At 70.8% G+C, this 56,687-nt stretch carries 52 protein-coding genes (2 of these 52 cut by a window edge); 27 read left to right on the forward strand and 25 right to left on the reverse strand.

The window, feature by feature from the left end:
* A protein-coding gene (locus tag ACFKCF_RS03560; protein ID WP_394490523.1) for a M6 family metalloprotease domain-containing protein crosses the window boundary here: on the reverse strand, positions 1-2,040 show its 5' portion. It extends 63 nt beyond the left edge of the window; the window shows 2,040 of its 2,103 coding nt (coding positions 1-2,040); its start codon is at positions 2,038-2,040; its stop codon lies beyond the left edge, outside the window.
* Between the two features lie 106 nt (positions 2,041-2,146).
* Here ACFKCF_RS03560 and ACFKCF_RS03565 point away from each other — a divergent pair, with 106 nt between their 5' ends.
* Together ACFKCF_RS03565 and ACFKCF_RS03570 are read left to right on the forward strand one after the other, a co-directional pair.
* Positions 2,147-3,304: a PucR family transcriptional regulator gene (locus ACFKCF_RS03565; RefSeq protein WP_394490525.1), complete on the forward strand. Its 1,158-nt coding sequence runs from the start codon at positions 2,147-2,149 to the stop codon at positions 3,302-3,304.
* Positions 3,305-3,412: 108 nt separating this feature from the next.
* On the forward strand, positions 3,413-4,429 hold the full coding sequence (locus tag ACFKCF_RS03570) for an amidohydrolase family protein (protein ID WP_394490527.1): 1,017 nt from the start codon (positions 3,413-3,415) through the stop codon (positions 4,427-4,429).
* Between the two features lie 116 nt (positions 4,430-4,545).
* On the opposite strand, the gene ACFKCF_RS03575 is transcribed toward ACFKCF_RS03570, so the two are convergent.
* Positions 4,546-4,965: a MarR family winged helix-turn-helix transcriptional regulator gene (locus tag ACFKCF_RS03575; protein ID WP_394490529.1), complete on the reverse strand. Its 420-nt coding sequence runs from the start codon at positions 4,963-4,965 to the stop codon at positions 4,546-4,548.
* A gap of 70 nt (positions 4,966-5,035) precedes the next feature.
* Here ACFKCF_RS03575 and ACFKCF_RS03580 point away from each other — a divergent pair, with 70 nt between their 5' ends.
* The 4 genes from ACFKCF_RS03580 (at position 5,036) to ACFKCF_RS03595 (ending at position 9,088) form a co-directional block, all read left to right on the forward strand.
* Positions 5,036-6,769 carry an ABC transporter ATP-binding protein gene (locus tag ACFKCF_RS03580; protein WP_394490531.1) on the forward strand — a complete coding sequence of 578 codons (1,734 nt, stop codon included), beginning with the start codon at positions 5,036-5,038 and terminating at the stop codon, positions 6,767-6,769.
* A gap of 105 nt (positions 6,770-6,874) precedes the next feature.
* On the forward strand, positions 6,875-8,128 hold the full coding sequence (locus ACFKCF_RS03585) for an MFS transporter (RefSeq protein WP_394490533.1): 1,254 nt from the start codon (positions 6,875-6,877) through the stop codon (positions 8,126-8,128).
* Between the two features lie 36 nt (positions 8,129-8,164).
* Complete coding sequence (locus tag ACFKCF_RS03590; protein WP_394490535.1) at positions 8,165-8,728, forward strand: hemerythrin domain-containing protein; 564 nt, start codon at positions 8,165-8,167, stop codon at positions 8,726-8,728.
* Between the two features lie 33 nt (positions 8,729-8,761).
* Positions 8,762-9,088: a DUF5709 domain-containing protein gene (locus tag ACFKCF_RS03595; RefSeq protein WP_394490537.1), complete on the forward strand. Its 327-nt coding sequence runs from the start codon at positions 8,762-8,764 to the stop codon at positions 9,086-9,088.
* Between the two features lie 52 nt (positions 9,089-9,140).
* Here the strand turns inward: ACFKCF_RS03595 and ACFKCF_RS03600 are convergent, their stop codons facing one another.
* The gene (locus tag ACFKCF_RS03600; protein WP_394490539.1) at positions 9,141-9,794 is read right to left on the reverse strand and encodes an HAD family hydrolase; all 654 of its coding nucleotides are present in this window, start codon (positions 9,792-9,794) and stop codon (positions 9,141-9,143) included.
* Between the two features lie 340 nt (positions 9,795-10,134).
* On the opposite strand from ACFKCF_RS03600, the gene ACFKCF_RS03605 reads away from it, so the two are divergent.
* Positions 10,135-10,260 carry a hypothetical protein gene (locus ACFKCF_RS03605; protein ID WP_394490541.1) on the forward strand — a complete coding sequence of 42 codons (126 nt, stop codon included), beginning with the start codon at positions 10,135-10,137 and terminating at the stop codon, positions 10,258-10,260.
* On the opposite strand, the gene hrpA is transcribed toward ACFKCF_RS03605, so the two are convergent.
* Positions 10,250-14,122 carry an ATP-dependent RNA helicase HrpA gene (gene hrpA, locus ACFKCF_RS03610; protein ID WP_394490543.1) on the reverse strand — a complete coding sequence of 1,291 codons (3,873 nt, stop codon included), beginning with the start codon at positions 14,120-14,122 and terminating at the stop codon, positions 10,250-10,252. The genes ACFKCF_RS03605 and hrpA overlap by 11 nt on opposite strands.
* A gap of 110 nt (positions 14,123-14,232) precedes the next feature.
* A complete protein-coding gene (locus ACFKCF_RS03615) occupies positions 14,233-15,309 on the reverse strand; it encodes an ADP-ribosylglycohydrolase family protein (RefSeq protein WP_394490545.1) in 1,077 nt (358 codons plus the stop codon).
* Positions 15,310-15,381: 72 nt separating this feature from the next.
* Between ACFKCF_RS03615 and ACFKCF_RS03620 the strand changes: the two genes are divergently transcribed.
* Positions 15,382-17,304: a Xaa-Pro dipeptidyl-peptidase gene (locus ACFKCF_RS03620; RefSeq protein WP_394490546.1), complete on the forward strand. Its 1,923-nt coding sequence runs from the start codon at positions 15,382-15,384 to the stop codon at positions 17,302-17,304.
* A gap of 37 nt (positions 17,305-17,341) precedes the next feature.
* Here the strand turns inward: ACFKCF_RS03620 and ACFKCF_RS03625 are convergent, their stop codons facing one another.
* The 6 genes from ACFKCF_RS03625 to ACFKCF_RS03650 all read right to left on the reverse strand — a co-directional run bounded on the left by ACFKCF_RS03625 (position 17,342) and on the right by ACFKCF_RS03650 (position 23,276).
* Complete coding sequence (locus ACFKCF_RS03625) at positions 17,342-19,069, reverse strand: hypothetical protein (protein WP_394490548.1); 1,728 nt, start codon at positions 19,067-19,069, stop codon at positions 17,342-17,344.
* Between the two features lie 44 nt (positions 19,070-19,113).
* Entirely contained in the window at positions 19,114-20,280 is a 1,167-nt protein-coding gene (locus ACFKCF_RS03630) for an FAD-dependent oxidoreductase (protein ID WP_394490550.1), read from the reverse strand.
* The gene (locus tag ACFKCF_RS03635) at positions 20,277-21,002 is read right to left on the reverse strand and encodes a hypothetical protein (RefSeq protein ID WP_394490551.1); all 726 of its coding nucleotides are present in this window, start codon (positions 21,000-21,002) and stop codon (positions 20,277-20,279) included. Before ACFKCF_RS03635 ends, ACFKCF_RS03630 begins: the two co-directional genes overlap by 4 nt.
* Positions 21,003-21,066: 64 nt before the next feature.
* Positions 21,067-21,273 (reverse strand): hypothetical protein, encoded by a 207-nt coding sequence (locus ACFKCF_RS03640; RefSeq protein WP_394490553.1) that lies wholly within the window; start codon positions 21,271-21,273, stop codon positions 21,067-21,069.
* 12 nt (positions 21,274-21,285) lie between these two features.
* Complete coding sequence (locus tag ACFKCF_RS03645; RefSeq protein ID WP_394490555.1) at positions 21,286-22,425, reverse strand: hypothetical protein; 1,140 nt, start codon at positions 22,423-22,425, stop codon at positions 21,286-21,288.
* Between the two features lie 104 nt (positions 22,426-22,529).
* The gene (locus ACFKCF_RS03650) at positions 22,530-23,276 is read right to left on the reverse strand and encodes a hypothetical protein (RefSeq protein WP_394490557.1); all 747 of its coding nucleotides are present in this window, start codon (positions 23,274-23,276) and stop codon (positions 22,530-22,532) included.
* Between the two features lie 202 nt (positions 23,277-23,478).
* Here ACFKCF_RS03650 and ACFKCF_RS03655 point away from each other — a divergent pair, with 202 nt between their 5' ends.
* Entirely contained in the window at positions 23,479-24,741 is a 1,263-nt protein-coding gene (locus tag ACFKCF_RS03655; RefSeq protein ID WP_394490559.1) for a Scr1 family TA system antitoxin-like transcriptional regulator, read from the forward strand.
* Between the two features lie 184 nt (positions 24,742-24,925).
* The gene (locus tag ACFKCF_RS03660; protein ID WP_394490561.1) at positions 24,926-25,759 is read left to right on the forward strand and encodes an SAM-dependent methyltransferase; all 834 of its coding nucleotides are present in this window, start codon (positions 24,926-24,928) and stop codon (positions 25,757-25,759) included.
* 46 nt (positions 25,760-25,805) lie between these two features.
* Here the strand turns inward: ACFKCF_RS03660 and ACFKCF_RS03665 are convergent, their stop codons facing one another.
* The gene (locus tag ACFKCF_RS03665; protein WP_394490563.1) at positions 25,806-26,612 is read right to left on the reverse strand and encodes a DUF4253 domain-containing protein; all 807 of its coding nucleotides are present in this window, start codon (positions 26,610-26,612) and stop codon (positions 25,806-25,808) included.
* Positions 26,613-26,720: 108 nt separating this feature from the next.
* Between ACFKCF_RS03665 and ACFKCF_RS03670 the strand changes: the two genes are divergently transcribed.
* Positions 26,721-27,299 carry an HAD family hydrolase gene (locus ACFKCF_RS03670; RefSeq protein WP_394490565.1) on the forward strand — a complete coding sequence of 193 codons (579 nt, stop codon included), beginning with the start codon at positions 26,721-26,723 and terminating at the stop codon, positions 27,297-27,299.
* Here ACFKCF_RS03670 and ACFKCF_RS03675 read toward each other — a convergent pair.
* Positions 27,260-27,943, reverse strand: a complete 684-nt coding sequence (locus tag ACFKCF_RS03675; RefSeq protein WP_394490567.1) for a TenA family protein — start codon at positions 27,941-27,943, stop codon at positions 27,260-27,262. The genes ACFKCF_RS03670 and ACFKCF_RS03675 overlap by 40 nt on opposite strands.
* A 339-nt stretch (positions 27,944-28,282) precedes the next feature.
* The gene (locus ACFKCF_RS03680; protein WP_394490569.1) at positions 28,283-29,338 is read right to left on the reverse strand and encodes a TIGR03118 family protein; all 1,056 of its coding nucleotides are present in this window, start codon (positions 29,336-29,338) and stop codon (positions 28,283-28,285) included.
* A 220-nt stretch (positions 29,339-29,558) separates the two neighbouring features.
* Here ACFKCF_RS03680 and ppgK point away from each other — a divergent pair, with 220 nt between their 5' ends.
* Positions 29,559-30,281 carry a polyphosphate--glucose phosphotransferase gene (gene ppgK / locus ACFKCF_RS03685; RefSeq protein ID WP_394490571.1) on the forward strand — a complete coding sequence of 241 codons (723 nt, stop codon included), beginning with the start codon at positions 29,559-29,561 and terminating at the stop codon, positions 30,279-30,281.
* 301 nt (positions 30,282-30,582) lie between these two features.
* On the forward strand, positions 30,583-31,242 hold the full coding sequence (locus ACFKCF_RS03690; RefSeq protein ID WP_394490573.1) for a FadR/GntR family transcriptional regulator: 660 nt from the start codon (positions 30,583-30,585) through the stop codon (positions 31,240-31,242).
* Between the two features lie 153 nt (positions 31,243-31,395).
* On the opposite strand, the gene ACFKCF_RS03695 is transcribed toward ACFKCF_RS03690, so the two are convergent.
* Positions 31,396-32,244, reverse strand: coding sequence for a hypothetical protein (locus tag ACFKCF_RS03695; RefSeq protein ID WP_394490575.1), 849 nt, complete (start codon positions 32,242-32,244; stop codon positions 31,396-31,398).
* A gap of 128 nt (positions 32,245-32,372) precedes the next feature.
* Between ACFKCF_RS03695 and ACFKCF_RS03700 the strand changes: the two genes are divergently transcribed.
* Positions 32,373-32,621 (forward strand): hypothetical protein, encoded by a 249-nt coding sequence (locus ACFKCF_RS03700; RefSeq protein WP_394490577.1) that lies wholly within the window; start codon positions 32,373-32,375, stop codon positions 32,619-32,621.
* Between the two features lie 109 nt (positions 32,622-32,730).
* Here ACFKCF_RS03700 and ACFKCF_RS03705 read toward each other — a convergent pair whose 3' ends face one another.
* Positions 32,731-33,123, reverse strand: a complete 393-nt coding sequence (locus ACFKCF_RS03705; protein WP_394490578.1) for a YybH family protein — start codon at positions 33,121-33,123, stop codon at positions 32,731-32,733.
* A gap of 591 nt (positions 33,124-33,714) precedes the next feature.
* On the opposite strand from ACFKCF_RS03705, the gene ACFKCF_RS03710 reads away from it, so the two are divergent.
* Complete coding sequence (locus ACFKCF_RS03710; RefSeq protein ID WP_394490580.1) at positions 33,715-33,939, forward strand: hypothetical protein; 225 nt, start codon at positions 33,715-33,717, stop codon at positions 33,937-33,939.
* Here ACFKCF_RS03710 and nirD read toward each other — a convergent pair.
* From nirD to ACFKCF_RS03740, 6 genes are all read right to left on the reverse strand, one after another.
* Positions 33,936-34,256: a nitrite reductase small subunit NirD gene (gene nirD, locus ACFKCF_RS03715; protein ID WP_394490582.1), complete on the reverse strand. Its 321-nt coding sequence runs from the start codon at positions 34,254-34,256 to the stop codon at positions 33,936-33,938. The two genes, ACFKCF_RS03710 and nirD, sit on opposite strands and share 4 nt — an antisense overlap.
* A complete protein-coding gene (nirB, locus tag ACFKCF_RS03720; RefSeq protein ID WP_394490584.1) occupies positions 34,253-36,682 on the reverse strand; it encodes a nitrite reductase large subunit NirB in 2,430 nt (809 codons plus the stop codon). Before nirB ends, nirD begins: the two co-directional genes overlap by 4 nt.
* Positions 36,679-38,073, reverse strand: coding sequence for an FAD-dependent oxidoreductase (locus tag ACFKCF_RS03725; protein ID WP_394490585.1), 1,395 nt, complete (start codon positions 38,071-38,073; stop codon positions 36,679-36,681). The genes nirB and ACFKCF_RS03725 overlap by 4 nt, the downstream gene beginning before the upstream one ends.
* Positions 38,070-40,091, reverse strand: a complete 2,022-nt coding sequence (locus ACFKCF_RS03730) for a molybdopterin oxidoreductase family protein (RefSeq protein WP_394490587.1) — start codon at positions 40,089-40,091, stop codon at positions 38,070-38,072. Before ACFKCF_RS03730 ends, ACFKCF_RS03725 begins: the two co-directional genes overlap by 4 nt.
* Before the next feature lie 4 nt (positions 40,092-40,095).
* Positions 40,096-41,406 carry an MFS transporter gene (locus ACFKCF_RS03735; protein ID WP_394490589.1) on the reverse strand — a complete coding sequence of 437 codons (1,311 nt, stop codon included), beginning with the start codon at positions 41,404-41,406 and terminating at the stop codon, positions 40,096-40,098.
* 206 nt (positions 41,407-41,612) lie between these two features.
* On the reverse strand, positions 41,613-42,116 hold the full coding sequence (locus ACFKCF_RS03740) for a GNAT family N-acetyltransferase (RefSeq protein WP_394490757.1): 504 nt from the start codon (positions 42,114-42,116) through the stop codon (positions 41,613-41,615).
* A 97-nt stretch (positions 42,117-42,213) separates the two neighbouring features.
* Between ACFKCF_RS03740 and ACFKCF_RS03745 the strand changes: the two genes are divergently transcribed.
* The 6 genes from ACFKCF_RS03745 (at position 42,214) to ACFKCF_RS03770 (ending at position 47,371) form a co-directional block, all read left to right on the forward strand.
* Complete coding sequence (locus ACFKCF_RS03745; RefSeq protein WP_394490591.1) at positions 42,214-44,127, forward strand: hypothetical protein; 1,914 nt, start codon at positions 42,214-42,216, stop codon at positions 44,125-44,127.
* Positions 44,128-44,243: 116 nt separating this feature from the next.
* Complete coding sequence (locus tag ACFKCF_RS03750) at positions 44,244-45,221, forward strand: aldo/keto reductase (protein ID WP_394490593.1); 978 nt, start codon at positions 44,244-44,246, stop codon at positions 45,219-45,221.
* 83 nt (positions 45,222-45,304) lie between these two features.
* Complete coding sequence (locus ACFKCF_RS03755; RefSeq protein ID WP_394490595.1) at positions 45,305-45,610, forward strand: hypothetical protein; 306 nt, start codon at positions 45,305-45,307, stop codon at positions 45,608-45,610.
* A gap of 140 nt (positions 45,611-45,750) precedes the next feature.
* Positions 45,751-46,107 (forward strand): hypothetical protein, encoded by a 357-nt coding sequence (locus tag ACFKCF_RS03760; RefSeq protein ID WP_394490597.1) that lies wholly within the window; start codon positions 45,751-45,753, stop codon positions 46,105-46,107.
* Positions 46,108-46,196: 89 nt separating this feature from the next.
* Positions 46,197-46,928: a helix-turn-helix transcriptional regulator gene (locus ACFKCF_RS03765; RefSeq protein ID WP_394490599.1), complete on the forward strand. Its 732-nt coding sequence runs from the start codon at positions 46,197-46,199 to the stop codon at positions 46,926-46,928.
* 86 nt (positions 46,929-47,014) lie between these two features.
* The gene (locus ACFKCF_RS03770) at positions 47,015-47,371 is read left to right on the forward strand and encodes a VOC family protein (protein ID WP_394490601.1); all 357 of its coding nucleotides are present in this window, start codon (positions 47,015-47,017) and stop codon (positions 47,369-47,371) included.
* Positions 47,372-47,542: 171 nt separating this feature from the next.
* On the opposite strand, the gene ACFKCF_RS03775 is transcribed toward ACFKCF_RS03770, so the two are convergent.
* From ACFKCF_RS03775 to aceE, 3 genes are all read right to left on the reverse strand, one after another.
* Entirely contained in the window at positions 47,543-48,277 is a 735-nt protein-coding gene (locus tag ACFKCF_RS03775) for a maleylpyruvate isomerase family mycothiol-dependent enzyme (RefSeq protein WP_394490603.1), read from the reverse strand.
* A 10-nt stretch (positions 48,278-48,287) separates the two neighbouring features.
* Positions 48,288-49,781 (reverse strand): alpha/beta hydrolase, encoded by a 1,494-nt coding sequence (locus ACFKCF_RS03780; protein WP_394490605.1) that lies wholly within the window; start codon positions 49,779-49,781, stop codon positions 48,288-48,290.
* Positions 49,782-49,966: 185 nt separating this feature from the next.
* Positions 49,967-52,714 (reverse strand): pyruvate dehydrogenase (acetyl-transferring), homodimeric type, encoded by a 2,748-nt coding sequence (gene aceE / locus ACFKCF_RS03785; RefSeq protein ID WP_394490607.1) that lies wholly within the window; start codon positions 52,712-52,714, stop codon positions 49,967-49,969.
* Between the two features lie 832 nt (positions 52,715-53,546).
* Here aceE and ACFKCF_RS03790 point away from each other — a divergent pair.
* The 6 genes from ACFKCF_RS03790 to ACFKCF_RS03815 form a co-directional block, all read left to right on the forward strand.
* Positions 53,547-53,729 (forward strand): DUF1918 domain-containing protein, encoded by a 183-nt coding sequence (locus ACFKCF_RS03790; RefSeq protein ID WP_192786669.1) that lies wholly within the window; start codon positions 53,547-53,549, stop codon positions 53,727-53,729.
* Between the two features lie 9 nt (positions 53,730-53,738).
* Positions 53,739-54,146, forward strand: a complete 408-nt coding sequence (locus ACFKCF_RS03795) for a secondary thiamine-phosphate synthase enzyme YjbQ (protein WP_394490609.1) — start codon at positions 53,739-53,741, stop codon at positions 54,144-54,146.
* A 117-nt stretch (positions 54,147-54,263) separates the two neighbouring features.
* The gene (locus tag ACFKCF_RS03800) at positions 54,264-54,692 is read left to right on the forward strand and encodes a DUF3052 domain-containing protein (protein ID WP_366317796.1); all 429 of its coding nucleotides are present in this window, start codon (positions 54,264-54,266) and stop codon (positions 54,690-54,692) included.
* A 31-nt stretch (positions 54,693-54,723) separates the two neighbouring features.
* Positions 54,724-55,185: a peroxiredoxin gene (locus ACFKCF_RS03805; RefSeq protein ID WP_394490759.1), complete on the forward strand. Its 462-nt coding sequence runs from the start codon at positions 54,724-54,726 to the stop codon at positions 55,183-55,185.
* A gap of 14 nt (positions 55,186-55,199) precedes the next feature.
* Positions 55,200-55,523: a hypothetical protein gene (locus ACFKCF_RS03810; protein ID WP_394490611.1), complete on the forward strand. Its 324-nt coding sequence runs from the start codon at positions 55,200-55,202 to the stop codon at positions 55,521-55,523.
* Between the two features lie 455 nt (positions 55,524-55,978).
* Positions 55,979-56,687: the 5' portion of an ROK family protein gene (locus ACFKCF_RS03815; RefSeq protein ID WP_394490612.1), read on the forward strand. It continues 302 nt past the right edge of the window; the window shows 709 of its 1,011 coding nt (coding positions 1-709); the start codon lies at positions 55,979-55,981; its stop codon lies off the right edge, out of view.

Genomic DNA, 56,687 nt, shown 5'->3' on the forward strand with positions numbered 1-56,687 from the left:
GAGCTTGACCCTGGCCAGGCGGTCGCCCCCGGACTCGCGCACGGCGTTCACGGTGACGAGGTCCTGCTTGCCGAACGCGACGGAGTCCAGCGCGTTCGGGAGCTGGGCGGTCCAGCCCTTGCCCTGGATCTCGGCCTTGAGCCGGTAGACGTCGGAGTTCAGGTAGGCGCTGACGTCCTCCGGGTGCTGCCCCTGCGCCGGGGCCGCCTTGCCGGTGTTGAACAGCGGGAACTTGCAGGTGGAGATGTTCTTGCCGGTGGGCAGGCCGGCCGAGGGGAGCAGCTTGACGCCGCGCTTCTGCGGGCCCGCGCCGTCGAGCGAGCGGATGGCGACCGTGTAGGACAGCTCGCCGGCGCGGTCGCGCTTGACGTCGGTGACGTAGAAGTGCAGGCGGTTGGCCTCGTCGACGTACTCGTACTCGCTGCCGGAGTCCGTGCCCGCGTGGAAGAGGGCGTCGGAGAGCTGGCGGTAGTCGCCGACCGTGATCGGCACCTTCGTCCCGTCGGGCAGCACGTAGTCGGTCATGCCGATGTCCTGCGGGTTCGCGTCGATCACCCACTCGAACGGGGACCGGTCCTGGTTCTTGGTCTTGGCCAGCAGGACGCCGGAGTCGGGCGTGAAGGAGTCGGTGCCCACGCGGTCCACGACCTCGACCGTGTAGTTCTCGTAGCCGCCCCCGTCACACAGCGGGTTCGTCGTGACGTCGCAGGCGGGGCTCTTGTCGCCGGTGTCGAAGGAGATGTTGACGCCGGACAGCTCGTTCTTGCCCGGCTGGATCGCGCGGGCCACGACCCTGGCGGTGACCAGGCCCGACTCGTCGAGCGCCTCGCGCGAGAGCCGTAAGACGTTCTGCTCGTCCACCATCTCCAGCTTGATCTTGTTGCGCAGCATGTGCTGGGCGCCCATGGACGCGCCGGCGGTCGGCGGGATCAGCCAGCGGGAGTGCGGGCCGCCGGGGCCGTTGAAGCTGCCGCGGCTGAGCATCTCCCAGACGCCCGTGTACGCCCTGCGCGGCGGCACGCCGTACGGGTTGTTGTAGTTGTCGGCGATGCCCATGATGTGGCTCAGCTCGTGGGCGTAGACGGCCATGCCCGAGCTCTCGGCCTGCACCGAGTCGATGCCGAAGCGGGCGTTCGGCCAGAAGTTGGAGCCGGCCTGCCACGAGGTCCAGTCGACGTAGCGGGTGTCCACCCAGTTGGGCAGCGCGGGGTCCGGCGGGCCCCACTCGTCCGGCACGTCCTCCTTGGTCGGGAACTTCATCATCCCGAACTCCTGCCAGGTGGACGACTCGTCCTGGCCGGCGCTCAGGTAGAAGACGAAGTCGAACTGCTTGGCCACCTCCTCGCCGACGGCGCCGATCCAGGCGGCGTTGCCCTCGGTACGCAGGTTCTTGGTGCAGTTGTCGCCCGCCGGGCAGCCGGTGCCGCCCTGGAACTCCATCGCGTACTCGTGGTCCTTGCCCGACAGCGTGTAGGGCCCGAACCCGGTCAGCTCCACCCCGTACCTGCCGCCGGAGTCCTCCATCCAGTACTCGTGGATGGTGTGCCCCTTGTTGAGGTCGTTCGGGGTGTTGAGGAAGTCCTGGTAGAACTTGGCCACCTGGTCACGCGGGACGTCGTGGGCCTCGGCGCTCGGGTTCGCGTAGATCGTCGAGCCCTTGGGCTGCGTCACCACGAACGGCTGGTTCGGGTAGTCGAGCAGCACGAGCGCGCCCTTGAACGTGCGCTTCGACCCCTTGACGGCGGGGTCGTTCCACTTGGTGCCAGGCGGCCGTTTGTAGTCCGCCCACGTCATGTTGTCGGGATTCTCCCAGTTCTGCGGATCAATCGGCTTGATGCCGCCGGCTGGGCGGGAGCGCAGGGCCTGGGCGTCGGCGGATTCGTCGCGCTGCCAGGGCTGCGTCTGCGGCCAGTGGTTCTGCCGCCACGCGTACTCGGGATCGGTGGGGGGTGCTGCGGAAGCAGGGGTCGCCATGAGGCTCACCGGGATCAGCACGATGGCCGCCAGCAAACCCTTCAGCAGCTTCTTCGGGGCAATCACGGATTGACGGTATAGACGATATTGACGGAGATCACCGATCAGTTGTAGGGAAGAACCGTAGTCGGCTTTCCGACAATTGTTGAAATATCCACGTAAGGGTGTTGTTGTGGCGGATCTCCAGCGGACCGTGGACGAGCTCGCCGCCCGTCTCGGCCGTCCCCTGCTGCTCGAGGACCGCGTGCAACGCGTCGTCGCCTACAGCGAGCAGAACGGCGCCATGGACGACATCCGCCGCGACTCGATCCTGCGCCGCAGCACCACGCCCGAGGTGCGGCAGTGGTTCCGGGCCGCCGGCGTGCACGAGGCGACCGGCCCCGTGCGCACCCCGGGCGCGCCGCACTTCGGCCTGCTGCCTCGGGTGTGCGTCCCGGTACGGCACGCGGACGCGCTGCTCGGCTTCCTGTGGTTCGTCGACGCGGAGCCGGCCATGTCCGACGCCGAGATCGCCGAGGCCATGACCGCCGCCCCGGCGCTCGCGCTGGCCCTGTTCCACGAGAGCCTGGCCAGCGGGCTGGCCTCGCACCGGGAGCTGGAGGCGGTCACCGGGCTGCTGGCGGGCGAGCGGGACGCGGCCAGGCAGCTCATCGAAGCGGGCGCGTTCCCGCAGGCGCAGCCGGTGACCGTGCTGGTGGCCAGGCCGCGCGGGGCCGAGCCGGACGAGGCGCTCAGGCTGGGGCTGGAGCAGGGGCTGCTGGCACTGCGGCGGCGGCTGAGCGGTCACCATCCGCTGCACCTGGTCCGCTACGACCACGCCGTGCTGCTGACCGCCGGGCCGCCGGTCTCCCCCGACGAGCTGCACGCCGCCATGCCGGTGCCGGTGGTGGTCGGGGTGGGACGGACCAGGCCGGCGCTGGCGGAGGCGGCGCAGTCGTACCGGGAGGCCAGGCACGCGGCCGAGGTGACCTCAAGGGTGCCCGGGCTCGGGCGCACGGCCGAGTGGGCGCGGCTCGGCGTCTACCGGATGCTCACCCAGCTGCCCGACCAGGAGCTGCACCCGGGGCTGGAAGGACTGCTGGCGGACGCCCAGTACCTGCCGCTGCTGGAAACGCTGGAGACCTACCTGGACCTGGCCGGGAGCGCGGTGGCCACCTCGCGGGCGCTGCGGCTGCACCGGACGTCCCTGTACTACCGGCTGCAGCGGGTGGAGGAGCTGGCCCGTACCGACCTGAAGGACGGGGGCGAGCGGCTCGCCCTGCACCTGAGCCTGAAACTCGCCCGGCTCTCCGGTCGATACCTACCGAGAGAATCGCATAATTTGTCTTAATTGCGAACCTGACAGGGCTCACGTTTAATGCCCTGAAGGGATGATCCGACGGGAGTGCCGATGCCGTCTGCGAAGCGTGCCGGTCCGGTCCTGAACAGGCGTGCGCCCATGCCCGTCGTGGTCCATTCCGCCCCGCTCGTGCTGCCCGTCTGCGCCGATCCCATCCGCGACGGGGCCGTGGCGCTCAAGGGCGACCGGGTCGTCGAGGTGGGCACGCGAGCCTCGGTGACCACGTCCTTTCCCGCCGCCGAGGAGTCGCGGTGGACCGGGATGATCGTGGCCGGGCTGGTCGACGCCCGCTCCGCCGCGTCCACCCTTGGGTCCGCCCCTGGGTCCGCTCCCGAGTCCGCCCCTGGGTTCGCCGCCGGACCCGGGGTGACCGCGCGGGCCTGCGTGGTGTCCGACCTGGCCGAGCACTCCGGGTTGCCCGGCATCTCGTACGTCGAGGTGACCAGCGCGAGCGAGGAGGAGTGGGAGACCCGCGGGCGGAACGCGGTGATCACGGCGATCCGCGAGGTCGACCGGCCCTGCGCGGTGGGGATCGCGGCGCACACGCCGGACCCGCAGGTGCTGGAGGACGTGGCGGTGCTGGCCAGGACGTTCGGGCTACGGCTGCTGGTCGACCTGGACCGGCACTCCCCCTCGGCGCTGGACGAGGCGGGGGTGCTGGGCCCGCTGTGCCACGTGGTGGTCTCCCGGCCCCTGGATCCCGGGGAGCGCAAGCTGCTGCGGCTGCGCAAGACCGTGGTGGCCGTCTGCGCGTCGCCCGCCCCCGACATGCTGGCCCTGTTCGACGAGGGCAACATCGTCGCGCTCGGCACGGGGGCCGGCGGCGGCCGGACCGGCGGGGTGCTCGGGGTGGCGCGGGGCATCCGGCAGCACGCCCGCGAGCTCGGGCTGCGGACCCGGGGGCTGGACGGCAGGCTGGTGGCGGCCGCGACCATGGGCGGGGCCCGGGCGCTGGGGATGCACCGGGGCAAGGGGCGCATCGGGTCGCTGGCCCCGGGGACCCGCGCCGACTTCGCCGTCTTCGACGCCCGCGGGCGCTACCCGTACGCCGCGCTCCTGGCCCAGCCGCCCTGCCTCGCCACCGTCATCGGCGGCACCGTGCTCCCCGCGACCTGAAGCCGACACCGTGCTCCCCGCGACCTGAAGCCGACACCGTGCTCCCCGCGACCTGAAGCCGACACCGTGCTCCCCGCGACCTGAACCGCGGGCCCCTGCTCCACGCGGCCTGAACGCTAGCGGAACTGGGACTCCACCAGGGCCAGCAGGTCGCGGAGCTGGTCGCGCTCCTCCTGCGTCAGGGCCGCGAACAGCACCTGGCCCGCGTCACGGCGCGCCTCGCGGGCGCGCTCGGCCATCCGGCGCCCCTCAGGAGTGATCACCACCAACGTGGAGCGGCGATTGGCGGGATCCACCTCGCGGCGCGCCAGCCCGGCCTCCTCCAGCGCGTCCACCACCGGCGTGAGCGAGCGCGGCACGATCCGCAGCTCGTCGGCCAGCCGCACCATCCGCAGCGGCTCCGGGGCCTCCGCGAGCGCCCGGAGGGCCCGCGCCTGCCCCGGGTTGAGCCCCAGCGGCACCAGCCGATCCACGTACCCGCGCCGCAACCGCCGGCTGACGAGGTGCAAGAGCTCGGCGAGCTCCTTTTCTCCCATGTCGATAAGTTTAGCCGGAACAAATATGAGTTAACCTCTGTTTGAGTGGACATCTGAAAGGAGGCGCCACTTGGCGGAGGAACCACGCGCGCCCCTCGGGCGCATCATCAAGCTGTTCCGTCCCTACCGCGGCCGCCTGGCCCTGGTGGGCTCCCTCATCCTGTTGTCGTCGCTGGTGTCGCTGGCCTCGCCCTTCCTGCTGCGCGAGGTGCTGGACGTGGCCATCCCGGCCAGGGACGCCGGCCTGCTCGCGCTGCTGGCCCTGGGCATGATCGCGGTGGCGGTCACCACCAGCGTGTTCGACGTGGTGCAGACGCTGATATCCACCACAGTGGGCCAGCGGGTGATGCACGACCTGCGCATCGCCGTCTACGGCCACCTGCAGCGCATGTCGCTGGCGTTCTTCACCCGCACGCGGACCGGCGAGGTCCAGTCGCGCATCGCCAACGACATCGGCGGCATGCAGTCGGTCGTCACCTCGACCGCCTCCTCCCTCGTCTCCAACCTCACCACCGTGATCGCCACCATCGTGGCCATGATCGCGCTCGACTGGCGGCTGACGGTCGTCTCGCTCCTGCTCATGCCGGTGTTCGTGTGGATCAGCCGCAGGGTCGGCACCGAGCGCAAGCGCATCACCAACGAGCGGCAGCGCAAGCTGGCGAGCATCGCCTCCATGGTCCAGGAGTCGCTGTCGATCAGCGGCATCCTGCTCGGCCGCACCATGGGCCGCTCCGACGGGCTGACCGAGCGCTTCGGCCGGGCCTCCGACGAGCTGGCCGACCTCGGCGTGCGCACGAGCATGGCGGGACGCTGGCGGCAGTCGTCCATCCAGATCGTCATGGCGGCCATGCCCGCGCTGATCTACTGGGCCGTCGGCCACACGGGCGCGATCTCGGTCGGCACGCTCGTGGCCTTCACGACCCTGCAGACCAGCCTGTTCAGGCCGATGGTCTCGCTGCTGCGGCTGGGCGTCGAGGTGCAGACCTCGCTGGCGCTGTTCGGGCGGATCTTCGAGTATCTGGACCTGCCGGTGGACATCCGTCCCGGCCCGCGGGAGCTGAAGGACGTGCGCGGCGAGGTCCGCTTCGAGGACGTCGACTTCTCGTACGGCGAGACCCCCACCCTCACCGGCGTGGACCTCACGGTCCCGGCGGGCACCAGCCTGGCCATCGTGGGCGAGACCGGCTCGGGCAAGACCACGCTCAGCTACCTGCTGCCCAGGCTCTACGACGTCACGGGCGGGCGGGTCACGATCGACGGGGTGGACGTGCGGGAGCTGACGTTCGAGACGCTGAGCGAGGCGGTCGGCGTGGTCTCGCAGGAGACCTACCTCTTCCACGCCTCGATCGCCGACAACCTGCGCTTCGCCAGGCCGTCGGCCACCGACGAGGAGCTGGAGGAGGCCGCGCGGGCCGCGCGCATCCACGACCACATCGCCTCGCTGCCCGACGGCTACGAGACTCTGGTGGGCGAGCGCGGCTACCGGTTCTCCGGTGGCGAGAAGCAGCGCCTGGCCATCGCGCGCACGCTGCTGCGCAACCCGCCGGTGCTGGTCCTCGACGAGGCCACCAGCGCGCTGGACACGCAGACCGAGCGGGCCGTGCAGGAGGCGCTCGACGCGCTGGCGCGGGGCCGTACGACCATCACGATCGCGCACCGCCTGTCCACGGTCCGCGACGCGGACCAGATCGTCGCGCTGGACGGCGGGAAGATCGTCGAGCGCGGCACCCACGACGAGCTGATGGCCCGCGCCGGCCTCTACGCGGCGCTGGTGAGCAGGGATCATCCGCTCGAGCTCGTTTAAACCTGCAACGGACGTGTCCTGCCTCACATTTTGGTCGAACCGGAATCTCCCCCTGCGAGTACCGCGTTTCACCCCCGGTGAATCTCGAAGGCTAGGACCCCCGTTTTGTCTCCCTCTTCCTCCACGTTCAGAGCGCTGCGGCACCACAACTACCGGCTCTGGGCGGGAGCGGACCTCATCTCCGTGACCGGCACCTGGATGCAGGTGCTGGGTGTCAACTGGCTCATCCTGACGCTGACCGGCTCGGCGACCAGCGTCGGGCTGAGCCTCGTCATGCAGGCGCTGCCGACGCTGCTGCTGGGCATGTGGGGCGGCGCGCTGGCCGACCGGCTGCCGAGCCGCCCGGTCGTGATCGCCGCACAGTTCGCGCAGGCCGCGCTCGCGGCCGTGCTGGCGATGATCGCGGTCACCGGGGCCCAGTCCGTCCTGCCGATCTACGGGGTGGCGCTGGCCGGCGGCGTGGTCAACGCGCTGGGCGGGCCCGCGCTCGGGCGCTTCGGCGCCGAGGTGGTGCCGCCCGCCGACCTGCCGAACGCGATGGCGCTCGGCTCGGTCCTCAACTCCGCGGGACGCATCCTGGGCATGAGCCTGGCGGGCGTGCTGCTGCCGTTCACGGGGAACGAGGGGCTGTTCCTGATCAACGCCGTCAGCTTCTTCGTGGTGGTCGCGGCCGTGCTGGCCATGCGCCGGGAGGAGTTCCACGTCCTCACGCCCTCCGAGCGGCGGGGAGGTTCGGTGCGCGAGGGCCTGCGGTACGTGCTGCGCACCCCGTGGCTGCTCGTCGTGCTGGCCCTGTGGTTCGTGCTGGGCAGCGTGGGGCGCAACTACCAGGTCACCATGGCCGCCATGAGCGCCGGCCCCCTGGACGCGGGCGCCCCCGGGTACGGCCTGCTGTCCACGGTCTTCGCCGTCGGCACCGTGGTCGGCGGCTTCCTGGCGGCCGCCCGGCCCCAGCTCACCCTCCGGCTGCTGCTGATCACGGCGTTCGTGACCGGCGTGGCGCAGGCGCTGAGCGGGCTGATGCCGCAGCTGTGGACGTTCGCGGCCGTGCTGCTGCCGATCGCGGCCGGCGCGGTGACGCTCGACACCACCGTCTCGGCCCGCGCGCAGCTCGACACCCCCGAGCCGATGCGCGGCCGGGTCCTCGCGGCGCTGTCCATCGTGAGCGCGGGGGCGGGCGCGCTCGGCGGGCCGCTGCTCGGCTGGCTCAGCGACACGCTCGGGCCGCGCGCCGCGCTGGAGATCGGCGGGGTGTCGTGCGTGGCGGCCGCGCTGCTCGCGGCCGTCGGGCTGGCCCGGCTGTCCGGCCGGACGCTCAGGCAGGCGGTACGGATGCGCCCCGGCCTGGAGAACGCCTGAGACTGAATCCCAGTCCCATGGGTAGCGGTGGCCCCCATGGCAACCGACGTCATCACCTTGATCACCAAAGACCATCGGACCGTGGAATCCCTCTTCGAACGGCTCAGGACGGGCCAGGGCAACCAGAAGGCCACCGTGACCGAGCTGCACGCCCTCCTGATCGCGCACGCCCGGGCCGAGGAGGACCGGGTCTATCCGGGCATCGACGCCCACCACAGCGTCGAGGAGCACAAAGAGGCCGAGATCCTGCTCGACGCGCTCGTACGGGCCGAGCCCGGCACCCCCGAGTTCCGCATGACGCTGGACAAGCTGATCGAGTCCGTCAATCACCACGTCGAGGAAGAAGAGAGCAAAATCCTCCCCGCGCTGGCGAAGTCGGTCGGCGAGAAGGGGCTGCGGGACCTCGGCAAGGCGTTCAAGGAGCGCAGGGCGGAGGAGCTGAAGGCGCTCGGCGTCCCCAAGCAGGCCGCCCCCGTCGGCTCCCGGGAAGGCGCCACCAAGGCCGAGCTGTACGAAAAGGCCAAGAAGGCCGACATTCCCGGACGGTCGCAGATGGGCAAGGAAGAGTTGGCCAAAGCTCTGAGCAAGGCCAAGTCATAGGATTTCGGGCCGCGTCCTGGGTAGGGGCCCCTTATGACCGAAAAACCTCCTGACCGGTTCGGCTTCAGTGACGAACAGGCGATCGAGTTCGAGGAGTGGACCGAGGATCTCGGTTTTTACCACGAGGTCAAGGAAGACGACCCCCAGCGCCGGGACACCCTCGATGAACGCCTTCGCCGCGAGGCCAGGGACCGGCTCCACGAGCCCCGCCCCAAGCACCGGCTGACCCAGCCGGACGAAGGGCTGGCGCCCGACACGGAAGGCGAGGAGATCGCCGTTGAGTGGAGCGACGACGACGGGAACGACCTGTCGGCGGAGGAGCGTGCCATCCGCATCGACTCCGACGAGAACCTCGCGTGAGATCCGTCACCGCGCCGGAGCCGCCGCCCGCGCGGTGCCCCGGCGCGGGCGCTCAGCCTAGGCGTCGCAGCACGGGCAGCACGGCGTGCAGGTCGTCGACGATCGCGTCGGCGGTCGCCGCCTGCGGGCGCTCGGCGTGCAGGTATCCCCACGGACCGCGGCGCAGCAGCGCCGTGCGCATGCCCGCCGCGGCGGCCGGCAGCACGTCGTTGTCGAGCCGGTCGCCGACGTAGAGGATCTCGCCGGGCTCCCGCCCCGCGACCGCCGCGACCTTGGCGAAGAACCCGGCCTCCGGCTTGGACACGCCCCATCCCTCGGAAGTGTGCACGGAGTCGGCGGGCAGGTCCATGGCGACCAGCGCCCCGTAGGCCCGCGCCGGCTGGTTGCCGGCGATGATCACCTGGTATCCGGCCGCCCCGATGGCCGCCAGTGCCTCGCGCACATCGGGGTAGAGGTCGTCGGCGTCGAAGTGGTTGCGCAGGCTGTCGGGGTCGTCGCGCTCCCAGGCGGCCTCCTCCGCGTCCGCGTCGAAGCCGGGGCGGATGAGCTCGAAGGCGTCGGTGTGGGGGCGGTCCAGCGCCGCCATCCCGCCGAGCGCGCCCATCAGCAGGAAATGGCTCACGCCCAGCCGCTCGGCCCAGCGCGCCCAGATGCGCGCCTCGCTGATCAGCGTCTCTCCGACGTCGAACACCACGGCCTTGATCATCAATCCCCCCGGTTTCACCCCGCGCACCTACACAAAACGCCTGCCAAATCCTATAAGGGGGATTTCTTCCTGCGGCCAGAGCCCGACGCGAAGCACCGCCGACTCGCCGCCGCTCGCGTCCCGGCCAATCACACGGACGACTCGCTGAGGGCGGACGCCACACCGCCGACGTCGTGCCGGCATCGACTTCTCCTACCTCGATACCCACCTCCGGCCGTCGGGGCCGTGGGATCGGGACGGGAGCTCACGCAGGGCGCGCGGTCGCCCGACGGCGTGAGGGCGGTGCTACGGCGGTGGCCGGTTACCGCTTCTACGAACGCGACGTGAACGCCGTCTCGGCGTGAGAGGCACATGCGATATCAAGAATGGCGCCTATCAGGCGATGACCAGAGTGATCATCGGCACCCCGATCGCACTGCCCTCCCCCGTCGACTTCAAGCTGGACACCTCGATCTTCATGGCGTGAGCTTCTCCATCGCCTTGGTGATGCGCTTCTCCGAGACCGGCGTGGGCGTGCCCAAGGTCTGGGCGAAGAAGCTCACCCTCAGTTCCTCGATCATCCACCGGATCTCCACCACGTCCGGATCCCCTCTCCGCGCTCGAGGGAGCTTCTCCAGCACGTCGTGGTAGTCGTCCTCGATCTTGTGGACCTTGTCCATCCACTCCTGGTCCCGCCAGGGCTCCTCGGGGAGCTTGGTGAGGCGGCGGTCGATCGCCCGGATATATCGCAGAATGTCGGGCAAACGCCGGTAACCGGTGGCCGTGACGAATCCCCGGTAGACGAGCTTGCCGAGCTGGTCGCGGATGTCGTCCGTCGACGCGCTCGCCCGCAGGGCATCCAGCCGGCCGCCCGCCGCGTGCCACACGCTCAGGATCTGCTCCACCTTCGACAGCACGTCGGCCGCCGTGTCGTGGAGGTGAGCCCGTACGTGCTGGTAGAGGCGGTCGAAGGCCACCGGGTCCCACGCCGCGCCCCCCGCGTCGAGCATCAGCTTGTCGACCGCCGCGTTGACCACGTCCTCGAACAGCGCCACCGCCCCGCCGTGCGGGCTGCGTGACAGCGCCAGCTTGGCCTGGTTGGACAGGCCGCCCAGCAGGGATTTTGCCGGGTTGTTGACGTTGAGGAGGAGCAGGCGGCGCACGCCGGGCCAGTGGGAGCGGCGCTGCTCGGCCGCCGTGTCGAAGATCTTGATCGAGACGGAGTCGCCCGCGTCCACCAGGGCCGGATAGCCCTTCATCCGGCCCTGCTCGAACACCTTGGGCAGCGTCCCGAAGCTCCACGTGTGCAGGCCGGTCTGCTCCAGGTCGTCGCCAGCCTGCGAGAGCGTCTCCCGCAGGCGCGGGGCCAGGCGGCGCTTCAGCGCGTCGAGGTCCTTGTCCTCGGCCACCGTGCGCCTGCGCTCGTCGATCACCCGGTACGTGATGCGCAGATGGTCGGGCACCTGGTCGAGCTGCCAGGCCTCGCGTGGCACGCGTACGCCGGTGAGGCGCAGCAGCTCGCGCTCCACGGCCGCCAGCAGCGGCTCGCCGCCCTGCTTGACCCCCTCCAGCACCTGCTTGGCGTAGTTGGGGGCGGGCACGAAGTTGCGGCGCAGGGCCTTCGGCAGGGAGCGGATCAGCGCGGTGATCAGCTCTTCGCGCAGGCCGGGGATCTGCCAGTCGAAGCCGTCGGAGCTGACCTGGTTGAGCACCTGGAGCGGCACGTGGACGGTCACGCCGTCGGCGTCCGCGCCCGGCTCGAACTGGTAGGTCAGCTTCATCCGCTGGCCGAGCTGTTTCCAGGTGTCGGGGTAGTCGCGGGCGCTGACGTCGGCGCCCTCGTTGACCAGCATGTCCGGCGAGAACGTGAGCAGGTCGGGCGTCTGCTGCCGGGCCTGCTTCCACCAGGAGTCGAAGTGGCGGGCCGAGACCACGTCGGCCGGCACCCGCTGGTCGTAGAAGTCGAACAGCGCCTCGTCGTCGACCATGATGTCGCGGCGGCGCGCCCGGTTCTCCAGCTCCTCGACCTCGCCGAGCAGCCTGCGGTTGTCCTTGAGGAAGCGGTGGTGGGTGTCCCAGTCGCCCTCGACCAGGGCGTGCCTGATGAACAGCTCCCGCGACAGGTCGGGGTCGATGCGGCCGTAGTTGACCTTGCGGCCCACCACGAGCGGCACCCCGTAGAGGGTGACCTTCTCCAGGGCGATCACCGCGCCCTGGTTCTTCTCCCAGTGCGGCTCGGAGTAGGTGCGTTTGACCAGGTGCTGGGCGAGCGGCTCGACCCAGTCGGGCTCGATCTTGGCGTTGACGCGGGCCCAGAGCCGGGAGGTCTCGACCAGCTCGGCCGACATGACCCACTGCGGCTGCTTCTTGGCCAGCGCCGAGCCGGGGAAGATCGCGAAGCGGGCGTTGCGGGCGCCGAGGTATTCCTGGATCGGCCGGCGGCCGTCCTGCCCCCGCTGCTTGTCCATGACGTCCTTGACGCCGATGTGCGACAGCAGCCCGACCAGCAGCGACGCGTGCACGTGGTACGGCTGCGCGGGCTGGCTGCTGGGCTGGGCGCCGAGCGACTGGCGCAGCTGGCTGTAGATGTCCTGCCACTCGCGTACGCGCAGGTAGTTGAGGAACTCGGCCTTGCACAGCCGCCGGAAGGCGCTGGAGGACAGCTCCTTCTGCTTGTCGCGCAGGTAGTTCCACAGGTTGAGGTAGGCCAGGAAGTCGGACTCGGGGTCGGCGAAGCGCCGGTGCTTCTCGTCGGCCTGCTGCTGCTTGTCGGACGGGCGCTCGCGCGGATCCTGGATGGACAGCGCCGCGGCGATCACCATGACCTCGCGCAGGCAGCCGTTCTTCTCGGCCTCCAGCACCATGCGGCCCAGGCGCGGGTCGACGGGGAGGCCGGCCAGCTTGCGGCCGACGCCGGTGAGCTTGCCGTGGGCGTCGAACGCGCCCAGCTCGTGCAGCAGGTTGACGCCGTCCTTGACCTGGCGGCGGTCCGGCGGCTCCACGAACGGGAACGCCTCGATGTCGCCCAGCCCGATCGAGGTCATCTGGAGGATGACGGAGGCCAGGTTGGTACGCAGGATCTCGGGGTCGGTGAACTCGGGCCGGCTGAGGAAGTCCTCCTCCTCGTACAGCCGGATGCAGATGCCGTCGGAGGTGCGGCCCGAGCGGCCCTTGCGCTGGTTGGCGCTGGCCTGCGAGACGGCCTCGATCGGCAGCCGCTGCACCTTGGTGCGGTGGCTGTAGCGGGAGATGCGGGCGAACCCCGGGTCGACCACGTATTTGATGCCGGGGACCGTGAGCGACGTCTCCGCGACGTTGGTGGCCAGCACGACGCGCCGGCCGGTGTGGCGCTGGAAGACGCGGTGCTGCTCGGCGGCGCTCAGGCGGGCGTAGAGCGGGAGGATCTCGGTGTTGCGGAACTCGGCCTTGGCCAGGGCGTCGGCGGCGTCGCGGATCTCCCGCTCGCCCGACAGGAACACCAGGACGTCGCCGGGCCCCTCCGAGATCAGCTCCCGGCAGGCGTCCACGATGCCCTGGGTCTGGTCGTCGTCCTCGCTGAGCGGCCGGTAACGCACCTCCACCGGGTAGGTGCGCCCGGAGACCTCGATGATCGGCGCGTCGTCGAAGTGGCGGGAGAACCGCTCGGGGTCGATCGTGGCGCTGGTGATGACGACCTTGAGGTCGGGGCGCTTGGGCAGGAGCTGCTTGAGGTAGCCGAGGATGAAGTCGATGTTGAGGCTGCGTTCGTGGGCCTCGTCGATGATCAGCGTGTCGTACTGGTCGAGCATGCGGTCGTTCTGCAGCTCGGCCAGCAGGATGCCGTCGGTCATCAACTTGACGAGCGTGCGGTCGCTCGCCTGGTCGGTGAAGCGGACCTTGTAGCCGACGACCTCGCCCAGGGCGGTGTCGAGCTCCTCGGCGATGCGCTCGGCGACCGTGCGGGCGGCGATGCGGCGGGGCTGGGTGTGGCCGATCAGCCCGCGTACGCCGCGGCCCAGCTCCAGGCAGATCTTGGGGATCTGGGTCGTCTTGCCGGAGCCCGTCTCGCCCGCGATGATCACCACCTGGTGGTCGCGGATGGCCTCCAGGATGTCGTCTTTCCGCTGGGAGACCGGCAGGTTTTCCGGATATTTCACCACCGGTACGGCTTCGCGACGCCGGACCAGCCGCTGCTCGGCGCGCTCGACGTCGGCGAGGATCTCCGCGACGATCTTGTCCCGGGCGTCCCGCGACCGCACCCGGCGCATGCCGTCGAGCCTGCGCCGCAATCGCCGCTGGTCGCGCGGCATGAGCTCGGGCAGGCGGGAGTGGAGCTCGGCGAGTGGAGAGGACAAGGAAGACGTTCCCATACTGCTTTCAGGATATTTGAGCCCCGCGTCCCCGGAGCCAACCGACCATGCTGCCCGACCCCGGCGGGGCGCGCATCCCAATATCCCGCGTGGCGCGGGGTACCGGTCGGTCAGGCCAGTTCGGCGGCGAGGCGTTCAATCGTGTCACGGCCCTCCAGGGGCCGCAGCCAGGCGGCGGGCAGGACGCCGGTGCCGTGGAGGGCGCCGAGCAGGTTGCCGCAGACCGAACCGGTGGAGTCGCTGTCCCCCGAGTGGTTGACCGACAGCAGCAGGGCCTGCTCCACGGAGGGCTCGGCCAGGGCGCAGTACACGCCGATGGCCAGCGCCTCCTCGGCCACCCACGCGCCGCCCAGCGACTCGACCCGCTCCGGCGAGGATCCGCCGGCGGCGGCGAGCGCCACGGCGGCGCGCAGGGCCGCGCTGGTCTCGTCGTGCGCCGGATAGGCCGCCAGCAGGTCCAGGGCACGTTGGACGGCGGGCTCCAGCGTCTCGCCCGCCACGAGGTACGCGGTGATCGCGGCGAACGCGCCCGCGGCCAGGTAGCCGGTCCGGTGCCCGTGGGTGATCTGCGCGCACGCCGCCGCCACCTCGAACGCCTCCCGCGGGTCGGGCCGCGCCCCCACGGCGCCGGAGAGCGGGACCAGGCCGAAGGGGGCCGAGCGCATCACGGTGCCGCAGCCCTTGGAGTTCGGATTCACCGGACCCGGCTCCCCCAGCGGGGACGGCCCGGGGAAGCGCTGGTGGAGCCCGGACAGGCAGGCGTTGCCCGGCGCCCTGCGCGAGTACAGCCAGCTCTCCTCGCGCAGCCGGCCCGTGCGGTGCGGGCGGTCCGCGGGCGGCGGGGCGTGGTGGTCCTGGGTGTCGAGCCAGCGCAGGTACGCCTGCCGCACCGGCTCCACCACCGCGGGGTACGGGTACCCCGGCGCGCCGTCGTTCCCCGCGGCCGGTGGCCCGCCGGCGTGGGCGGCGCGGGCCTGGAGCAGCCCTTCCACCGTGAAGAGCGTCATCTGGGTGTCGTCGGTGATCAGGCCGGATTTGCCACGCCACGTCGCGACATATCCGGTAATGCCCTCCGCCCCGTGCTCCCTGCGGATCTCCCGCAACGACTGGAACTCGATCGGCGCCCCGAGCGCGTCGCCGATCGCGCCGCCGAGGAGGCAGCCTCGTACTCGATCCCGTACGTCCATGAGGAAATCTTGTCAGGCTCCAGGCGGTCTGAGAGATTGCGGGTTATTCGAGCCACGTCCCGGAGGTCACGCGTGCCACAATTACGCCCGGCCCTCTTCGCCGTCACCCTCACCCTCGCGATCGCGACTCCCGCCCAGGCGGCGGCAGCACCCGCCATCACCGTCCAGAACGGCCGTACGCAGCCGGTCTTCTCCTACGCGGACGCCGTCCGCGAGCACGTGTACGTCGAGTCGACCGTCGACAGCGACCTCGACGGCAAACTCGACAAGGTACGCGTGGACATCATCAGGCCCAAGGAGTCCGGCCCCGGGCTCAAGGTGCCGGTGATCATCGATGAGAGCCCGTATTACGACAACTCCGGCCGTGGAAACGAGGCAGAGCGCAAGATTTACGACGCCGCCGGAAGTATCACCAAATTTCCGCTTTTCTACGACAACTACTTCGTCCCCCGCGGCTACGCCGTCCTGAACGTCGACATGCTCGGCACCACCCGATCGGACGGCTGCCCGGACATCGGCGGCAAGGCCGACGTCCTGGGCGGCAAGGCCGTCATCGACTGGCTGAACGGCCGCGCCAAGGCGTTCAGGGCGGACGGCACCCCGGCCGTGGCCGACTGGACGACGGGCAAGGCCGCCATGATCGGCAAGTCGTACGACGGCACCCTGGCCAACGCCGTCGCCGCCACCGGCGTCGAGGGCCTGAAGACCATCGTGCCGATCTCGGCCATCAGCTCCTGGTACAAGTACCAGCGCTCCAACGGCGTCATCTACAACCACGACTACGCCTCCTGGCTGGCCAACTACGTCGACACCGACCCCGAGGCCAAGTGCCAGGCCGTGCGCGACAGGATGGACGCCGAGGACGGCGACGACACGGGCGATTACAACCCGTTCTGGGCCGAGCGCGACTACATCAAGGGCCTGCTCGCCGACGCCTCCAAGGTCAGGGCCAGCGTGTTCGTCGTCCACACGGTCAACGACCTCAACGTCAAGCCCGACAACTTCTCGACCTGGTGGAAGGCCCTGGCCGACCGCAACGTGCCGCGCAAGATCTGGGTCGGCCAGACCCAGCACGTGGACCCGTTCGACTTCGAGGGCCGGCGCGCGCTCTGGGTGGACACCCTGCACCGGTGGTTCGACCACTGGCTGCACGGCGTGCGCAACGGGATCACGAACGAGCCCCGCGCCGACGTCGAGATCGGCCCGGCCCGCTGGACCACCCAGCACGACTGGCCGGCGCCGTTCGCGCTCAAGGCGTCCCTGCGCCCCGCGCCCGACGGCTCGCTCGGCCTGAAGCCCGCCGCCAGGAACAGCACGGCCTCCTTCACCGACGTCGCCATGACCGAGAGCGACATGGTGGCCGACGTCGGGACGGCGAACCCGGGACGGGTCGCGTTCACCACGGGCGCGCTCCCGCTCGACCTGCGCCTGTCCGGCACGCCCACCGCGGACCTGCGGGTCAAGCTGGACAAGCCCACCTCCAACCTGACCGCCCTGCTCGTCGACTTCGGCGACGGCACCCGGGTCGACTGGCGTCGCGGCCAGGGCATCACCACGCTCACCGAGGAGGACTGCTACGGCGAGAGCACCGCGGCCGACGACGCCTGCTACAGGAAGGTCGTCACGAACACGGCCACCCGCCCGCTCGAGATCGTCGCCCGCGGCTGGATCGACGTCCAGAACCGCGACTCGCTCAGCCAGGCCGCGCCGCTGCCGCCCGGCACGTACGGGACGGTCAAGTGGCTGACGCTGCCGCAGGACTACACCTTCAGGAAGGGCCACCGGCTCGGCCTCGTGGTGGCCGGCACCGACGCGACCTACAGCGACGAGAGCGCCACCGGCGCGACCGTGACCCTCGACCTGGCCAGGTCGAGTGTCGTCGTCCCGTTCGTCCTGGGCACGCCGCTGGCGGACGTGCCGAGGGACACGAACACGTTCCGCGGTCCCGACCGGGTCGAGCTGCCCGAGCCCGAGCCCGGGTTCTCGTTCTTCTAGCGGCATGAGAGGGCCTCGGGCGCGCTGCCCGGGGCCCTCACCTGCAGGAGAGGACGCCGCGCCGGGCGTCGAGCATCCGCGTGCCCCGGTGCTTGACCGTCCAGGCGACGCTCAGGGTCAGGGTGCCGCGCCCGGCGGTGGTGCCGCCGGTGGTCCTGCCGTCACCCGTTGCCTTGCCCGTCCACCGGACGGTGATCTTCCCCCGTTCCACGCTCGACCGCCCGGAGCAGTCGAGCCGCGAGAGCGGCGCGGTCACCTTGAAGGTGTTCCCGGACACGGTGATGCCGTCGCTGCCCTTGGCTGAGACGATCTCGCAACGACCGTCGCACGACAGCGCGAACGTTCCGGTACGCCCCGAGCCCAGCCACGCCGTCGCCGGCGACAGCCTGGCCACCGGGGGCGCGGGCTTGGGCAGCTCGGCCTCTCTGGACATGCTCGTCAGGCCGGATCCGGCGGCCATCGGGGCCACCCCGGCCACCCAGCGCGACGGCTCGTCCAGCAGGCCGCCCGTCTGCGCCGAGGCCTTGGTGAGCGTCGGTGGGTGCTGGCGGGCGTTCACGACGGCCCAGACCAGCCCCGCCACCAGCAGGCCCACGCCCACGATCAGCCCGAGCCTGGCCACGGCCCTGATCGGCGGCCCCGCCTCGGGGTCGTCGTCGTCCAGCCGGTCCCGCCAGAACTCCTGGACCTGCCCGTCCCGCAGCTCGACCAGCTCGCCGCCCAGGTTGATCCCGCCGTACCGGATGATGGCGCCCTCGCTGTGGGAGCCGTTGCCCGAGCCCTTGATGGCGGCGCTGTAGACGAGTTTGTCGCCGTAGGCGCCGCCGCGGAAGGCCCGCGTACGGCTCGGCGGCGTGAACGGGTGCCGCCCGCGCACGGCGGGTGCCGCCGGGGGCTCCTGGTCGGCGGCAGCCGCGCCCGCCGCCGACCAGGGCTTTCCCGAGGTCGCCGTCGTGGGGTCGGCGACCGGGACCTGCGGCGTGGCGTCGGCGACCGGAGGAGCCGGGGAAGGACCGGTCTCCACCAGTGTGCGTGCCTGCACGGGAAAGCCGTCCGCCCGCCAGAGAGGCCCCTCGCCGGGCAGCGGCTGCGCCAACGCCAGCCGGTTGGGAAGTGTGCCGGGCAGTGTGGTGATCGGCAGGCGGCGCAGCAGCGCCGCCGCCGACATGGTCCTGGGCGCGGCCCGGCAGGTCGCGCAGGACTGGATGTGACGGCCGATCCTGGCCCTGGCCCGCCGGCCGGGCGCCGCGACCCATGCCGACACGCGTGTCGTCAGCTCCGGGCATCCGTCGCGCCCCCGCGCGGCGATGATCGCGGCGAACCACTCCTCCAGGGACTCGGCCGCCCGGGTGACGATGGTCCGCACCTCGTCCTGGCGCAGCTCGAAGATCACGGCGATCTCCGTGTCGGCCAGGCCGTGGCGCATGGACAGGTCGAGCAGTTCCCGCTGCGGGCGCTCCAGGGAGAGCAGCGCCTCGGGCAGCAGCTCCGACATCCGGCCGGGCCGCGACCACGAGCCGATGCTCGCGGGCTTGGCGACGACCGCCCGGTGCGCGCGGGCCACCGCGTACAACCAGGGCCGCCGCAGGGCCGGATCGACCACGCGATCCGCGTACAGGTGCGCCGTCAGCGCCGCGCCGGCCACCGCCTGCTCGGCGTCGCCCGCGGCGAGCTCCGTGCGGCAGTAGTCGTAGAGGCGGGCTCCGTGCTTGTCGCACAGGTCGCGAATGGCCTGGCGAGCGTCGTCAGACAGGGTTCGCCACATCGGGCGTCACACCTCCTCCAGTCAGTACGCGGAACGGGGGGTCGTCACCTCTTCCCTGGCACGGTGTCCAGTAATGAGGCCTGTGCCAGGTAGGCACGTGTCGCGTCCGGGTCCCCGGCGATGGCGCGCAGCCCGGCCATGGCGGCCGCCAGCCTGGCGCTGTCGCGTTCCCGCACGCCCGCGAGCCGGGTCTCGCGAGGGGGGATCACCCGCTGCAGCAGCACCGAGCGCCGCCGCCAGGCCCACGCCTCCAGCGCCGCCGGCGGGGCGAAGCCGCCGACCACGGCCGCGATCACCTGGCCCACCTCCGCCGCGTCGTGGATGCCGGCGTTCATGTTGAGCCCGCCGACCGTGGAGGTCAGGTGCGCGGCGTCGCCCACGAACAGCACCCGGCCGCACCGGTACGACGTCAGCACGCCCCTGGACAGCCCGAACCGGTCGGCGCCCGTCACGTGGATCGGCCCGCTCGCGCCCGGCAGGGCCCGGCGGACCAGCAGGGACAGGTTCGGCGGCGACAGCGGCTCGTGGGTGTCGCAGGGGATCTTGAAGATGATCCGCCAGTGGTCCGGCAGCCCGAGCAGCGTGCACGACTGCTGCACGTCCCGCACGTACGTCAGCGGCGCCAGGCTCGGCAGCAGCCGGTCCAGCGGCGAGTCGGTGAACACCCGCAGCGCCTGCGTCGGATAGGCGGACCTGGGGAACGGCAGGCCCAGGGAGCCTCGGACCGTGCTGTGCGCGCCGTCGGCGGCGATCATGTACCGGGCCCGCGTCCAGGTGTGGCCGACGCGGACCCGGATGCCTGTGCCGCCTTCGGCCACGCCGTCCACGTGAGTGCCGAACCGCACGTCCACGTCCGGGTAGGCGCTGAGGGCGGTGAGCAGCAGCGGGGTGAGCGCGGCCTGGTCGGCGTGGATCCTGAACGGATGCCTGGTCAGGCCGTTGAGCCGGTTCATGCCCATCTCGGCCAGCACGATGCCGGACCGGTCGCGCCACTGCACCCGGTCGACGACGCGGCCCTTGGCGACGAGCTGGGAGGCGACGCCCAGGTCGTCGAGGAGGTCGAGCGTGGCCGGGTGGAACGTGCAGGCCCTGGTCTGCTTGCTGAGCTCGCTCTCGCGCTCCAGCACGGTGACCGGGATCCCGGCTCTGGCCAGCGAGAGCGCCGCGGTCAGCCCGGCGGGTCCCGCTCCCACCACGATGACGCCGTTCATGCCGCGCCTCCCATGTACCGCCGGTACGGCACGCGGCCGAGCGTCACCTGCTGCCCGATGGTCCTGGACAGCGCCCACCAGGCCGTGCAGAGGTTGGAGGTCAGCAGGATCCGGTCGTTGCCGGCGCTGAGGGGGCCGAGCACGGGCAGCGTGGCCATGCCGGTGCCGGTGAACAGCAGCGCCGCGTCCGCCGGCAGCTCGGCCAGTTCGACCTGGCTGATCAGCTCGGCGGGGGTGACCGCGTACGAGGAGTAGCCGTTCTTCGCGCGTACCTGGATGACCTGGGTGACGTTCAGGCCGGCCGTCTTCCAGAACCGCTCGGCCAGCTCGGTCAGCCACGGCTGGTACGGGGAGACCAGCACGATGTCGCTCACCTCGGCGTGCTCCATCGCCTCGCGGGTGGCCTGCGTGGCCGAGGCGAAGGGCACCCCGGTCGCGGCCGTCAGCTCGGCGCACTGGTCGCGGTCCTCATCGGGGCCGAGGAGGTAGCGGGGCTCGCTGCAGGCCATGACCATCGCGCTCAGCGGCAGGGCGTCGAACGCGTAGACCATGGAGGGCAGGGCCTCGTTGTAGCTTTCCAGCCGTTCTGCCAGGGACTGCCCGGGCCGTACCGGGAGGCGCGTGACGTGCATGTCGGCGCGCGACCCGAGCAGGCGGGTGAGCTCGGGCTCCGCCGAGGGGTTGGCGGGCGCCACGATCACTCCCACCCTGCCGCGGCTCACTGAATGCTCCGGGCGAGGACGGTGCGCATATGGGTTCTCCTCCTGTGCGGGAAGGGTGTGGGTGTCAGGAAGCCGGGTGGCGTAACGCGTGGCCGATCGGGGTGATCGCCCGCACGGACACCTGCCGGATGCGGCGCAGCCGGTGCACGGTGCGCGGCGGTTCCACCGGCGGCACGTCGTCCTGGTCCTCGCCCCAGGACGGCGGCGCGTGGCGCGCTCCGCGTGCGTGCACCTCATGTGGCTGTGACCGGCGCAGTTCATCCGTGAGCATGATCGCTCCTGTTCATCGCGGGTTGACGACCTTGGGGTCGTATGTGGCGAAGCGGGCCAGAACCTCGCTCCGTACTGGGTTGACGTGGCCACGCGGCTCGGCGAGGAGCCGGCGGAACATCGCCGGCCCCTCTTCCGCCGCGCGTTGAGATCGAGGTTCGGTCTCATGGCCCGACGCCCCGGCGACCCGCACCAGCGCCGTGGCGGCGAGCAGAACGGCGGCCGGGAGAACGGCCACCAGGACGGAGGCGGGCCCGGAAGCGGGCCCCTCCGACAACGGCCGGTCGACCAGCACTGTGGCGCCCATCGCGCCGATCACCCCACCCAGCATCGCCCACGTGCCGATGGTGCCGATCGCGGAGGCGTGCTGACCGGGTTCGGCGATCGCGGTGGTCCCCGCCAGAAGGCCGACCGCGAGCGCGCCGAATCCGGCGCCCATCAGCACCGCGCCGAGCAGGCTCCACCCGTCGGGAGACGAGTGGGCGAGCAGCGGCGCGCAACCTCCGCCCAGAGCGAAGCCTCCGCCATAGACGACTCCGTCGATCCCGACGCGGCGGACGGCCAGGACGGCCGCCGGAGTCACCGCGATCATGGCCGACAGGAGCCCGGCCGTCTCCACAAAAGGCGGTCCCATGGCGAGCACGGCGAACGACGCCGCGCCGAACAGGCAGAACGCGCCCGCCGCCGACAGGAGTCCGCTACGTCGCCGCAGCCGCAGGTCGATCGCGGGCGCGCGATGCCGCCACGAGGTCACGTACGATCCCGCGTACGACCTCGTGATCGGCTCCGCGGCCGCGACCGCACGGCCCGGCGGACGCCGATAAAGCCGGCCCCAGGCGCTACCCCTCGTGTCGGCCAGCACGCCAGCCGCTAACGCGCTGGTCGACAGCACCGCGCCGACTAAGTCGGGCACGTGCCGCGCGATGCCGGAGGGATGGGGAAGCGCCGGGGCCAGCGGCACAAGCGCGGCCATCAGTCCCACACAGGGAATCAGCAGGGCGGGTCGGCCTTGATCGGCCGGCGGCCACCCGCTGTCTGACAGCAGCGCCAGCATTCCCGCTCCTGCGCACGCGCACCGGAACGCGACGCCCCAGGGCCGATGGCCGGTGGGCGGCGCGCCGGGCGGCAGCGCGAGCGCGGCGGGGAACCTCATGGCGACGCCGATGTGTTGAGCCGGCCGCTTCCTGACCCGGTGCCGTGGCGACGCCACGGCTGCCGGGACCGGTGCGGCCCGGTGCGCGGGGATGGGCGTCGGCGTCATCGCGCCGTCCCCGCTCTGGTGGTGGCCACGTTGGGCACGCTGACGCAGACCATGCGCTCGGTCAGCCCCACCCCCGGGGAAGAATCCGGGATGGCGGAGCACGATGCCGACGAACCCGCGCGCGACCTGGCCGGCACCGCACCACCGGCCACCGTGCGCGCGACCTTCGAAGCGAGCGCGAGATGTTCGCAGCAGCGGCAGCCGACCTTGGCCTCGAGCCCCGCCACCTGGGCGAGCCTGAGCCGTAGCGGCTCCAGCGACGACCGGCGTTCCAGGCCGTCGAGGTCCTCCAGCCGGGCGGGCCAGCGCAGCGCGTCGCGGCAGCGAGCCTCCACCTCGGCCGGGAGTCCCTCCACCGGGAACCCCTCGTGGCGCAGCCGGGTGGCGATCATGACGGCCATGAAGGCCGTCTTGTCGAAGTCGGCCAGCCGTCCCGCCAGGGCCGCGCTCAGCATCCTGGCCCGGTGGCTCAGGCAGACCGCACTCCACCCGAGCAACAGCAGCCGATCAGGTCCCGTCTCCGTGTGCCAGCCGGCCAGCCGCAGCTCGCGGGCCATCCGGTGGTAGAAGCGCCAACGGTGACGAGGGCTGTCCAGCCAGACCTGGAGGCCGCCGAGCGGCAGGCTCGCGACCTGAACGCCGGCTCCCACTGCCGGCCCGGCCACGCGCGCGCAGATCCGCCGCACCACTCGCGCCTGCCCGGTGGAGGACAGATCTTCGAGGTACGAGGATTCCATGGTCACGTCCGGCCACCTCCTCCCCGACTGTTAAGCCACAGTTACCATGCCCTCCGATAGTCTGCTTACGACTGAGGCTATGTCAACTGACAGTTTGCGCATAAGTTGATACCTACTCGCGGGGCAGAGCTGCCCCGCATGGCAGGGGACAGTGCGGCTCGCGTCCCTTACGCTGGAAAAGTTCACGGGCGGTGGATGGAGGTGTGCCGTGGCGAACTTCGCCGAGCGGCTCGATCTTGCGCTGACCAAGCGCGGCTTCACCGGCGCGCAGGTCGCCTCCGCCCTGACGGAGGCGGGCATCCCCATCACCCGCGCCTACGTCAGCCAGCTGCGCACCGGCAAGCAGACCAACCCGACGCTCCAGGTGCTCAGGGCGCTGGCCTCCTGCCTTCAGGTGAGCGTCGGCTGGCTGGTCGGCGACGACTACCTCGAATCCGGCGCCGTCGAGGACCTCCAGCTGCGCGCGGCCGCCATCGGCCTGGGCGCCTCAGATCTGTCCGAGAGCTCCCTGACCCTGCTGCGCGGCGTGGTGGAGCTGGCCCGCCGGGCCGAAGGGCTGCCCGACGAGCCCGAGGCCCCGTCCGCCCCCGACATCCCCGAGGCGGCCGCGCCGCTGAGCGGGCCGCAGCGCCGGGCACTCGGCAAGCGGCTGCACGGCCTGCGCCTGGCCGCCGATCTGTCGGTCGAGCAGGTGGAGACGGCGATCGGCAAGGGAGCCGCCGCGATCCCGGCCATCGAGGAGGGCCGGATCGCGCCCGCCCCCATCACCGCCGAGCGCCTGCTCGCCCTCTACGGCGTCACCGCCCCGCCCATCCGCGAATACGTGCTGTCGCTGGCCAGGGGCGAGCGCGAGGCCGCCTGGTACGACGCGCAGTCGGTGCCGGTCTGGCTGGCCACCACGTACGCGCTGGAGCAGCGGGCCACGGTGATCCGCACCTACCACCCCCAGTTCGTCCCGCCGCTGCTGCAGACCGAGGAGTACGCCAGGGCGGCCGTCACCGTGGCCGGGCCGGCGACGCTCGGGCAGCAGACGGTCGACGAGGCGCTCGCCCTCGTGCTGGCCCGGCAGGAGGCCGTGGCCCGCGACAGCGGCATCGTGGTGTGGGCGGTCGTCGACGAGAGCGTGCTGACCCGCTCGATCGTCGGGCCGCACGTCCAGCTCCGCCAGATCGACCAGCTCATCGAGCATGCCAAGCGGCCCAACGTCTCGCTCCATGTGGTCCCGACGGACGACCCCGTCTACGTGCCGCGCACCGGCCCGTTCACGCTCTGGCGCTTCGCCGAGGCGTTCGAGGCGGACATCGCGTGCGCCCACGGCATCGAGTCCGACGAGCTGATCACCGACACCGCCGCGGTGGAGGCCTACCACCAGGCGTTCACCAAGCTATCGGTGACGACGACGACCCGCGAAGAGACTTTCGAGGTGTTGAATTTCCATCGCGAGCGGCTTTCGCGTTCCCTCGGAAAGTGATCTCCTTCCCTAATGGATGATCGTTATTCGCGGTAGAGGGTTAGCCAGATATACCGAAAACTAATGGCTTTTCCGGTTGTCATCCGCCGCGCAGCGAGGATCATAAGTTCTGGGTCATCGAGTGGGGTCCGAAAGGATCAGTCTTTTCCCGAGATAGTGGGCGAGGGGAAAGGGGCAACACTCAATGCGTCAGCGTGCCATCCGAAACCTGGCGAAGCTGGAGATGACCCAAGCCAGGATCACCCGGGTTCTCGACGCCGCCACGGGTGGAAAGAACAACTTCGTGGCGGACAGAGACGCAGTGCGCCGCTACGACCAGGCCGCTCCCGTCGTGACGACGGCCGCACGGGCCGTGCTCCAATATTTGTGCCGTGTGGTGCGCCATCTGGCCTGCGAAGGTGTGGACCAGTTCGTCATTGTCGGGAGTGGAGTGCCCAGCGGCCTGCCGGCGGGCAGACAGTTGCACGACGTGGCCCGTGACGCCCTGCGCGGCGCGGTCCCCCGCGTGGTCTACGTGGAGAACGACCCGATGGTGCTGGCCGGAGCCCGGGCGACCATCGAGCCCGTCACCGACCTCGTACGCGTCGTAGAGGGCGACGTGCGCGAGATCGACGACATCCTCGATGACCGCGTCGTGCAGACGTTCCTCGACTGGGACCGGCCCATGGCCGTGCTGCTGCTGTCGACCCACAGCCTGAACGACGACGAGTACTTCCACTACGTGATCAAGCGCATCAGGCAGGCGGTGCCCGAAGGGAGCTACCTGTCGCTGCTGCAGACCACGTTCGACGCGATCCCGCCGGAGCTGCTGGGAGCGATTCACGACCTGCTGGCGATGACGCTGCCGGGTCACGCGATTCGCAACAGAGAGGAGGTCGCGGCGTTGCTCGAAGGTCTGGTGCTGGTCGATCCGGGGTTGGTGTGGATCCCGGAATGGCGGCCGGACGACCTCGACACCGCCTGCGCCGAACAACCGAGTTCTTCGGGGAGTTACGGGGCCGTGGCCCACATCCCCTGACACCGGAGGGTCCGGCCGCGCCTCCATCGCGGGCGCGCGGCCGGACTCAGTCCCACCAGAACGACCAGGCGTGCTCGCCGATGATCTGCTCGGCATAGCCCTGCAGGTCACCGGGGCCCTGGACGATGTTGTCCGGGCAGAACGTCCAGTGCTCGGCGGCCACGTGCAACGCGTGCTCGGGGTCGACCGGCGGCGCGGCCACGCTCAGGTCCAGGGTGTTGAACCCGACGCTCACCACCCGCGCCCCGAACCGGTCCTCCCAGCTGCGTACCACGGCGGCCAGCGGGACCATCCACTCGTTGTGGTGCAGCGCGCCCTGCCAGCCCATCACGGCCAGCGCGTCGGCGCCCCTGGGGGCGGCGACCAGGCCGAGCGGCATCCCCTTGACGGCCAGCTCGCGCGCGAGCCAGTCGGCGACCGCCTCGGGGGCGGCCTTGAGCACACCGGGCGGGGCGGGACCGGGGCAGATCGCCCCGAACGGGTCCAGCTCCTCCAGCGCTTCCTGCGGCATCTGGGCCACCCACTCCTCCCACACCTCGGCCATGAACCCCTCGGCGGTGAAGTGGTCGATCTGGCGGGGATCGTCCGGAACGATCTGCCCGACCCCCCAGGGCTGCGCCGACTCGTCCAGCAGCACCGGCCACAGGCCGCTGTGCGGGTGCCACTCGCGCATGCGCGTCCAGTCCTCGCCGGACGCCGCCTCCTCGCTCATCCAGAACGCCGGCCTGAGCGCCTCGCCCTGCCGGGTGTAGCCGGGATCGGGCCAGACCACCTCGCCCGGCGGCAGCCCCGCGGGCAGCCGGCGCCCCCTGCCCCCGTCGGCGAACAGCCGCCCCAGCTCGCGTGCGCTCATGCCCTACCGTTCCGATACCGAATCCTGTCTCGGAGATGGTAGTCCGGCCGGTCGCCCTTGGACCTTTGACGACGCGGGAAATGCTGGCGACTGTCACAATGAGGGGCTGTGATCCCCTTTGACGCGGTTCTGTCTGACCTTGATGGAGTGCTCCGGCTCTTCGACCACGCCGCCCAGGCCGACATCGAGGCCCGGTACGGCGTGCCGCTCATGAAGACGGCCCTCGACCCAGCGCTGATCATGCCCGCCACGCTCGGCCAGGCGACCGAGGCGGAGTGGCTGGAGTCGGTCGTGGCCGCGCTCGGCGGCGACGAGCCGGCCCGCCAGGCCGTGGCCGAGTTCGCGCAGGTGCGGTTCTGGGTGGACGAGGAGGTCAGGGCGCTGCTGGCCAAGGCGCAGCAGCACGTGCCCGTGGTGATCGTGACCAACGCCACGGACTCGCTGGAGCAGCACCTCGACCAGCTGGGGCTCACGTACTTCGCGGACGTCGTGGTCAGCAGCGCCAGGGTGGGCGTGGCAAAGCCCGACCGGCGAATCTACGAGATCGCCGCGGAGCGGGCCGGGGTCGCGCCCGAGCGCTGCCTGTTCGTGGACGACCGGCTGCAGAACGTCGAGGCGGCCAGGACGCTCGGCATGACCGGCGTCCACTACCGCTCGTTCCAGGATCTGGCGGCCGTACTGGGCTGATGGTCGGTGGCCTGGTCGAAGAAGGCCCGTTCCAGCTCGACCGCCAGGCGGAAGACGTCGAGCGCCGCCGTCCGGCGCTCCTCGTCCAGGTCCGCGCCGAGCCGGTCGAGCTCGCCCCGCAGGAAGGCCACCCAGGCCCGGAACTCCGGGCCCTCGTGCAGCTCGATCCACTCGCGGTGCACGAAGCTCTCCGGCAGCGGCTCCTGCGCCCGTGACGCCCAGCCCAGGTAGCACCACTCGGCCACGCAGAGCACGGCGACGATCAGCAGGTAGTCCTGCGACGTCCGCGCCTCGTCCATGAGCTGCCTGAACGCGGCCGTCACCGGCTCGGGCGGCGCGTCGGTCCGCCCGCCCAGCGCGGCCAGCGCCCGGTGGAAGTACGTCTTCTCCTCGGTGGTCGCCACCTGACCGAGGAACTTCCCGTAGGGCACCCGCGCCTCGAACGTGTCCGCGCTCGCCACCGCCGCCCCTAGCAGGGCCGTGAACGAGTCCACGAACTGGAAGTCCTGCTCCAGGTAGTGCCGCATGTCGCCGTCGGGCGCCGAGCCCGTCGTGATCGCCATCGCGAACGGGTGCGTCACCACCGCCGTCCACTCGGGCTCGCACTGCTCCCTGAGCCATTCACTGAAAGATCGCTCGCTCACGATCCGACCGTACCCAAGCGCTCGTCTCGCGGAGCGCCGGGGGACCTCGCCTCGCCGTCCCGAAGGCCGCCGGGCCCGTTCCCGGAGGACCTCAACCCCTTCCTCCCGGAGGACACCACATCCTCCGGGAGGAGCCAGCCCTTCCCTTACTCCCTCAAAGGGACCTCAGCCGGAGTGCGGCGAGGAGTAAGGGTGCGGCGGGAAGCACCAACAAGGGGGGTTGTTTCCGGCGCGGCTCGCGCCAACCGCGCCGGAAACGTCCGCGTGACCGCCGCCCCCGGCCGTGGGAGGCGAGCTGCGCTTCTCGCCAGGCCGGGGGCGACGGCGAGAGAGCGCCGCTCAGTACCCGCCGTACGGGTTCTGGGAGGACGACCGGTTACTGGGGGCGCTCGTCTGGTGGCCCGACGGGTGGTTCGTCGGGGAGCTCGACGGCGTCGACGTGGGCGTCGCGGTGGACGTCGGCTTGGTGCCCTGCGGGGCGATGATGCCGATCAGGCCATGCTTGGTGCCGTCGATGCCCGCGGAGAACCACATCGAGTTCTCGCCGCCGTTGGTGGCGGTGCCGGGCTCCAGGTCCCACAGTCCGGGCAGCACGATCGGCCTGCCGTCGGCCGTGGCCAGCGCGCCCAGGTGGCGGCTGTTCTTGTACGCGTGCACGGTGCCGTCGCCGAAGTTGCCGATGAGCAGCGCGCCCCTGTACTGTCCCCAGCCCCTCGGCGCGGCGGTGATCCCCCAGGGGGCGTTGAGCCCGACCCTGGAGATGCGGCCGGTGAGGCGTCCGCCGGCGTTGAAGCGGCTCACGAAGCCCTTGCCCTCGCCGAATTCGGGCTTGCCGGTGGACGGGTCACGCAGGGCCCAGGACACCCAGATGCTGCCGTTGGCGATCGCCACGTTGTAGGCCTTGTACGTCCTCGGGACGCCCGGGTCGCGGAACTGCCAGCTCTTCAGGCTGATGCGCCGGAAGTCCTCGTCGAAGGCGTGGATACGCCCGCTCGCGAAGTCGGCGGCCAGCAGGAAGTCTCCGTCGTCGGTCTCGACGAGCTCCAGCCCCTTGTAGTCGGCGCCGCGGGTGAAGGCCCCGATGATCGCGTTCTTCGGGTCCACGTCCTTGTTCCAGCCCGTGATGGCTCCGCTCGGGCTGGAGAAGATGAACGTGGCGGGCTTGCCCTTGACGGTGAAGCCCTCGCCCGGGTTGAACACCTGGCCGGTGGGCGCTCCGCCGGGGATCCACACCTCGGTCTGCTCCTTCTTGCCCGTGCCGGAGTAGACGGTGGCGGTGCCCGTGCCGGTGTTCGAGACCCACAGAGTCTTGCCCATGGCCAGGCCCCACGGGTTGACGACCTTGGCGTCGGTGACCGGGGCTTTGCCCTGAACGTCCGACACAAGGTTGATCACGTCGAATCGGTTCCTGGTTGTGGTGGCGTGCGCGGGAGTGGTGAGAGTCGCTCCCAGCACAACCGCAACAGCGCAGAGTGTGATGATGCGTGGCCGCATCCGTTGCCTCCTAGTTAGCGCTTGTGACGCGAGATACGTGGAGGGGTGTGGGGCGGTTCAGCCGGTTCCGGAAATATCAGGACGGGAGTTTTTTCGTGTCCTGAAGGGGAGAGGGATTGACATGAACGTGTTGGGCATTGACATCGGCGGTTCGGGAATCAAGGGCGCCCCTGTCGACATCGAGGCCGGCGAACTGGTGCAGGAGCGCTTGCGCATTCCCACGCCCCAGCCGTCCAAGCCCGATGAGGTGGCGGAGGCGGTGGCGGAGATCGTCAAGCATTTCGGCTGGAACGGTCCTGTCGGGGTGACGTTCCCCGGCGTGGTCAAGGACGGGGTCGTGCTGACGGCCGCCAACGTGGACCACTCGTGGATCGGCGTGGACGCGGCCAAGTTGTTCGGCGGGGCGACCGTGCTGAACGACGCCGACGCGGCCGGCGTGGCGGAGGTGACCTACGGGCGCGGGCGCGGGGAGCGGGGGACCGTGCTCGTGCTGACGTTCGGCACGGGGATCGGGAGCGCGCTGTTCACCGAGGGGACGCTCGTACCCAACACCGAGCTCGGGCACCTGGAGCTGCACGGCAAGGACGCCGAGCACCGGGCGTCGGCGCGGGCGCGGGAGGAGCACGAGCTGAGCTGGGAGAAGTGGGCCGAGCGGGTGGAGGAGTACCTCCGGCACGTGGAGATGCTGCTGTCACCCTCGCTGATCGTCATCGGCGGAGGCGCGAGCAGGAAGGCCGAGAAGTTCCTGCCGCACGTCCACATCGACACGCCCGTGGTGCCCGCCGCCCTCCAGAACGAGGCCGGCATCATCGGCGCCGCCCTGGCCGCCTCCCGCCACTCATGAGCCGCTCCGGGCCGGGCTCAGTTCGTCCGGGCCCGGCCCGGGGCGACCCACTCGAAGTCCTTCGCGGCGTACGGCAGGGTGTCGCCCCGCTCGGGGGACAGGAAGGTGGGGAACGCCGACTTGTCCGATCGGCCACGGCGAGGGCGCCCTGCCGTTCGACCTCGGGGACGCCGGCCGCCGCTTCGAGGCCGTCCAGTCCGCCTTCCTCTCCGCCCTCCCCCGGCACTGACTCGGCCGGACTACCCCGCCTTCCGCGATAGCTCTTATGGTGGGTGTTCTCCAGCCGATGAGGAGAGGGTGCATGCGAAACGTCGCTCGGACCTCGCTCGTGGACGCCGCCATCGACGAGCTCCGCCGCGAGATCGCGCGTGGTGTGTGGCCGGTAGGCACCAAGATCCCGTCCGAGAGCCAGCTCGCGCAGAGCCTCGGCATGAGCAGGCTGTCGGTACGCGAGGCGGTGCGGGTCCTGGCCCACGCCGGGCTGCTGCACACCCGCCAGGGCGACGGCACGTACGTGACCGCCACCGACGAGTCCAAGGTGGCCCTGCGCCGGCGGCTCGACACGGCGGCCGCCATGGACATCATCGACGTGCGCCGGGGCCTCGACCTCGTGGCCGCCCGGCTCGCGGCGGGCAGGCGCTCGGAGGAGGACCTGACCGCGATGCGCGCGACGCTGGCCCGCCGGGACGCGGCCGCCCGCGCCGGCGACCTCGACGGCTTCGCGGACGCGGACGTGGACTTCCACCTGCTGGTCGCGGACGCCGCGCACAACGCCCTGCTCGGCGACCTCTACCGCAGCATGAGCGACGCCCTGCGCGACAGCGTCAGGGACCAGGAGCAGGCGGCCCTGACCCCGGACAGCTCCCACGACGACCTGCTGCGCGCGATCGAGGACGGCGACGCGGCACGCGCGGTCGCCGTCTCCGTCGCCATCCTCGACCAGCAGGAACGCGACCTCTGACCGCCCCGCGGCGCAGGGACGCGGGGCCACTCGCCCGGCATCGGGACGCGACGTGGCTCGCGCGGCGGAACCGGGGTGAGCCTGCGACGCGGTGCCGCTCGGGAAAGCGACGCCGCAGGCACACCCCGGCGTTCTCTTCGCCGGGCCCGCCGGTCACTTGCCGGAGATGACGATCGTCTCCCCCGGCGTGCCCGTGGGCGGGTCCGGCTCGGCCTCCGTCCGGCGCGGCCGGCGGGTCAGCCACGCCAGGCGGGCCGGCCGCCTCGGCGACGCCCCGTCCGGCGAGGGCGGCCGAGGCGACGGACCCGGCAGGCCGAGCCGAGGCAGCAGCCACAGAGCCGCCACCGCGACCAGCGCGCCACCGACGGCGGCGATCGCCGGCACGTAGGCAGGCACCCCGCCGGATCCCGGCCCCACACCGGCGCCATCGGAGCCGTCCCGCTGGACACCGGTATCACCGGAGCCGTCCCGCCCCACGTCGGTAGCACCGGCACTCCCCTGCCCCTGCGGCGCCCGGGTAATCACCGCCGTACCCCCATCCGGGAACCCGGGCGGCCGCACGGACCCCCAGAACGATTTCCCCGCCGACACGGGCGCCCTCATGTCAGGGGGCACCGGATCGACCTTCAGCCCGCCGGGAACGGTCAGCGTCCCCACCTCGTACGGCCGGAACAGCCCCTGGACGCCCTCCACCTTCCACACCCCCTCAGGCACCACCACCGACGTGGCGTAATGCCCGGCCTCCGGCAGCGCCGTGCCGACGAAGAGCAGGCTCTTCCCGTCCGCCCCGGTGAACCGCAGCCCGACCGCCCCGAGCTCCCCCTCGAACGGATGGGAGCCGTGCTGCAGCACCCAGAACCCCAGCGCGTACGACGTCCCGCCCTCGAACCGGGACGGCGCCGGATCCAGGTAGGTCACCGCCCACCCGCCGGCAGCGGCGGCCGGCAGGCCGCTCAGGGCCAGCGCCGCCGCGGCGGCCAGCGCGGCCAGAATCCTCTTCATGGGACCACCTCCGGTACGGATACACCGCAGGCGCGGCCCAGGTTCTGACGGGCCTGCGACATTTCCCGATATGGCGCGCACAATGGAGGAAAGGCGAGAATTCGGCGGGGAGCGAGGAGGCTTGCGCCGTGTCCGCCACCGGACGCGCATATGTGACCGCAATGCTCGACGTCCTCGTTTACGAGAACGTATTGGTGGCGTGGCGACGCAGTACGCCCTGGGGCGGATACCTGATCGTCTCGCACGAGGGCGAGGAGATCAGGTTGACCACGCGACAGGCGGAAACGTGGGCGCGGGGCGCCTTCGCCGTCTACCTGGCGCTGGTCGACCAGGGCCGCATCAGCCCGCGCATCCCGCGCGGGACCGCACAGTCGTAGCCCGCCCCGTGACCGGCCGCCCATAACCGGCCCGCTAAATCCGTCCCGGAATTCCCGCCATTCCCGGCGGGCGTCCCGCAAAGGGCGCCCAGTCCATTTCCACGGCCGGTCAGGACGACTGGTTGTTCATGAACTCCGAGATCTTCCACTTCCCGCCCTCCTTGCCGAGCAGGAACAGCTCGCGGAACCTCGCGTCCCCCTGCTTGCTCCCCGAGCGGACGGCGGCGTTCGCAGCGCCGGTCGTGCGCACGTCCACGATGCTGTGCGTGGCCGACACCAGGTCCGTCGCGCCCTGCAGTTGCTGCTGGTAGAGGGTGCGGATCGCCTGGATGCCCTCCGCCGTGGCCTCCCCGTCGATCTCGACCACCGCGTCGCGCGCGAACACGCTGACGATCTGGTCCACGTTCCCCGCCCTGAGCGCGTTGAAGTAGGACTCGACGACGCCGCGTGGCTGCCCGCTCGCCGCCGTCGCCGTCCCGGTCGGGGTTGCGGCCGCTTTCATCGCTCGCGTACTGTCACCACCCAGGTCGCAACCGGCGACCAGAAGGACGGGGACGATCGCCGCCGGTAGAAGTGTCCAGCGCGCAAAAACCTTGCTCATGGCCGCTTTGATGCCCGCGCCCGTCACGAGCGAATGCGCCGTTTGGCCACTCCGCACGACGCCTTTAGCTCGTTGGGGTGTTACTCACGGTAACGGTTCACTGGATTTGATGAGACCGGTCAGAGCTTCGATCGTTGCCGCCCCGAGACCAGCGCACAGGGCGCCGCCGATAGCGTCCGTCCAGTGCCGCGAATCCAGGCGAACCCCGAACCCCTCCCTCAGCGCGAGGACGCCGAACGTTGCGACAGCATCGATTCAGGACGGCGTTGTGTATTGCCGCTGGCCCATCGAAGCCCGCACGTCTACCCCCCGGTGGAGACTGGAGCATAGCCGCCTGCCTGTTGTCGGCGCAGCCGATATGCCATAACGGCATCGCCCCGGTCTGAGCGGGGGCGGTGAGCCCGCTGGTTGCCCGGTGCGAGGGGAGGCGGTCCCCCGGGCCGTCGGCCGGCTTCTGGAGCCGTGAGGGCCCCCTGGAGGCCCTGGAAGGCGATGTTGTACCAGCTGCTCGGGGTGGCCGTGCCGGACCGCGCCGACCCGGTCTGCCTGCGGGTGCTGACGGCGTTGCGGCTGCACGACTCGGTGGGGCACGCGCTCCGGGTGCTCGACGAGGGCACTACGGCGCAGGCGCCCACGCCGGCCGTCCTCGGCGCGAGAGACCGCGCCCAGGCCGTCGTGCGAGCCCACGACCTGGGCTTGGTCCCGGCGGATGACTAGGCGCCGACCTCCACGCCGCCGTCCGCCACCCGTACCTGGTAGACCGGCACGGATACCGCGTCCTCGTCCAGGCACCGCCCCGACACCAGCGAGAACACCTGCTTGTGCAGCGGCGAGGCCACGGTCGGCTCGCCCTTCCTGGTGCCGACGATGCCGCGCGAGAGCACGTACGCACCGCTGAACGGGTCGAGGTTGCCCAGCGCGTGCAGCTTGCCGTCGTGGGTGCGGAAGACGGCCACCTGCTCGCCGCCCACCAGGGCGCAGACGCCGCGTTCCGGCAGCATGGTCTCGTAGTCGCAGATCCGCGTCCAGCTCATCGGGCCATCACCGGCTTGATCTGGCCGCGCTCGCTGCCGAACACGATCGACGGGTCGGGAATGCCGGGGGCGTTGACGAAGGTGACGAACCTGTTCAGCTTCTCGGGGTCGTCCAGCGTGGCCGCCCACTCGTCGGCGTACGTGGCGATGTGGTTCTCCATCTGCGCGTCCAGGTCGGCGCAGATGCCGAGCGAATCTTCCATGATCACCTCGCGGAGATAGTCGAGCCCGCCGTCCAGCGACTCCAGCCAGGTGGAGGTGCGCTGCAGCCGGTCGGCCGTGCGGATGTAGAACATGAGGAACCTGTCGATCGTCCTGATGAGCTCCTCCGAGCTCAGGTCCGTGGCCAGCAGGTCGGCGTGGCGGGGCTTGAAGCCGCCGTTGCCGCCGACGTACAGGTTCCAGCCCTGCTCGGTGGCGATGATCCCGAAGTCCTTGGACCTGGCCTCGGCGCACTCGCGGGCGCAGCCGGAGACGGCCGACTTGAGCTTGTGCGGCGAGCGCAGGCCGCGGTAGCGCAGCTCCAGCGCGATGGCCATGCCCACCGAGTCCTGCACGCCGTAGCGGCACCAGGTCGAGCCCACGCACGACTTCACCGTGCGCAGCGCCTTGCCGTACGCGTGGCCGGACTCGAACCCGGCGTCCACCAGCCGCCGCCAGATCTCCGGCAGCTGCTCGACCCGGGCTCCGAACAGGTCGATCCGCTGACCGCCGGTGATCTTCGTGTAGAGACCGAAGTCGCGGGCCACCTCGCCGATCACGATGAGCTTGTCGGGGGTGATCTCGCCGCCGGGGATGCGCGGCACGACCGAGTACGTGCCGTTCTTCTGCATGTTGGCGAGGAAGTGGTCGTTGGTGTCCTGCAGCGCGACCCGCTCGCCTTCGAGCACGTGACCGTTGTAGAGCGAGGCCAGGATCGAGGCCACGGCCGGCTTGCAGATGTCGCAGCCCCTGCCCTGCCCGTGCTCGGTGATGAGCTGGGAGAACGTGGTGATCTTGCGGACCCGTACGATGTCGAACAGCTCGGCCCGCGAGTACGTGAAGTGCTCGCACAGCGCCTTGCTGACTTCGACGCCCGACTTCTCCAGCAGCTGCTTGAGCATCGGCACGCAGCTGCCGCAGGTGGTGCCGGCCCGGGTGCAGGCCTTGATGCCCGGCACGTCGGTGACGCCCTTGTCGGCGATGGCCGTACGGATGTCTCCCGCGCACACGTTGTTGCAGGAGCACACCTGCGCCTCGTCGGGCAGGTCCAGGCTGGCCCCCGCCCCGCTGAAGAGCAGGTCGGACGGCGAGGCCGGCAGCGCCTTGCCCACGAAGGGCCGCAGCGACGTGTACGGCGAGGCGTCGCCCACGCAGATGCCGCCGAGCAGCGTCTTCGCGTCGTCGCTGATGAACAGCCTCTTGTAGACGCCGCCCACCGGGTCCATGTAGGTGACGTCCAGCGCCCCCGACATGGCCCCGAACTGCGCCACCTCGACGCCCAGCAGCTTGAGCTTGGTGGACATGTCGGCGCCCTCGAAGGCCGAGGACCCGCCCATGATCCGGTCGGCCGCCACCTCGGCCATCGTGTTGCACGGCCCGACCAGGCCGTAGACCATGCCGCCGACGAGCGCGCACTCGCCGACCGCGTAGATCGAGGGGTCGGAGGTGAGCATCGCGGAGTCGACGACGATGCCGCCCCGCTCGCCCACCGCCAGCCCGGACGACCTGGCCAGCTCGTCACGCGGCCTGATGCCCGCCGAGAAGACCACGACCTGCGCGTCCACCAGCGTCCCGTCCGGCTTGCGCAGCCCCACGACCTGGCCGTCGTCGCCGGTGACGATCTCCTGGACGCCCGCCCCGGCGTGCACGCTGAGCCCGAGGCCCTCGATGTGGGACTTCAGCACCGAGCCGCCGCCCTCGTCCACCTGCCGCGGCATCAGCCAGGGGCTCATCTCGACGATGTGCGCCTTCAGCCCGAGCGCGCGCAGCGCGTCGGCGGCCTCCAGGCCGAGCAGCCCGCCGCCGACCACGACGCCCTCGACCGCGTCCTTGGCGGCCACCCGGATGGCGTCCAGGTCGTCGATGGTCCGGTAGACGAAGGCGTGCTCGGCCCCCGGCACCGGCGGCACGAACGGCGCCGAACCGGTGGCCAGCACGAGCACGTCATAGGGCTCGGTGGCGCCGTCGGCCAGGGTGACCTCGCGGGCCTCCCGGTCGATCCCGGTGACCCGGCTGCTCAGCCTTGTCACGACCCCCGAGGGCACCTCGTAGGTGAGGTCCTCCACGGTGACGCCGGAGAGGTAGGAGGTCAGCGCCACCCGGTCGTACGCCGGTCGCGGCTCCTCCCCGATCACGGTGATCCGGCCGTCGAAGCCCTTGTCCACCAGGGTTTCGACGAGCCGGTGGGCCGTCGGCCCGTACCCAACGACGACGATCCTGCTCATACTGAAATCCCTTCCTGCTCGCACAGCCAGCCGACGATGCCCTCCACGGCGTCGCGGCAGGTCCCGCATCCGGTCGTCGCCCTGGTCGCGGCCGCCACTCCGGCCACGTCGCGGGCCCCGGCCTCCCAGCACGCTCTGATCTGGCCCTTGGTGACGTTGTTGCACTGACAGACCTTGGCCGCGTCCGGCATCAGCGTCGGACTGTCGGCCACCGGCGCCGACGACAGCCCGGGGAACAGCAGCCCGGCCCGGTCCCCCGGCACCTGCGCGCCCCGGTCGAAGAGCTGGGTGAGCGTGCCCACGGCATCGCTCTCGCCCAGCAGGATCGCGCCCACCAGCCGCCCGTCGCGGATGACGAGCTTGCGGTAGGTGCCGCGGGCCCGGTGGCTGAAGCGCACCACCTCGGCGTGCTCCTCGGTGAGCTGGGTCTCGCCCATGGCGGCCAGCTCCACGCTCCTGGCCTTGAGCCTGGTGACCAGCCGGGAGCCCCGGTAGAGGGCCTTGCCGCCGGTGATGACGTCGGCGGCCACGGCGGCCTGCTCCCAGGCGGGGGCGACCAGGCCGTACACGGTGCCGTCGTGCTCGGCGCACTCGCCGACGGCGAAGATCGACGGGTCGTCGGTGCGCAGCTCGTCGTCCACGACGATGCCGCGCCGCACCTCCAGTCCCGCCGCGGCGGCCGGCCCGGTGACGGGGCGAACGCCGCAGGCCAGCACGACGAGGTCGGCCTCGATCAGCTCGCCGCCGGCCAGCCGGACGCCGTCCTCCTGCACCGCCTCGGCGCTGACGCCGGTGCGGATCTCGACGCCGAGCCCGGCGAGCGTCTCGCCGAGCACCTCGCCCGCCTCGACGTCGAGCTGGCGCTCCATGAGATGCCCGGCAAGGTGCAGCAGCGTCACGGGCAGGCCGCGCCCGGCCAGCCCGCGGGCGGCCTCGATGCCGAGCAGGCCGCCGCCGACGACCACGGCCCTGCGGGCCTGGTCGGCGGCCTCCATGATGCGCTCGCAGTCATCGAGCGTGCGGAACGGGATGGCCCGCTCCACGCCGGGGATCGGCGGCACGATGGCCTCGCTGCCCATGGCCAGGACCAGCAGGTCGTACGGCTCGCGCCGCCCGCCCTCGGTCACCACGTGCCTGGTCTCCCTGTCGATGTGGGCGACCGCGTCGCCGAAGGCGGCCTCGACGTTGTGGGCGTCGTACCAGGAGGATTCGAGCAGCCTCACCTGCTCGGGACGCGAACTGCCGGCCAGTACGTTGGACAGCAACACCCTGTTGTACGGCTGGCGCGACTCCGCGCCGAAGATCGTGATCTTGATGTGCGGGTCCCTGGTCCGTACTTCGTTGACCAGCCGCGACCCGGCCATCCCGTTGCCGACGACGACGAGCCTCATGAGTCCCTCTCCACCCTGACCGCGCAGACCTTGAACTCCGGCATCCTCGAGGTCGGGTCCAGCGCCGGGTTGGTGAGCCGGTTGGCGCCCTCCCAGTGGAAGGGCATGAAAACGGTGTCGCGCCTGATGGCGTCGCTGATCCTGGCCACGGCCTTCCCCTCGCCTCTCCTGCTGCTGACCCGTACGACGTCCCCGGGCGAGATGTCGAGCTGCTCGGCGAGATCCGGGTGCAGCTCGACGAACGGCTCGGGAGCCGCCTTGACGAGCGACGCGATCCTGCGGGTCTGGGCGCCGCTCTGGTAGTGGGCGAGCACCCGTCCGGTGCTCAGGTAGATCGGGTAGTCCTCGTCGGTCTCCTCGGCCGCGGGCCGGTGCTGGACGGGCACGAACCTAGCGCGGCCGTCCGGGTGGGCGAAGGAGTCGAGGAACGGGCGCGGCGTGCCGGGGTGCTCCGGCTCGGGGCAGGGCCAGAAGACGCCCTTCTCGGCGGTGATGCGCTCGTAGGTGATGCCCGAGTAGTCGGCCGCCCCGCCCTTGCTGGCCCGGCGCAGCTCGTCGAAGATCTTGACCGGCTCGGTCTCGAAGCGGTGCCCGAGCCGCTCGGCGAGGCCGGCGAGCACGTCGAGGTCACTCCTGACGCCCTCGGGCGGCGCCACGGCCCGGTTGCGGAGCAGGACGCGGCCTTCGAGGTTGGTCATGGTGCCGCTCTCCTCGGCCCACTGCGTGACCGGGAAGACCACGTCGGCCAGCGCCGCGGTCTCGGACATGACGAAGTCGCAGGTCACGAGCAGGTCGAGGGAGGCGATGCGCTCGGCGACGTGCTCGGAGGCGGGTGCGGAGATCACGGGGTTGGAGCCGAACAGCAGCAGCGCCCGCGGCCCGCCGGGGGTGCCGAGGGCGTCGAGCAGCTCGTACGCCGACCGTCCCGGCCCCGGGAGGCTGTCGGCCGGGACGCCCCATACGCCCGCCACGTGCTCGCGGGCCGCCGGGTCGTCGATCTTGCGGTAGCCGGGGAGCTGGTCGGCCTTCTGCCCGTGCTCCCTGCCGCCCTGGCCGTTGCCCTGCCCGGTCACGCACCCGTACCCGGAGCCGTGGCGGCCGGGCAGGCCCAGCGCCAGCGCCAGGTTGATGAACGCGCTGACCGTGTCGGTGCCCTTGGCGTGCTGCTCGGCGCCGCGCCCGGTCAGGATGTACGCGTTGCCGGCCGCGGCCAGCGCCCGGACCGCCTGCCGCATCCGGTAGACCGGCACCCCGGTGATCCGCTCCACCCGCTCCGGCCACCAGGCCGCCAGCGAGGTGCGGACCTCCTCGAAGCCGGTGGTCCTGGCGGCCACGTAGGCCTCGTCCACGAGCTCGTCGGCGATGGCCAGGTGCAGCATCCCGAGCGCCAGGGCCAGGTCGGTGCCGGGCGTGGGCTGCAGGTGCAGCCAGGCCAGCTTGGCCGTCTGGGAGCGCCGCGGGTCGATGACGATCAACCGGGGTTCCGACAGGTGGCGCACGAAGGGCGGCATGGTCTCGGCGACGTTCCCGCCGGCCAGCAGCACGACGTCGGCCTCGGCCAGGTCGGTGATGGGGAAGGGCATGCCGCGGTCCATCCCGAACGCCTTGATCGAGGCGGCGGCGGCCGACGACATGCAGAAGCGGCCGTTGTAGTCGATCTGGCTGGTGCCCAGCGCGACCCTGGCGAACTTGCCGAGCGTGTAGGCCTTCTCGTTGGTGAGCCCGCCGCCGCCGAACACGGCCACGCCGTCGGGGCCGTGTTCGGCGCGGATCGCGGACAGCCGCTCCGCCACGTAGTCGAGCGCGACCTCCCACTCCACGGGCTCGCCGTGCAGGAGCGGGGTGGTCAGGCGCTCGCCGTTGGTGAGCAGCTCGCCCGCTGTCCAGCCCTTCTGGCACAGCGCGCCGGAGGCGTTGGCAGGGATGTCGGTCCTGGGGCTGATGGCCGGCCCCGGGGCGATCTCCATGCCGCACTGGAGTGCGCAGTACGGGCAGTGTGTCTTCACGGGCTCGGTCATGAGGTCAGACCCGGGCATAGGCGAGGCTGGCCACGACCGAGGCGCCGACCTTGCGGGTGTAGCACCACCAGGTCAGGGCGAAACAGGACACGTAGAAGGCTCCGAAGGCGAGGAAGGCGGGCGCCGGGGTCCCGGCCGCGGCGAACGCCATCCCGAACGCCCGGTTGATGAGGAACCCGCCCAGCGCTCCCACCGCCGAGATGATGCCGATGGCGGCCGAGGCCTGGCGCTTGCCGTACAGCAGGGACTCCTCGCCCTCGCCGCGCTCGGCGACGGCCTTGGCCTGGAAGATGGCCGGGATCATGCGGTACGTGGAGCCGTTCCCGATGCCGGCGGTGACGAAGAGGAGCTGGAAGGCCAGGAAGAACATCCAGAAGTTGCCGGAGGTGCTGGCCAGCCAGACCAGCAGCACGCCGCCGCCCATCCCGGCGAAGTTCCACAGCGTGACGGGGGCGCCGCCGAGCCTGTCGGCCAGCCAGCCGCCCACCGGCCTGATCAGCGAGCCCAGCAGCGGCCCGACGAACGCCACGACGGCGAAGGGGGCCTCGGGGAAGAGGCTCTTGCTGAGCAGCGGGAAGGCCGTGGAGTAGCCGATGAACGAGCCGAAGGTCCCGATGTACAGGAACGACATGATCCAGGTCTGGGCCTTGCCCGCCACCGCGAGCTGCTCGCGCGGGTTGGCCTTGGCGCTGGTGAGGTTGTCCATGAAGAAGAAGGCGCAGGCGCCGGCCACGATGATGAACGGGATCCAGAACCACCCGGCCGCGGCCAGCCCGAACCCGCCGATCACCAGCGGCATGACGAGCTGGACCGAGCTGACGCCGATGTTGCCGCCCGCGGCGTTCAGCCCCAGGGCGACCCCCTGCTTGTGGCGGGGGTAGAAGTAGGTGATGTTGGCCATGCTGGAGGCGAAGTTCCCTCCGCCGACCCCGGCCAGCGCCGCGATCACCAGGAACAGCCAGTACGGCGTGTCCGGGTTGCCGACCGCCACGCCGAGCAGCACGGCCGGGATGAGCAGCAGCGCCGCGCTCACCACGGTGAAGTTGCGCCCGCCGAACTTGGCCGGGCCGAACGTGTAGGGCACGCGCAGCACCGAGCCGATCAGGTTGGGCAGCGCGACCAGCCAGAAGAGCTGGTCCGTGGAGAACTTGTAGACCCCCATCTTGGTGGCCACGATGCTCCACAGCGTCCACACGGTGAAGCCGAGGTGCTCGGCGACGATCGAGAAGATCAGGTTGCGCCGTGCGACGCGCTTGCCTGAACTCTCCCAGAAGGCTGGGTCATCGGGGTGCCACTCGGCGATCCAGCGCGCCATCGACTTTCTCCTACACTCGGCGTCCGGGGGAACTCCAAGGTAGGAAGCGCGCGTTACGCACTTTGACGATCCGTGGCTGTGCGTTCGTTACGTGTGATTCACCGGCGTAACAAGCCACGCACATGCGTCACAGCGGAAACACGCTCGTAATACGGCCTGATGATCAGCCGTAATCTTATGCGTGGCTTGTCACGATACGTGAGCGATCAGTCCTGGCGCCCGGCCAGGCGCCGCAGCGGCTCGTCGGTCAGCCGGTACCTCAGCCACTCGTCCTGGCGCACCGCGCCGAGCTTGTCGTAGAAGCCGATGCTGGGCTCGTTCCAGTCGAGCACCGACCATTCGAAGCGCTGGTAGCCGCGCTCGGCGCAGATCCGGGCCAGCTCCTTCATGAGCGAGATCCCGTGGCCGCCGCCCCGGTGCTGGGGGCGTACGTACAGGTCCTCCATGTAGATGCCGTGCACGCCCCGCCACGTCGAGAACGTCAGGAACCAGAGCGTGAAGCCGGCCACCTCGCCGTCGTGCTCGGCGATGTGGACGAACGCGGCGGGCTGCTCGGAGAAGAGCGCGGTGTGCAGCTGCTCCTCGGTGACCTTCGCCTCGTGCGCGGCCTTCTCGTATTCGGCGAGCTCACGGATCATGTTGACGATTTCGGGCACGTCGGCGGGTGTCGCGGGGCGAATCATGGCACCCAGCGTATGGCCCTGCCGGATTGAACCCGCCCAGTGTGTCAAACGTCGTAGTTCTCAGAACGGTATTCGGGGACCGTGGCAGACGCTCAGTCAAGGTATCGGACAGGGGAGCGAACCGATGGGCGTTGCACAGCAACGGGGGGTACTCCTGCCCTCGTGCCCCGATCTCAAGCTGGCCCTCGTGCTGGGCGAGCGGGCGCTGTTCGTGAACGGCGACCTGCAGACCGCACGGCGCTGGTTCGACTCGGCGTACCGGCTGGCCGAGCTCTACGGCGACCCGTCGTCGCTGGCGCGGGCGGCCCTGGGGCTGGGCGGGATCTGGGTGCACGAGCACAGGACATGTGCGGAGTCGGAGATGGTACGCGCCCGCCAGCGGAACGCGCTGTCCCTGATCGATCCCCGCTCGTCGGCGGCCCTGCGGCTGCGCGTGCGGTTGCGGGGTGAGGAGGACTACCGCGCGGGCCGGCACGCCACGATCATGCGGCTGCTGACCGAGACCAGGGGGTCCGGCGACGCGCAGGCGCTGGCCGAGGCGCTGAGCCTGGCGCACCACTGCCTGCTCGGCCCCGAGCACTCGGCGATCAGGCTGGAGCTGGCCGGGGAGCTGATCGGCCAGGCCGCCGTCACCGAACGCAGGGGCGACCTGCTGATGGGCCTGCTGTGGCGGACGGTGGACCTCTACCTGGCCGCCGACCCGCACGCCGAGCGCTGCCTGGAGGAGCTGCGCGGCCTGCTGGCCGGCCACGACCACCTGGCGGTCGGGTACGTGGTCGAGGCGATCGAGGTCATGCTGACCATCCGCGCGGGCCGCTTCGCCGAGGCGGAGAAGCGGGCCGGCGAGTGCTTCGAGCGCGGCGTGGCGGCCGGCGACATGGACGCGACCGGCTGGTACGGCGGCCAGCTCGGCGCCATCCGCTGGTTCCAGGGCCGGGCCGCCGAGCTGCTGCCCGTGCTGTCGGACCTGGTCAGCTCGCCCACGCTGAGCCCGATCGACCACTCGTACCTGGCGGGCCTGGCGCTGGCCGCGGCCGTCGCGGGCGACCGGCGGGCGGCGGCCGGGCACCTGGCCAGGCTGCGCGTGGAGGAGCTGCCGGGGTCGAGCACCTGGCTGGTCTCGATGTACTGCGTCGTGGAGACCGCCCACCTGCTGCAGGACCCGGACACGGCCGCCCGCGCGTACGCGCTGCTGCGCCCGTTCGCGGAACTGCCGGTGGTCGCCAGCCTGGGCGTGGCCTGCTTCGGCTCCGTGCACCACTCGCTGGGCATGGCCGCGCTCACCACCGGTGACCTCTCCACCGCCGTGGAGCATCTGCGGGCGGCCGTACGGGGGAACTTCGCCCTGGGGCACTGGCCGGCCGCCGCGCTGTCGCGGTGGCGGCTCGGGCAGGCGCTGGCGCTGCGCGACGGGACGCGGGACCAGGCGGCCGGCCGGGAGCAGGCCACCGCCGCGCGGGAGGCCAGGGAGCTGGGCATGGTGCTACCGTCCGTGGCCGGGCGCTCGTCCGCGGGTCAGGGCGGCGGCCGGTTCCGCAGGCACGGGCGGCACTGGCAGGTCGAGCTCGGCGGGCGGCTCGCGCTCGTGGACCACAGCGTCGGGATGGGGCACCTGGCCACGCTGGTCGCCAATCCGGGCCGGGAGATCCTCGCCGCCGACCTGGCCTCGGGGGCGTGGACGCGCGAGCCCGAGGGCGGGTCTGCCCAGCCGGTGCTGGACGACCAGGCCAGGGACACCTACCGGCAGCGGCTGGGCCAGCTGGAGACGGAGATCGACGAGCTGGAGTCGATGAACGACCTTGAGCGGGCGGCGGGGCTGCGGCTGGAGCGCGAGTGGCTGGTGGCGGAGCTGGCGGCGGCGACCGGCATCGGCGGGCGGGCGCGGCCGTTCACGGGGAGCGAGGAGCGGGCCAGGATCGCGGTGGGCAAGGCGATCCGGCGGGCGCTGGCGCGGATCTCGGCGGTGGACCCGGCCATCGGGGAGGAGCTGCGCGCCACGGTGCAGACGGGGCTGCGCTGCTGTTACCGGCCCCGATAGTTCACGCCCCAGGTGGAGGGGGCCGCGTCACCGCGCGAGACCGGCGGCCTGGTGCGGCCTCCCCCGCCGCTCGGCCGCCTGGCCTGGGCGCGGTTGCCATCCGGGAGACTGTTCCCATGGAACAACGCACGTTGGGACGAACAGGACGCCAGGTGGGCACAGTCGGCCTCGGCGCGTGGCAGCTCGGCGCCGACTGGGGCCAGGTGACGGAGGACGAGGCGTTCGCCACCCTCGGGGCCGCCGTGGACGCCGGGGTCACCTTCATCGACACGGCCGACGTCTACGGCGACGGCCGCAGCGAGCAGATCGTCGGCCGCTTCGCCAAGGGGCGCCCGGAGCTGACCGTGGCCACCAAGATGGGCCGCCGGCTGGAGCAGATCCCCGCCAACTACGTGATGTCCAACTTCCGGGCCTGGAACGAGCGCTCGCGCCAGAACCTCGGAGTGGACACCCTCGACCTGGTCCAGCTCCACTGCCCGCCGACCCCGGTGTATTCGACGGACGCCGTGTTCGACGCCCTGGACACGCTGGTGGCCGAGCAGAAGATCGCCGCCTACGGGGTCAGCGTGGAGACGTGCGAGGAGGCGCTGACGGCGATCGCGCGGCCCGGGGTGGCGTCCGTGCAGATCATCCTCAACGCGTTCCGGCTCAAGCCGCTGGAGCGGGTCCTGCCCGCCGCCCGGGCCGCCGGGGTGGGCATCATCGCCCGGGTCCCGCTGGCCAGCGGCCTGCTGTCCGGCCGGTACGACGAGCACACCACCTTCGGCGCCGACGACCACCGTAACTACAATCGGCAGGGGGAGGCGTTCGACGTCGGCGAGACCTTCTCGGGCGTCGACTTCGGCACGGGCCTGGAGGCGGTCCGCCGCCTGGCTCCCCTGGTGCCCGAGGGGCTGACGATGGCCCAGTTCGCGCTCCGCTGGATCCTCGACCAGCCCGGCGTGTCGGTGGTGATCCCCGGCGCCCGCAACGCGGCCCAGGCCATCGCGAACGCGGCCGCCGCGTCGTTCCCCTCGCTCCCACCGGCCACGCTCGAAGCGGTCGAGGTCGTCTACGACGACCTGATCCGGCCACAGGTCCACCACCGCTGGTAGGCGCATTGACGGGGCGCTCATCTTTTAGGAAACTTTCCTAAGCATTCTCGCCCGCTCCACCCCTTCCCCCCAAGGAGCCAGCCATGAACGCGAGAAGATGGGCCGCCCCCGCCGCCCTTCTGACGGCCGCCCTCGTCCTCGGCCCCGTCCCCGCCGCCCACGCCTCCCCCTCCGGCTGCACGACCCAGCTCAACACCCAGGATCGCTGGGCCACGAGCCTGTGCACGTCGGGCACCGGCGAGCACCGCATCCGGGTCCTGCAACGGCACTTCCTGCCCGAGGTCGGCCTGATCCCGATCGAAGGCCCGTGGCAGCCCGTCGGCACCGTGTCCTACACCGGCATCACGCCGCACACCACGGTCAGCGTCTGGGTCGAGACCCGAGGGTGACCTGAGCGCGCCGGATCCGGAGCCGCGCCTTTACAGCCGCACGGCACTCGCAAATGATGAGGCCAGGAAGGCGCGGCGACGGGGTCTTCCACGGGGAGTTCGCCGCATTCCGGTGATCTCACGACGTCAGGGGTAGCGACATGTCACGCCAGCGAGCTCGCGCGGCCTGCGTGGCCGCCACGATCCTCTCCGCACTGGCCCTCGCGGCCGCTCCGGCCGGGGCCGCGACGGCCCGGCTCACCCTCTACTCCGACACCGCGTTCTCCCGCCCGACCAACTCCGTCGGCTATGACACCTGCGACGACTTCATCGGCAGGGTTCCCGGGCAGCGCGTCGGGTCCTTCGACAACACCCCGCTGCCCGGCTGCCAGGTGGTGCTGCACTCGCTGAGCGGCGACTTCGTCCTCTGCGCGGGCAAGGCCGTGGTCCCGGCGGCCTACCGCCAGGTCGTCCTCTACTCGATCCGCACGGGCACCAGCACGGCCTGCCCGGTGTAGTGAGAGCCCTGTGGCGGCGGGGTGAGGCACGCGTGGCCACGACGGCGCGCGGACCATGATTGTCGGTGGCGGCGCGTAGCGTCGCGGCTGTGAATCGTACCGACCGGCTCTACGCGCTCGTCGAAGACCTGCGCGCCATCGCGCCCCGCTGCCGCTCCGCCCGCGAGCTGGCCAAGCGGTTCGAGGTGAGCGTACGCACGATCGAGCGCGACATCACCGCCCTGCAGGAGTCAGGGGTGCCGATCTATGCCGAGCCGGGCCGCAAGGGCGGTTACGCGATCGACAAGAAGATGTCGCTGCCCCCGCTCAACTTCACCCCGGCCGAGGCGGTGGCCATCGCGGTGGCGCTCAGCCAGGCCGGCGACCAGCCGTTCGGCCGGCAGGCCCGCAGCGCGTTACGCAAGGTCGTGGCCGCGATGCCGGGTTCCGAGGGCGAGCTGGCCAGGGAGCTGGCGCGGCGGGTGCAGCTCGTCCACCACCCGCCGGAGCCCGGCTCCCCCGAGATCCAGCCGCTCGGGGGCGAGGGCATCTCCCGGGCCATCGAGGAGGCGCTGCTGCGGCGGCGCGTGCTCAGGCTCGAATACGCCGATGCCAAGGGCGCGCTGACCTCGCGGGACGTCGAGCCGGGGGTGTTCCTGGGCGGGCGGGGCGGCTTCTGGTATCTCGTGGCCTGGTGCCGGTTACGCGATGACGTGCGGGTCTTCCGGCTCGATCGCATCGCCGCCGCGACCGTGACCGCCGAGCGCAGCCCCGACCGGCCGCTCGAAGGCTTCGCCGCCGACGTGCCCAACATGATCGTGGACGCCGCTGTGCTCGATTAGTCAATCGAAAACACCGACATAGGGTTGTCGCCCTACCGTTAGATCGTTGTCTTGTTCGAGAAAAGGTCAGTGACGAGGAGACGACGATGGACAACACCGTGACCTGGTTCGAGATCGCGACCGACGATCCCGAAGGCGCCCAGGCGTTCTACGGCGGGTTGTTCGGCTGGACGTTCACCGCGGGAGAGGGGCCGATCGACTACCGGATGATCGGCTACCCGGGGGGCGAGCAGCCCGGCGGCGGGCTGTTCAACACCAAGGGCGAGTTCCCGGCGCACGCGATCTTCCACGTGCAGGTGGCCGACGTCGAGGCGGCCTGCGCCAAGAGCGAGTCGCTGGGCGGCAAGGTGATCACGAAGGTGATCGACGACGGCGCCGGCACCGACTTCGCCTACCTGCATGACCCGTCCGGGAGCATCTTCGGGGTCTTCCGTCGCAGGTGAGGCCATGAAAGCTTTCCCTCACAGGTGAATCACCCGTTCGAGGGCCGGGGAGAACGCCTTCCCCGCCGACCCCCGGCGTACGGACGGGCCGCTTCCTAGGAGCGGTTCACCCTTGCCCTGGGCACGCCGCCGATCGCCGAGCGGCGGCGCGTCCAGGGCCCATCCCCCGCGTCAGAAGGCGGCCTGGGCCAGCCAGCGCTTGAGGAGGTCGGCGTCGCCGTAGACGGTCAGCGCCTCGGGCGAGCACCGGCCGTAGAGCATGAGCAGCAGGTCCTGGGCCGTCCCCTGGGCGGCGCAGTCGCCCTTGGTGTGCCCGCGCGCCCAGTCGACCGTCCCGGCCGGGCCCTGGGTGATGGTCCACTCGCCGTCGGCGTCGTTCGCGTGGAGGTGGATCGTGGCCCCTTCCGCGTCGAGCTCCGCCAGCGACCGGGTCACCCAGGTCGCGTACGGCAGGTTGTACAGAAACTCCTCGACGCCGTCGATCGCGACCTCGGCCGGGACGACCGGGTCGATGCCGAGCGCGAGCTCCGCGTCGACCCGGTGGATCACCAGCTCGAAGAGCATCCGGCGGGGCCACCACGACGCCTGCCGGTCCGGGCCCCACGTCCACACCGCGAGCGAGGGGTCGGTGTCGCGGAGCGCGTCGATCAGCTCGGCCGCCCCGGCGCGCAGCCAGGCCGCGTCGCCGCTCTGGCCCTCGGCCAGCCCGCTGGGCACCTGACGCGACCAGATCCGCTCCTGGAGCTGGTTGCGCAGCACGTGCACGGCCCACCGGTGCGTCTGGCCGACGTGCGTGACCAGCTCGGCGAACGTCCATCCTGGGCACGTGGGCACCGGGACGGACAGGTCCGTGGCCAGGGCCGCCAGGCGGGCGGCCTCGGTGTCGATGAGCGATTCGTATCTCACAGGCCCCACCCTAGGCCGCCGGGCAGGTCGCGCCCTTCTGCGGCAGCTTGCCCTCGATCAGGTACGAGTCCACGAGCTCCAGCACGCACTTGCTGCCCGACAGGTAGGCGCCGTGCCCCTCGCCCTCGTACGTCACCAGCCTGGCGGTCTTGAGCTGGGCCGTCAGCTTGGGCGCCCACTCGTACGGCGTGGCCGGGTCACCCTTGCCGCCGACCACGACGATCGGCGCCGACCCCGTGGCGTTCACGTGCCGCGCCTGATCGCTGCCCTTGGCCGGCCAGACCCGGCACAGCCCGCCGGACCCCTCGCTGCCGAACAGCGGCGAGATCTTCATGGCGGCCGCCTCGGTGCGGCGCAGCTCGGCCTCGCTGGGCCGCTCGGAGGTGTCCACGCAGGTGATGGCCGGGAAGCTGGTCATCTGCGTGGAGTATTTGCCGTCCTGGGAGCGGCCGGTGTAGGAGTCGGCCAGGTAGAGCAGCGCCTCGCCGCGCCCCTTGATCGCCTCCGAGAGCGCCTGCTCCAGGAAGGGCCAGGTCAGCTCCGAGTACAGCGCCGCCGCCACGCCCGTGGCGGCCAGCCCCTGGGTGAGCTCGCGGGCGCCGACCTTCAGCGGCTGGGCGGTGAGCTGGTTCAGCAGCTTGTCGACGTTGGCGTTGGCGCTCTCCTGGTCCTTGCCGATGTCGCACTTGTTCTTGACGCACGACCGCAGGAAGCTCTCGTACGCCTTCTGGAAGCCGCGCGTCTGCACCAGCGTGCGCTGCTCGAACGTCACCGTCGGGTCGAGCGGCGCGTCGAGCACCATGCGGCCCACGTTCTTGGGGAACTCGGTGGCGTACACGGCGCCGAGCTGCGTGCCGTACGACATGCCGACGTAGTTGAGCTTGGCGTCGCCGACCGCGGCGCGGATCCGGTCCATGTCGCGGGCGGCGTTCACGGTGCCGACGTACGGGAGGATCTTGCCGGAGTTCTGCTGGCAGAGGGCGGCGAACTGCTTGTTGGCGTCCGCGGTCTCCTGGTGGGTCTTCTTGTCGGACGGCAGCGTGTCCAGCGCGGTGAACCTGTCCATCTCCGCGGTGTCGCCGCAGCGCACGCCGGAGCTGCGCTCCACGCCGCGGGGGTCGAAGCTGATCAGGTCGTAGCGGGCGCGCAGCGCGGTGAGCGCCTTGGCGGCCTGGTCGAGCGTGTCGACGCCGGAGGCGCCGGGACCGCCGAAGTTGAACACCATCGAACCCAGCCGGTTCTTGCCCGTGGCGGACAGCTTGATGAGCGCCAGGTCCAGCTTCTCCCCGCCGGGCTTGTTGTAGTCCAGCGGAACGGCCAGCTTCCCGCACCGCACAGAGCTGTCCTGGCTGGCCGGTGACTCACCCCCGGGACGCTTGATGTCGGTGCACGGCCCCCAGCTGATCGTGCCGGTGTCCGCCGTCGACTGCGTGGCGGGCTCGGCCGGCACGGTGGAACAACCGGTGACGACCGGGATGAGCAGGGCGGCTAGGACGCGTCGCATAAACAGACTTCTCCCTCGTCTCTCAGGGGGAAGTAGTGCCCACAATACGTGACGCCGCACCATACCTGGGTGAGGCGGCACGTACCCCTCCTGAACGTGCCGCCTCACAGGCCGAACGCCGCGGGCGGCGGAAATGACGGCGCCCCCGCGAGAGATTCTTCGCGGGGGCGCCGCTCCTGGATGACTCAGACGCCCATCGATTGGGTGTCGTTGCTCTCCGCGCCGCCCGCCTCGGTGACGCCGTTCTTGAGGTGGTAGCGGGCGATCGCCTCGCGCAGCACCTCGCCGTCGAGCTCGCCCCGCTTGACCAGGCTGGTCAGCACGGCCAGCGTGATGGAGGCGGCGTCGACGTGGAAGTGGCGGCGCAGCGCCGAGCGGGTGTCGGACAGGCCGAACCCGTCGGTGCCCAGCGAGGACCAGTCACCCGGCACCCACTGCGCGATCTGGTCCTGCACCGCCTTCATGTAGTCGCTGACGCCCACGAACGGGCCCTGCGCCTGGGAGAGGGCCTGGGTCACGTACGGAACGCGCTGCTCGGCGTCGGGGTTGAGCAGGTTGTGCTCCTCGCAGGCCAGCGCGTCGCGGCGCAGCTCGGACCACGACGTCGCCGACCACACGTCGGCCGAGACGCCCCAGTCCTCGGCCAGCAGCCGCTGCGCCTCCATCGCCCACGGGCCCGCCACGCCGGAGGCCAGGATGTTGGCCTTCGGGCCCTGGGCCTGCGGCCCCTCGGCGAACTTGTACAGGCCCTTGAGCAGGCCCTGCACGTCGAGGTTGGCCGGCTGGGCGGGCTGCAGATAGGGCTCGTTGTAGACGGTCAGGTAGTAGAAGACGTCCTCCGGCTGGTCGCCGTACATCCTCCGCAGGCCGTCCTTGACGATGTGGGCCACCTCGAACGCCCACGACGGGTCGTAGGAGATCGCGGCCGGGTTGGTGGAGGCGATGAGCGGCGTGTGGCCGTCCTCGTGCTGCAGGCCCTCACCGTTGAGCGTGGTGCGGCCCGCGGTGGCGCCGAGCAGGAAGCCGCGGCCCATCTGGTCGCCCATCTGCCACATCTGGTCGCCGGTGCGCTGCCACCCGAACATCGAGTAGAAGATGTAGATCGGGATCATGTGCTCGCCGTGCGTGGCGTAGGCGGTGCCCGCCGCGATGGCCGAGGCCATCGAGCCCGACTCGCTGATGCCCTCGTGCAGGATCTGCCCCTGCGTGGCCTCCTTGTACGACAGCAGCAGCTCCCTGTCGACGGCCTCGTACGTCTGGCCGTGCGGGGAGTAGATCTTGGCCGTCGGGAACATGGCGTCGAGACCGAACGTGCGCGCCTCGTCCGGGATGATCGGCACGAACCGGTGGCCGATCTCCTTGTCGCGCATCAGGTCCTTCAGCAGCCGCACGAACGCCATCGTGGTGGCGACCTGCTGCTTGCCCGAGCCCTTGGCGAAGCCGCCGTAGACCTCGTCACCGGGCAGCTTGACCGGCTTGGCGCGCATGACCCGCTTGGGCAGCACGCCGCCGAGCGCCGCGCGGCGCTCCTTCATGTACTGGATCTCGGGGTCGTTCTCGCCCGGGTGGAAGTACGGGGGCAGCTCGCCCTCCAGCGCGGAGTCCGGGATCGGCAGGTAGAGCCGGTCGCGGAACTCCTTCAGCTCGGCCTTGGTGAGCTTCTTCATCTGGTGGGTGGCGTTACGCGCCTCGAAGTCCTTGCCCAGCGTCCAGCCCTTGATGGTCTGGGCGAGGATCACGGTCGGCTGGCCGACGTGCTCGCGGGCCGCCTTGAACGCCGCGTAGACCTTGCGGTAGTCGTGGCCGCCGCGCGACAGCTTGCGGATGTCGTCGTCGGTCAGGTGCTCGACCATCTTGCGCAGGCGGGGGTCACCGGCGAAGAAGTGCTCGCGGATGTACTCGCCGGACTCGACCGAGTAGGTCTGGAACTGGCCGTCGGGCGTGGTGTTCATCTGGTTGACCAGCACACCGTCGACGTCGGCCGCCAGCAGCGGGTCCCAGTCGCGGCCCCACACGACCTTGATGACGTTCCAGCCGGCGCCGCGGAAGTACGACTCCAGCTCCTGGATGATCTTGCCGTTGCCGCGTACCGGACCGTCGAGCCGCTGCAGGTTGCAGTTGATCACGAACGTGAGGTTGTCGAGCTCCTCGCGGGCCGCCAGGCCGATCGCGCCGAGCGACTCCGGCTCGTCCATCTCGCCGTCGCCCAGGAACGCCCACACGTGGCTGCGGCTGGTGTCCTTGATCTGCCGGTTGAGCAGGTAGCGGTTGAACCGCGCCTGGTAGATCGCGCCGATGGGGCCGAGGCCCATGGAGACCGTCGGGAACTCCCAGAAGTCCGGCATGAGGCGCGGGTGGGGGTAGGAGGGCAGGCCGTGGAAGCCGTGCGACAGCTCCTGACGGAACGCGTCGAGCTGGGCCTCGTTGAGGCGGCCCTCGAGGAAGGCGCGGGCGTAGATGCCCGGCGCGGCGTGCCCCTGGAAGAAGACCTGGTCGCCCGACTCGCCGTGGTCCTTGCCGCGGAAGAAGTGGTTGAAGCCCACCTCGTAGAGGGAGGCGGCGGAGGCGTAGGTGGCGATGTGGCCGCCGACGTTGGTGCGGGCGTTGGCCCTGGACACCATGATGGCCGCGTTCCAGCGGATGTAGGCGCGGATGCGGCGTTCGACGTGCTCGTCACCCGGGAACCAGGGCTCGCGCTCCGGCGGGATCGTGTTGATGTAGTCGGTGCTCCGCAAACCCGGCACGCCGACCTGGTGCTCGCGGGCCCGCTCCAGCATGCGCAGCATGAGGTAGCGGGCTCTGGTGCGGCCTTCGGTCTTGACGACGTTGTCGAGAGACTCGAGCCACTCGTTGGTCTCGCTGGGGTCGACATCAGGCAGCTGGCTGGGTAGGCCGTCGCTGATGATCGAGAATCGCTGGCGTCCGGAAGCCACTGGGTCTCGCCTTCCGAGGATGACTGAAGTCTGGTCTGGGTCGTCTTCCATCCTGGTCGCTAGCCGTAGAAAACGCATCTCTACTGACCGGTAACCAGTGGTGTCCCTGCTGGCAGAGACTGATCAGATGGCCTAGACCACCGATGGTAGGACGAATCGCCACCAAAGGTTACATCCCGGGAGCAATTTAACAAGACAGGAAAACGAACGAAATTTCGCTCGAATGTCCCTGGACTGCTGGTTCCTGCACCCTCCACTCTGCCCCGGAGGGAGCAGGTTCTCACCCCGGGACGGCGCGACGTGACGGGCGAGTCTAGCGGCCACCCTCCCACCCCGCGCCGGACGGGGCCCACCGGACGAGGAGCACGTCGTCCCTGATCATGCCGCCGCCGCTTCCGATCTCTGCCACCTCGTAGGCCTATGGCATCACTCACAGTCCATCCGATCCCCACGGACCGTGACACCTCCTAACGTCATGCCATCTCTCAGGTTCCCCCTGACCCGTCTGGACCCCTCGCACCTCCAGAGCCACGGTGCCCCGTACGACCCGCACCGTTCTCATCCACTTGGGACCGCCAGTCTCCAACTCCCCTTCGGCCCTTCCGCGAGCGTAAGCACGCGCCCGAACCCAGCCGTCCACCCGACCCATCTGCCACCACTCGCACCCCGCCGGCCCCGCAGGACACCGTCATCCCTCCACCCACCCACAGAGCCCGCAAGGCACCTCAGCCCCGCGTAACGTTTCGGTCATTTTTCTCCACCCCTCCAGAGGGGGAGCAAAACTTCCGAATCACCCTTTTCGGACGGCCCACTACGTACCAATGTGGGTTATATGAATGCTGCGGTAGGAGACCGGCTCCTGGTGCACGGGCATGCCGTTGGCGAAGGGGACCGGAGTGGTGTGATTGTGGAGGTCCAGGGCCTCGACGGCGGACCTCCCTACATGGTGCGCTTCGACGACGGGCACACCGGACTGGTGTTTCCCGGCCCGGACGCCGTCGTGGTGCATAAGTAAGATTTCCCTGTGAGATCTGAAATCATCTCTGTGGCCACCGGGTCACGAGAGACAGTGCACGACATCACCGCCGAATGCGCTGATTTCGTGCGCACGCAGGGCGAAGACGGGCTGTTGCATATCTTCGTGCCCCATGCGACCGCCGGCGTCGCCCTGCTCGAGTTGGGCTCGCGCAGCGACGACGACCTGCTCGCGGCGCTGCGCGACCTGTTGCCGGCCGACGACCGCTGGCGTCACGCCCACGGCTCGCCCGGTCACGGAAGGTCACACGTCATGCCCGCGCTGATCCCGCCGTACGCCACGGTCCCCGTGCTGGGCGGGCGTCTGGCGCTCGGCACGTGGCAGTCGATCGCACTCGTCGACCTGAACGTCGACAACCGGCAACGTCAGGTTCGCCTGTCGTTTTTGACTGATTGATTCTGGCCGACTACGGCCGTACCCGTGGCGACCGTTGACGACTGAGGGTCACAGCGTGTGGACTGTGCCGAAGCGATAAACCGCATAAGCGGGGCCACTCAAGCAGGAGGGATAAACGTGAGCGCGACCGCGGGTCAGGCGCAGGGCGAGCGCGGCCTGGCCGAACGGCTCGGCCTCAAGCCGGGTCAGGTGGTGCAGGAGATCGGTTGGGACGAGGACGTCGACGACGAGCTTCGCGACTCCATCGAGGACCTGACCGGCAACGAGCTGCTGGACGAAGAGAGCGACGACGTCGTGGACGTGGTGCTGATGTGGTGGCGCGACGGCGACGGAGACCTCTTCGACGCCCTCAGCGACGCCATGCGAGCACTCGCAGACGGCGGCCGGATCTGGCTGCTGACTCCCAAGGCCGGACGCGACGGCCACGTGGAGCCGAGCGACATCGGGGAGGATGCCGCTACCGCGGGTCTCTCGCAGACCAGCAGCATCTCCGCCGCACCGGACTGGTCCGGGACCAGGCTCGTCACGCCCAAGGGCAAACGGTAGGGAGTCCGAGCGCCTTCCGTGCGGCAGGATGATGCCTGTGAACGCACATCCTGCCGAGGTCGGCGCCCTGGCTCCGGATTTCGAGCTGCAGGACCAGCACGGCACCCCGGTGACCTTGTCTCAGTTCCGGGGCTCCAAGGTCGTGCTGGTCTTCTACCCGCTTGCCTTCAGCGGGATCTGTCACGGTGAGCTGTCCGCGCTGCGCGACCAGCCGCTCGACGGGGCACAGCTGCTGACCGTCTCCGTCGACTCCATGTTCACGCACCGTGCGTGGGCAGATCGCGAGGGTTACGTATTTCCGCTGCTCTCCGATTTCTGGCCACACGGACAGGTCGCGCGGGCGTACGGTGTGTTCGATGAGGCGAAGGGGTTCGCTCTTCGGGGGACCTTCATCATCGACGGCGAGGGCGTGATCCGGTGGTCGGTGGTCAATCCGACCTCCGCCGCACGCGACCTCGCCGACTACACCAAGGCACTCGCCGACATTTCTTGACCTCGGAGGGAACGATGCCCTGCTACCGATGCGGGGCCCGGCAGACCGACCCGGTGCGCGGCGCCAGCCCGTGGCAGCGCGGGGTGCGCCACGAAACGCAGGTGTTGATCTGCCCGGACTGTCAGCGGCTGCACGACCTCGACCTCGACGCGTGCGCGGCCTGCGGGTCGGTCGCGCTGATCTGCCGGCTGGGCGAGGTGGAGTGCCGGTCCTGCGGCGAAGTACGGCTGGCGCGCTCCGACGCGCTCGCGGGCTCCCCCGTCTCCCCACCGTCCTCACCCCCCGGCCTCTCGGCGGAGGTGGAAGCCGCCCTCAACCGCGTTCTGGGCCGCGCCTGAGCCCCTGAGACCGGCCACCGAGACAAGGCCCCTGAGGCCGGACGCAGAGGCACGCGGCGCCTGAATACGAGGGCACGGGAGCCTGAGGCCGGGCATAGAGGCGCCCCGACCTGAATACGAGGACAGGGGGACCTGCGGCCGGTCACGGGACCACCCCGGCCTGCATACGAGGACAAAGGACCTGTGGCCGCCGGACACAGGACCATCCCGGCCTGGATACGAGGGCACAGGGCACCACGGGACCTGAGGCCGGACGCACAGGCACTGGAGCGTGGACAGGGGACGCGGAGCCGTCACAGGCCCGTGAGCCGCTCTGAGCCCTTAAGGGCCGCCCCTGAGCGTGAGTGCCTGGAGGGCCCAGGCGTGGGGCACGGAGATAGAGAGCGAGCCCCGGAAATCCCTGCGCCGAAGGGACTCTTTCCAGACATTTGCTGAGCTGCGCTATCGTCTCCTCCGTGTCCGACATAACTCCGAGCGTGAGCGAAAGCCCGAACCCGAGTGTGAGCGTGAGCCCGAACCCGGCTCCGAGCTCGTTCGTCGTCGCGCTCGACGTCGGCGGCACGTCCATGAAGGGCGGCCTGGTCAGCGACTCCGGCGTGGTGCTGCTGAGCGAGCGGCGGCCGACCCCACGGGCCGAGGGCCCCGAGGCGGTCGTGTCCGCCATCTCCGACTTCATCAGCCACCTGGCCGCCTCGGGTGACGGCACCCCGGCGGGCGTGGGCCTGGCGGTCCCCGGCCTGGTCTCCGACAACGCCGCCGTCTACGCCGCGAACCTGGGCTGGCGCGACGTCCCCGCCACCAGCTTCACCACCCTGGACACCCCCGTCCTGCTCGGACACGACGTACGCACCGGCGGCCTCGCGGAGAGCATCCTCGGCGCGGGCCGGGGCCTGTCCGACTTCCTCTTCCTCCCCATCGGCACGGGGATCGCGGGCGCCTCGATCATCCGCGGCGAACCGTACGGCGGCTCCGCCGGCTGGGCCGGCGAGATCGGCCACACCCCGGTCTTCCCGGACGGCGAACAGTGCGCGTGCGGCCAGTTCGGCTGCCTGGAGACGTACGCCTCGGCCGCCTCGGTGGGCCGCCGCTACAGCCGGCGCGCCGGCGTGGAGGGCGTCAAGGCGGAGCAGGTGGTCTCCTCCGACGACCCGATCGCCATAGAGG

The sequence above is a fragment of the Nonomuraea sp. JJY05 genome (assembly GCF_043496855.1).
In the GTDB taxonomy this organism is placed as follows: domain Bacteria; phylum Actinomycetota; class Actinomycetes; order Streptosporangiales; family Streptosporangiaceae; genus Nonomuraea.

Excerpts from the sequence above, each read along its gene's own strand:
- ACFKCF_RS03600 (WP_394490539.1), bottom strand. The coding sequence starts at position 9,794 with ATGATCAAGGCCGTGGTGTTCGACGTCGGAGAGACGCTGATCAGCGAG.
- ACFKCF_RS03760 (WP_394490597.1), top strand. The coding sequence starts at position 45,751 with ATGTCACGCCAGCGAGCTCGCGCGGCCTGCGTGGCCGCCACGATCCTC.
- ACFKCF_RS03575 (WP_394490529.1), bottom strand. The coding sequence starts at position 4,965 with ATGGGAGAAAAGGAGCTCGCCGAGCTCTTGCACCTCGTCAGCCGGCGG.
- ACFKCF_RS03640 (WP_394490553.1), bottom strand. The coding sequence starts at position 21,273 with ATGCTCACGGATGAACTGCGCCGGTCACAGCCACATGAGGTGCACGCA.
- ppgK (WP_394490571.1), top strand. The coding sequence starts at position 29,559 with ATGAACGTGTTGGGCATTGACATCGGCGGTTCGGGAATCAAGGGCGCC.
- ACFKCF_RS03745 (WP_394490591.1), top strand. The coding sequence starts at position 42,214 with ATGGGCGTTGCACAGCAACGGGGGGTACTCCTGCCCTCGTGCCCCGAT.
- ACFKCF_RS03695 (WP_394490575.1), bottom strand. The coding sequence starts at position 32,244 with ATGAAGAGGATTCTGGCCGCGCTGGCCGCCGCGGCGGCGCTGGCCCTG.
- ACFKCF_RS03810 (WP_394490611.1), top strand. The coding sequence starts at position 55,200 with ATGCCCTGCTACCGATGCGGGGCCCGGCAGACCGACCCGGTGCGCGGC.
- ACFKCF_RS03730 (WP_394490587.1), bottom strand. The coding sequence starts at position 40,091 with ATGACCGAGCCCGTGAAGACACACTGCCCGTACTGCGCACTCCAGTGC.
- ACFKCF_RS03805 (WP_394490759.1), top strand. The coding sequence starts at position 54,724 with ATGCCTGTGAACGCACATCCTGCCGAGGTCGGCGCCCTGGCTCCGGAT.
- ACFKCF_RS03625 (WP_394490548.1), bottom strand. The coding sequence starts at position 19,069 with ATGTGGCGAACCCTGTCTGACGACGCTCGCCAGGCCATTCGCGACCTG.
- ACFKCF_RS03615 (WP_394490545.1), bottom strand. The coding sequence starts at position 15,309 with ATGGACGTACGGGATCGAGTACGAGGCTGCCTCCTCGGCGGCGCGATC.
- ACFKCF_RS03755 (WP_394490595.1), top strand. The coding sequence starts at position 45,305 with ATGAACGCGAGAAGATGGGCCGCCCCCGCCGCCCTTCTGACGGCCGCC.
- ACFKCF_RS03665 (WP_394490563.1), bottom strand. The coding sequence starts at position 26,612 with ATGAGCGCACGCGAGCTGGGGCGGCTGTTCGCCGACGGGGGCAGGGGG.
- nirD (WP_394490582.1), bottom strand. The coding sequence starts at position 34,256 with ATGAGCTGGACGCGGATCTGCGACTACGAGACCATGCTGCCGGAACGC.
- ACFKCF_RS03595 (WP_394490537.1), top strand. The coding sequence starts at position 8,762 with ATGACCGAAAAACCTCCTGACCGGTTCGGCTTCAGTGACGAACAGGCG.
- ACFKCF_RS03660 (WP_394490561.1), top strand. The coding sequence starts at position 24,926 with ATGCGTCAGCGTGCCATCCGAAACCTGGCGAAGCTGGAGATGACCCAA.
- ACFKCF_RS03690 (WP_394490573.1), top strand. The coding sequence starts at position 30,583 with ATGCGAAACGTCGCTCGGACCTCGCTCGTGGACGCCGCCATCGACGAG.
- ACFKCF_RS03645 (WP_394490555.1), bottom strand. The coding sequence starts at position 22,425 with ATGAGGTTCCCCGCCGCGCTCGCGCTGCCGCCCGGCGCGCCGCCCACC.
- ACFKCF_RS03725 (WP_394490585.1), bottom strand. The coding sequence starts at position 38,073 with ATGAGGCTCGTCGTCGTCGGCAACGGGATGGCCGGGTCGCGGCTGGTC.
- ACFKCF_RS03735 (WP_394490589.1), bottom strand. The coding sequence starts at position 41,406 with ATGGCGCGCTGGATCGCCGAGTGGCACCCCGATGACCCAGCCTTCTGG.
- ACFKCF_RS03630 (WP_394490550.1), bottom strand. The coding sequence starts at position 20,280 with ATGAACGGCGTCATCGTGGTGGGAGCGGGACCCGCCGGGCTGACCGCG.
- nirB (WP_394490584.1), bottom strand. The coding sequence starts at position 36,682 with ATGAGCAGGATCGTCGTCGTTGGGTACGGGCCGACGGCCCACCGGCTC.
- hrpA (WP_394490543.1), bottom strand. The coding sequence starts at position 14,122 with ATGGGAACGTCTTCCTTGTCCTCTCCACTCGCCGAGCTCCACTCCCGC.
- ACFKCF_RS03750 (WP_394490593.1), top strand. The coding sequence starts at position 44,244 with ATGGAACAACGCACGTTGGGACGAACAGGACGCCAGGTGGGCACAGTC.
- ACFKCF_RS03770 (WP_394490601.1), top strand. The coding sequence starts at position 47,015 with ATGGACAACACCGTGACCTGGTTCGAGATCGCGACCGACGATCCCGAA.
- ACFKCF_RS03570 (WP_394490527.1), top strand. The coding sequence starts at position 3,413 with ATGCCCGTCGTGGTCCATTCCGCCCCGCTCGTGCTGCCCGTCTGCGCC.
- ACFKCF_RS03710 (WP_394490580.1), top strand. The coding sequence starts at position 33,715 with ATGTTGTACCAGCTGCTCGGGGTGGCCGTGCCGGACCGCGCCGACCCG.
- ACFKCF_RS03705 (WP_394490578.1), bottom strand. The coding sequence starts at position 33,123 with ATGAAAGCGGCCGCAACCCCGACCGGGACGGCGACGGCGGCGAGCGGG.
- ACFKCF_RS03780 (WP_394490605.1), bottom strand. The coding sequence starts at position 49,781 with ATGCGACGCGTCCTAGCCGCCCTGCTCATCCCGGTCGTCACCGGTTGT.
- ACFKCF_RS03590 (WP_394490535.1), top strand. The coding sequence starts at position 8,165 with ATGGCAACCGACGTCATCACCTTGATCACCAAAGACCATCGGACCGTG.
- ACFKCF_RS03790 (WP_192786669.1), top strand. The coding sequence starts at position 53,547 with ATGAATGCTGCGGTAGGAGACCGGCTCCTGGTGCACGGGCATGCCGTT.